Below are 41,777 nucleotides of genomic sequence, written 5' to 3'. Positions count from 1 at the left end.
CCGCGTTTCGTACTTGCCACCGAAGTGATCAAGTGAGCCGCACATCTTACAGCAGATTCCACGTCCGTCAACACCTTGTGAAATCTTTTTCTGCCGCTTCCCGCCCTGACCCAGCCTGTGTTCCGGCCCGGTCAGCGGGGCCGCGCATTATGCAGATCGCCACCCGGGTTGGGAAGCCCCGCAGTGAAGTTTTTTTGGATCGACGCCGCCGATTCAGGCAGGCACGAGGCGCACGCGCGCAAACGTGCGCTTGCCCACCGCGAGCACGCCCTCGAAGCCGGCCGCGAACACGCGCTGCGGGTCCTCGAAGATCTCGCCGTCAATGCGCACCGCGCGCTCCTTGAGCTTGCGGTTGGCCTCGGAGTTGCTGGGCGTGAGCCCGGCCGCAGTCAGCAACGCCGCGATCCGCAGCCCTTCGGCGGACACCGCGACGTCAGTGATCGGCAGCGACCCGGTGTCGCCCTCGCCGCGCACCGCGGCGTTCCAGCCGGCGACGGCGTTGTCGGCCGCGCCGGCATCGTGGAAGCGCGCGGCCAGTTCGCGCGCCAGGCGCAGCTTGAGGTCGCGCGGGTTGAGAGCACCGGCGTCGATCTCGCGCTTCAGCGCCACGACGTGCGCCGGGGTGATCTCGAAGCTGAGCAGCTCGATCCAGCGCCACATGAGTTCGTCGCCGATCTTCATGATCTTGGTGACGATGTCGATCGCCGGCTCGTTGATGCCGATGTAGTTGCCGAGCGACTTGGACATCTTGTTGACGCCGTCCAGGCCCTCGAGCAGCGGCATGGTCAGCACGATCTGCGGCGGCTGGCCGTGGCTTTCCTGCAGGCCGCGGCCCATCAGCAGGTTGAACTTCTGGTCGGTGCCGCCGAGCTCGACGTCGGCCTTGAGCGCGACCGAGTCGTAGCCCTGCACCAGCGGATACAGGAACTCGTGGATCGCGATCGGCTGCTGCGCGGCGTAGCGCTTGGAAAAGTCGTCGCGCTCGAGCATGCGCGCGACGGTGTGCTGGGCGGCGAGCCGAATCATGTCGGCGGCCGTCATCTGCCCGAACCATTCGGAGTTGAAGCGCAGCTCGGTCTTGTCGCGATCCAGGACCTTGAACACCTGCTCGGCGTAGGTCTGGGCGTTGGCCAGAACGTCCTCGCGGGTGAGCGGCTTGCGGGTGACGTTCTTGCCGGTCGGGTCGCCGATCATCCCGGTGAAGTCGCCGATCAGGAAAATCACCTGGTGGCCGAGGTCTTGGAACTGCCGCATCTTGTTGAGCAGCACGGTGTGGCCGAGGTGCAGATCCGGCGCGGTCGGGTCAAAGCCGGCCTTGACCCGCAACGGCCGGCCGAGCGCGAGGCGGGCCGCGAGCTCGTCGCGCTTGAGGATTTCGTCGGCGCCGCGGCCGATCAGCTCGAGCGCGTGCTGCCGTTCGTCGGGAGTCTGGGGGGCAAAAACGGGATCTGGGGCGGGCACGGGCGGGCTCGTTGGGATGGCGGTCGTCACTGAATGCGACGGGCGTCTTAAAGAAAGTTAAGTGCTGGTTAAATAGCCAAACCCATAAAAACTCTATTCAGCTCAAGGGTTTGACGCATACAGCTCGCGTGTCTATGGTACCCCCGTAACGCGACCTACACAGCGGCGCGGGTTGGTACCTCAGGGGGTTTGCAATGAAAGTATCCGGATCCGGCCGCGAACGGCGCGAGCGCCTCAACGCCCTGCGCGAAGCCGCCCTGCACCGTCCGGTGCTGGCACGCCACTTGTCCGATGGCTTCAATGGTCGCTGGTCGCGCCGGCAGTGGGTGCAGGCGAGCCTGTTCGCCACCCTCGGCATGCTGGTCGCGGCGATCGTGCCCGGCTTCGGCCCCGGTACCGACGTCCGACCGCTGCACGTGGCCCGCCACTCGATGGCGCTGACCCTGCCGCCGCTGCCCCTGGCGCGCATCAGGGGCGAGAACGGCGACAGCTGGCAATTGGTCCGCGTGTCGCGTGGCCAGACCCTGGGCTCGGTGTTCCAGCAACTCGATATCCCGGCCGCGACGATGCAGCGCATCCTCCAGCATCCGGGGAGCAAGGAAGTGTTGACCCGCCTCAAGCCCGGAACCGAGCTGGGCTTCGACCTGCCGGTGCAGGCCGGCAAGGCCGGCGAGCTGCGCACCTTCCGCTTCGACCGCGACGACAGCCACCGCGTCGAGCTGAGCCTGGCCGGCGACAAGATCGTCGAGAAGGTGATCGTGCGCCCGACCGAGAGCCGCACGGTGGTGATCAGTGGCGAAGTCGGCAAGTCGCTGTACCGCTCGGCACGCAAGCTGGGCTTGAACGGCGGCCACATCGACACGCTCACCGACGAGATCTTCAAGTACGACATCGACTTCAACGAGGACGTCGGCGCCAAGGACCGCTTCAGCGTCGTGGTCGAGCAGACCTGGCGCGAGGGCGAGCTGATCCGCACCGGCCCGGTGCTGGCCGCGACCTTCACCACCGGCGCCAAGCTGCACACCGGCTTCCGCTTCGAGCGCAACGGCAAGCCGGAGTACTTCACCGGCGAAGGCCGGCCACTGAAGAAGAGCTTCATCCGTATGCCGATCCCGTATGCGCGCCTGACCTCGGGTTTCGGCACCCGCCGCCATCCGGTGCTGGGCCGTACCCGCATGCACAAGGGCGTCGATTACGCCGCCGGCACCGGCACCCCGATCATGGCCGCCGGCGACGCGCGGGTGAAGTTCGTCGGCTGGAAGGGCGGCTACGGCCGCGCGGTGATGCTCGACCACGGCCGCGGCTACACCACGCTGTACGGCCACATGTCGCGCTTCGGCAAGTTCAAGGCCGGGCAGCGCATCGCGCAGGGCTCGGTGATCGGCTACGTCGGCAGCTCGGGCATGTCGACCGGCCCGCACCTGCACTACGAGTTCCAGGTCAACGGCGTGCACCGCAACCCGCTCTCGATCACCATGCCCCCGGCCGAGCCGCTGTCGGGCACGGCGCTGGCGCAGTTCCGCAGCCAAACCCGGGTCGCGCTGGCGCGGATCGAGAAAGTGGAGGACATCATCTACGCCGACGTGTCGCCGGCGCCATCCAAGCTGGTCGCCGCCGCCAAGCCGGCGCGGACCGCGAAGAACCGGGGTTGACCGCTTCGCCCGCCGCGCGGGCGACGCACAGGCGCTGACATTCGTCGGCGAGGCGGCGACGGCTTGTCGCCGCGCGGTGCGGACGCGATGCTGTGGGTCCCGCCCCCGCGATCGCGTCCCACGCGACGCATGGGGCCGTTGCGACGGTCGACCGATGCCCCACCGTATTTCCGAGCCTGCTTCCGAGAACCCATCCGAGCCCGGCCTCTACCTGGGGCTGATTTCCGGCACCAGCGCCGACGGCATCGATGCCGCGCTGGTGCGGTTCGACGAGTCTCCCACCGCGCACTGCGAGCTGCTGCTCGGCCGCACCTACGCGTGGTCGCCGGAACTGCGCGCGCGCCTGGTCGAGCTGGGCCAGGGCGGCGACGCGCGGTCGCTCGAGGAACTGGGCACGCTCGATGTGCAGATCGCCGAGGCGTTCGCCGACGCCGCGCGGCGCCTGATCGCCGACGCCGGCGTCGACGCGGCGCAGGTGCGGGCGCTGGGTTCGCACGGCCAGACCGTGCGCCACCGCCCGGCCGGCGCGCGACTCGATGGCGTCCACCCGTTCTCCTGGCAGCTCGGCGACGGCCACGTCATCGCCGAGCGCAGCGGCATCGCCACGGTCGCCGATTTCCGCCGCCGCGACATCGCCGCCGGCGGCCACGGCGCGCCGCTGGTGCCGGCGTTCCACGCCGCGCTCCTGCACGACGCCGACGAGGACCGCGCGGTGCTGAACCTGGGCGGGATCGCCAATTTCACCCTGCTGCCGGCGCGCGGCGACGTGCGCGGCTTCGACACCGGCCCGGCCAACGCGCTGATGGACGCGTGGTGCGAGCGCCACCGCGGCCAGCCGTTCGACGCCGACGGCGCGTTCGCGGCGCAGGGCACGGTCGATGCGGGCCTGCTCGCCCGGTTGCTGGACGAGCCGTGGTTCGCGCTGCCGCCACCCAAGAGCAGCGGCCGCGAGCAGTTCCAGTTGCAGTGGCTGCAGGCACGCCTGCGCGGCGACGAAGCGCCGGCCGACGTGCAGGCGACCCTGCTCGAGCTCAGCGCGCGCACCGTCGCCGAGGCGTTGCGCGCGCAGCAGCCGCGTACCGCTCGCGTGCTGGCCTGCGGTGGCGGCGTGCGCAACACGCGCCTGCTGGCGCGGATCGCGGCGCTGTTACCCGATGCGCTGGTCGAATCGACCGTGGCGCACGGCCTGGACCCCGACTTCGTCGAGGCGATGGCGTTTGCGTGGCTGGCGCGGCAGGCGCTGGCCGGGCTACCGGGCAACGTCCCCAGCGTGACCGGCGCGCGCGGGCCGCGCGTGCTCGGGGTGCTGTACCCCGCCTAGGCAAACCCGGGCCGGCGACGCCAGCCCACGACGGCCGCCGTTACCCGGTCGACGGCTCGATCCGGCCGATCAGCGAGAACCCCGGATCGTCGGGGATTTCCTTCAACGCCTCGATTGCGGCCTGCAACGCCTTGGCGTCGGAATCGTCGAAGCGCGCGGCCAGCTCGGCTTCGCAGGCGAACAGCCCGTGTTCGATCAGGTGGGTCAGGGCCGCCTGCATGCCCATCCCGCGCGCGGCCGCGATGCGCTGGATGCGATCCATCAGCAGCGGGTCGATGTCGATCAACACGGCGTTGGTCATGGCGGAGTCCGGGCGTTCGGGTACTAGGCCGCGGTGTTCGCGAGCACCCGCGGATCGGGCTTGCGGACCGCGAGCAGCACGCACAGCAGCAGCGCGGGCAGGCCCACCAGGGCGGTGCCGATGAAGAATAGCGAATAGGCCTCGAGCAGAGTGCGACCGGTTTCCAACTGCTCGACCGCGACCCCCGACAGGCCCTTGAGGACCTTGCCGAGCAGCGCGTAGAACGAGCTCAGCAGCGCGTACTGGGTCGCGGTATAGCCGACATTGGTCAGGCTGGACATGTAGCCGACCAGCGCCACCCCGGCGAAGCCGGTGCTGACGTTGTCGATGATCATCGCCGCGGTGAACACGTTGGTGTCGGCGCCGTGGTGGGCGAGGTAGGCGAACGCGAGGTTGGAGCCGGGGCCGAGGATCGCGCCCATCAGCAAGGTCGCGACGAAACCGAAGCGCAGCGCGAACAGCCCCGCCGCCGCGATCCCGGCGATCGACGCCACCAGCCCGAACGAACCGCGCACCGCGCCCACGGTTTCCTTGGCGATGCCCAGATCGGCGTAGAACGGGTTGGCCATCGGCCCCATCACGAAGTCCGGCAACCGGTACAGGCTGATCGCGGCCAGCATCAGCAGCGCCCAGCTGCCGTGCTGCTTGAAGAACGCGATGAACGGCCCGGCGATCGCGTCGAACAGGCCCTGCGGCGTGAGCAGCGAGCCGTGCGCGGTGGCCGCGCGCAGCGACGACGCCGGTTCGCGCGCGAACCAGGTCGCCAGCAGGCCCAGCCCCATCAGCACCGCCATCAGCTGGTACGACACCGTCCAGCCGACGTAGGCGGCGGCGATCAGGATCAGGGCGTCGGTGACCAGCAACGCGGCGCGGTAGCCGAGCTGGTAACCGGCGCTGAGCAGCGCCAGCTCCTCGCCATCGTTCGAGCTTTCGATGCGCCAGGCGTCGATGACGATGTCCTGGGTCGCCGACGCGAACGCCGCGACCAGCGCCATCACCCCGAACGCGACCAGCCCGCCCTCGGGCTTGAGGATCGCCATGCCGGCCAGCGCCGCCATCACCGTCAGCTGGGCCAGCGCCATCCAGCCGCGGCGCCGGCCGAGCCAGCGGCCGAGGATCGGCGCGTCGACCTTGTCGATCACTGGCGCCCACAGGAACTTCAACGAATACGCCAGCCCGACCCACGACAGGAAGCCGATCGCGGACAGCTCGATGCCGCCCTCGCGCAGCCAAAAGCCCATGGTGTTGCCAACCAGCATGAACGGCAGGCCGGAGGCGAAGCCGAGCAGCAGCATCACCGCGACCTTGGGCTGGCGCAGCCGGCGCAGCACGTCGCGCCAGCCGGGGCGGGTGGGTTTGGTCGGCGCGGGCGCGGCGTCAGAGGTCATAGTCGACACTGAAAGGGGCGTGGTCGGAAAAACGCGGGCTGGGGTGGACCGCGCAGGCGCGCAGCTTGGCGGCCAGTGACGGCGTCACCAGCTGGTAGTCGATCCGCCAACCCACGTTATTGGCGCGCGCGGCGCCGCGGTTGCTCCACCAGGTGTAGTCCTGGCCGTTGGCGTGCAGCGCGCGGTAGGCGTCGACCCAGCCTTGCTCCGCGACGCACAGGCCGTTGAGCCAGTCGCGTTCGGGCGGCAGGCAGCCGGAATTCTTCTGGTTGGACTTCCAGTTCTTGATGTCGAGCGCGCTGCGCACGATGTTCCAGTCGCCGCACAGCACGTAGTCGCGCCCGGAAGTCAGCCACTCGTCCAGCACCGGCTTGAGCCAGTCCATGACCTCGAACTTGAAGCCCTGGCGCAGCTCGCCGGACGATCCGGACGGGATGTAGAACGAGACCACGCTGAGGTTGCCGAAACGCGCCTCGATGTAGCGGCCTTCGTCGTCGAACGGCGCCCAGCCCAGCGCGGTGCGGACTTCATCGGGCTCGCGGCGGCTGTAGATGGCCACGCCGCTGTAGCCCTTCTTGGTGGTCGCGTCGCGGAAGAACGCACGGTAGCCCTCGGGCAGGAATTTTCTGTCCAAGCCCGCCGGACCAGCCAGCTGGTGCTCCTGCGCCTTGGTTTCCTGCACGCACAGCAGGTCGGCGTCCTGCGCGGCGAACCAGTCGAAGAAGCCCTTGGTCGCGGCCGATCGCAGGCCGTTGGCGTTGAAGCTGATGATCCGCATGCGCGCTCCACTGGTGTGCGGGCGATCATAGCCCGGAGCCGCTGGCCTATCATGCGGCGCATGTCCCGCATCATCTCTTCCATGGTCGATGTCATGCCGGTAGGCGACGACGCCACCGCGCGCGCGGTGCACGCGCTGCAGCTGGCGCCCGAACAGGCCCGCTACGTCGGCGACATCGCGTTCAACCTCGGCGACAGCCTACGCGACCCGATGAGCGAGGCGATGGCGGTGCGCGTCGGCGACGAGGTGGTCGGCTTCTACCGGCTCGACTTCGCGCCCAACGCGGTCGCCGGTCGCACGCTGGCCGAGCCCAGCGTCGGCCTGCGCGCGCTGGTGATCGGCCGCGCGTGGCAGGGCCGCGGCATCGGCGCCCAGGCGATGGCCGCGTGCCGCGACGACCTGCGCCGGCGCCATCCGCAGCGCGCGCTGCTGGTGCTGACGGTCAACTGCGAGAATCACGCCGGCATCGCGATGTACCGCAAGGCCGGTTTCGTCGACACCGGCGAGCTCTACCACGGCGGCAGTGCCGGCCCGCAGCACCTGCTGCTGCTGCGCCTGCAGCCATCCCCGACCACTGAACGAACGCCATGACCGACCACCGCTCCCGCTTCCTGCGCTTGGCCCTGCGCGTCGAGGCGCTGCGCTTCGGCCAGTTCACCCTCAAGTCCGGGCGCCAGAGCCCGTACTTCTTCAACGCCGGCCGCTTCGATTCGGGCGTGGCCATGGCGGAGCTGGCCAGCTGCTACGCCGACGCGATCGATGCGCATTTTGCCGAGGTCGACCTGCCGGCTTTCGACATGCTCTTTGGCCCGGCGTACAAGGGCATTCCGCTGGCGACCGCGCTGGCCTGCGAGTACGCGCGCCGCGGCCGCGACCTGCCGCTGGCGTTCAACCGCAAGGAAGCCAAGGCCCACGGCGAGGGCGGCAGCCTGATCGGCGCGCCGTTGGCCGGCCGCCGGGTGCTGATCGTCGACGACGTGATCACTGCCGGCACCGCGATCCGCGAGGCGCTGGCGATCATCGCCGGCGCCGGCGGCACGGCCGCCGGGATCGTGATCGCGCTCGACCGCCAGGAGGCGGTCGACCCGGCCACTTCGCGACGCTCGGCGGCAGAAACTGTCGCGCTCGAACACGCACTGCCGGTGGTCGCGGTGGCCAGCCTGCACGACCTGCTCGCGCTGGCCGGCGCCGACGCCGCCCTGGCGGCACAGCGCGCGCAACTGATCGCCTACCGCGACGCCTACGGCAGCGTCATCGGGGACTGAGCGGACCGCGCGCAGATTCTCCGCCGCGGCGCCGGCCGCCGTTCGTGGCCAAGCTGGCCCGAGTTTTGCATTGCTCTTCCCAAATGGTCATTGGAATGACCGGCCGAGAGAGACGGACTGACATGAGCAAGCTCCACCCGCTGTTCGCCACCGCGCTGCTGGCCATGCTGGGCAGCCACGCGCTCGCGCAGAACGCGCCGAGCAAGAAGCTGTACTGCTGGACCGAGAACGGCCGCAAGGTCTGCGGCGACGCGTTGCCGGCCGAAGCGGTCGACAGCGCGCGCACCGAGATCAGCGCCAAGAGCGGCCTGGCGACCGGTCGCGTCGACCGCGCGCCGAGCGCCGACGAGCGCAGCGCCGCGGCCGCGCAGGCCGAGCTTGACCGGCAGGCCGCGCTCGCCAAGGAGGCCCGGCTGCGGCGCGAGATGGCGATGGTCGAGTCCTACGCCAGCGAAGCCGAACTGCGCCGCGCCTACGAGCACCGCATCTCGCTCAGCGCGGGCACGGTGAAGGCCTCGCGGATGAGCGTGGCGGCCCTGCGCCAGAGTCTGCTGACGCTGCTGCGCCGCGCCGGCGAATCCGAGCTGGCCGGCAAGCCGGTGGCCAGGCCGCTGGCCGAGAACATCCGCGCCCAGCACGGCGAACTGCTGCGGCAGCAGGGCATGCTGGTGCAGCAGCAGCGCGAGGCCGGTGAGATCGAGGGCGAGTTCGGCGATGCCCTGGCGCGTTACCGCGCGCTGAAGACGCCGGCAACGCCGGCCAGCAACGGCGGCTGACGAGCGCCTCGCTGCCGGCATCCGTAGGGTGTAGGGCGGGTTTCAACCCGCCGCCCTTTCCCTGCGTTGGCGAGGCATGGCGATGGCGGGTTGAAAACCCGCCCTACACACCGCTCCGTGCAACGGACAACAAAAAAAAGGGCGCCGCTGGCGCCCTTTTTCGTCGCGTCCGCCGAACCCTTCAGAACGGCAGCGCGAGGTCCGGCTTCAGCGCCAGCAATTGCGCGCGGAACTCGCCCTGGATCCGTGCCAGCGCCTCGCGCGAATCGGCATCGAAGCGCATGACCAGCACCGGGGTGGTGTTGGACGCGCGCACCAGGCCCCAGCCGTCGGCGAAGTCGACGCGCAGGCCATCGATGGTCGACAGCCGCGCACCCTCGAACACCGCCGCATTGCGAAAGCGCTCGACGAACGCGTGCGGGTCGCCGCCGGGCGCATCGACCTTGATCTCCGCGGTCGACACGCCGTCGGGCAGCGCGTTGAGCGCCTCGGTCGCGGTGTGCGGCTGCGCGGCCAGGATCTCGAGCAGGCGTGCGGCGGCGTAGATGCCGTCGTCGAAGCCGTACCAGCGCTCCTTGAAGAAGAAGTGGCCGCTCATCTCGCCGGCCAGCTCGGCGTCGGTCTCGCGCATCTTGGCCTTGATCAGCGAGTGCCCGGTCTTCCACATCAACGGGCTGCCGCCGTGGCGCAGGATGTGTCCGGGCAGGCGCCCGGTGCACTTGACGTCGTAGATGATCTGCGCGCCGGGATTGCGCTCGAGCACGTCGGCGGCGAACAGCATCAGCAGGCGGTCGGGGAAGATGTTCTGGCCGTCGCGGGTGACCACGCCGAGGCGGTCGCCGTCGCCGTCGAAGGCGATGCCCAGGTCGGCATCCAGGCGCGCGACCATTTTGATCAGGTCGACCAGGTTGTGCGCCTCGCTCGGGTCGGGGTGGTGGTTGGGGAAGGTGCCGTCGATCTCGCAGTACAGCGGCGTGACCTCGGCGCCGATCGCCTCCAGCACCTTCGGGCCGAGTTCGCCGGCGACGCCGTTGCCGGCGTCGACCACGACCCGGAGCGGGCGGTCGAGCTGCACGTCCGAGGCCACGCGCTGCACGTAGTCGTCGTTGATGTCGCGCTGCTCCAGGCCGCCGAGGCTGTCGGCGTGGTACAGCCGGTCCTCGGCGATGCGCGCGTACAGCGCAGTGATGGTGTCGCCGGACAGGGTCTCGCCGTCGATCACGATCTTGAAGCCGTTGTAGTCGGGCGGGTTGTGGCTGCCGGTGACCGACACGCAGGAGCCGGCACGCAGGTGGTAGGCGCCGAAGTACACCAGCGGCGTCGGCGCCAGGCCGATGTCGATGACATTGCGGCCGGCCCTGCGCAGTCCGGCGATCAGGCCCTCGGTCAGCATCGGCCCGGACAGGCGGCCGTCGCGGCCAACCACGATGTCGCGCTGGCCCTGCTCGTGCATCGCGGTGCCGATGGCGTGGCCGATCAGTTCGGCGACGCCGGCGTCGAGGCTCTGGCCAACGATGCCGCGGATGTCGTAGGCGCGGAAGATGCCGCGGTCGATGCCGAGCGGGGCGGTGGCGGTGGTGTCGGCAGCGGTTTCGGTCACGGCAGGCAAGGTGGGTTCCATCGTTGGTTGTTGGTTCATCGCCTCGGCGAGCGTCTGCGCGGAGCCCTCGGCATCCTCGAGCGGCGCGGCCTGGCGGCGCGCGAGCAACGCCGGGCCGCGCCAAGCCAACAGCGCGAGCAGCGCGAACAGCGCCGCCGCCAGCGCGCAACCCAGCGCACCCAGGCCCAGCGGGCCACCGGCGACGTCCGGCACCGCCGCGACCACGCGCAGGTCGCTGCCCGGGACCTTGCTGGCGAGCGCTTCGGCACCGCCGGCCAGCGCCGTGTCGCCGCGCTCGACGACGCTGGCCCCACCCTGGCGCAGCGCCAGGTAGCTGTCGTCGCGGAGGCTCGCCGCATCGATGCCGGCACTGACGCGCTGCAGCGGCAGGCGCGCGATCGCGACCCCGGCCAGTTGCCCCGCCTGCTTCAGCGGCGCGGCAAGCGCGAGCTGCGCGGCGCCGCCGTCACGGATCACCCAGGCCACGGTCTTGTCCTCGGCCAGCGCGGCCTCCAGCGCCGCCAGGCGGCCGTAGCCGCCGGCCTTGGCACTGCCGGCCAGCCCGGCGTAGGCGGTTTCCAGGTCTGGGGCCAGCACCGCGCCGTCGCTCGCCCCCGGCCAGCCGGCGGTCAGCCGGGTGCCGGCGGTGGCCAGGTCGCCCGCCGTGAGCGCCGAATGCACCCCGGGATCGGCCAGTTGCGCGGCGAAGCGCTTCTGTTCGGCGGCCAGCGCCTGCGCCGCGCTGCGCACCGCCGCGTCGCGCGCCGCGGTGACCGCGCCGCGGCGGGCACCGTCCTGGTACTGCTCCCACGCGTTCCAGCCGAACCAGGCCGCCAGCAGCGCGGCCACGCCGATCGCCAGCGGCAGCAGCGGCTTGAGTTGCGCCGCCGACAGCTGCGGGCGTTCCATCTTCAGATCGACCATTGCGGTGTTGCCCCTGTTTGCGCGGTTTGTTTGCCGCGCCGATTTCAGCGCACGCCGGTGTGGCCGAAGCCGCCGGATCCGCGCGCCGTGGATTCAAATTCGTCGACCACCTGCAGCGTCGCGCGCACGATCGGCAGCACGACCAACTGGGCGATGCGATCGCCCGGCTGCATCGTAAAAGCCTCGCGCCCGCGATTCCACACGCTGATCAGCAGCGGCCCCTGGTAATCGGCGTCGATCAGGCCGGTGCCGTTGCCCAGCACGATGCCGTGTTTGTGGCCCAGCCCGGAGCGCGGCAGGATCACCGCGCACATGGTCGGGTCGCCGACGTGGATTGCCAGCCCCGACGGCACCAGCGCGGCGTCGCCGGGCTCCAGCGTCAGTTCGGCGTCGAGCGCGGCGCGCAGGTCGAGGCCGGCGCTGGCCGCGGTGGCGTAGGCCGGCAGTGGCCAGTCGCCGCCGAAGCGCGGGTCGAGCACTTTCAGTTCGAGGGTGTGGTTCATGGCGTGCGCTTCATGGCGCCGGTCGGCGGCGCGAGGCGATTGGCGAGGCGATCTGCGAGGTGCTCGGCGACCAGGTCGAGCAGTTCGTCGGCCAAGCGGGTCTTCGGCGCCGGGCCGAGCGCGCGTTCGCCATCGGCCCAGTACACGGTCAACGCGTTGTCGTCGCTCTCGAACCCGCTGCCGGCCACGCCGACCCGGTTGGCCGCGATCAGGTCGAGGTTCTTCCTGGCGAGCTTGCCGCGCGCGTAGTGCGCGACCTCGCCGGTCTCGGCGGCGAAGCCGACCACCAGCGCCGGGCGCAGCGGGTGCACGGCGATATCGGCCAGGATGTCCGCGGTACGCACCAGCTGCAGCGTCATCGTGTCGACGCCGGCCTGCTTCTTGATCTTGTCGGCGGCGACCCGGGCCGGGGCGAAATCGGCGACCGCGGCGGCGCCGATGTAAACGTCGGCCGGCAGCGCGGCCAGCACCGCTGCGTGCATCTGCGCGGCCGAGCGCACGTCGATGCGTTCCATCCCATCCGGGGTCGGCAACGCCACCGGGCCGGCGACCAGCAGCACCTGCGCGCCGCGCCGCGCCGCGGCCTGCGCGATGGCGAAGCCCATCTTGCCGCTGCTGCGGTTGCCGATGAACCGCACCGGGTCGATGTCCTCGAAGGTCGGCCCGGCGCTGACGACGATGCGCCGGCCGGCGAGGGACGCGGCAGGGGTCATGCGTCGCGCGGCCGAGCGGCGTCGACCAGGGCGGCATCGATGACGGCCGCGACGATCGCGCCCGGCTCGCTCATGCGCCCGGGGCCGGACTCGCGCTCGGCCAGCGGGCCGTCGTCGGGGCCGACCACCTGCACCCCGCGCGCGCGCAGCGTGGCGATGTTGGCCTGGGTGGCCGGGTGCAGCCACATGCGGTGGTTCATCGCCGGCGCGACCGTGATCGGCGCGGTGGTGGCCAGGCACAAGGTGCTGACCAGGTCGTCGGCGAAGCCGTGGGCGAGCTTGGCCAGAGTGTTCGCGGTGGCGGGTGCGACCACGATCCGGTCGGCCCAGCGCGCCAGCTCGATATGGCCCATCGCCGCCTCGGCGGCGGCGTCCCACAGTGAAGTGCGCACCGGGTGGCCGGACAGCGCCTGGAACGTGGTCGCGCCGACGAACTGCTGCGCGGCATCGGTCATCGCCACGGTCACCTCGGCGCCGGCGTCGCGCAACCGGCGCACGAGTTCGGCGGCCTTGTACGCGGCGATGCCGCCGCACACGCACAGCAGCACTTGGTGCCCGGGCAGTTTCTGGCCTTGCAGCACGCTCACGTTAAGGAAATTCCTACCGCCGAACCGGCCGTTAGCTTACCCGATGGGCCTGCGCGGCCCGATGCCCGCCGCGCGCTCCCGGACGCCACGCTGCGGCCATGCATATTCGAGACTGGCCCAGCGCCGAACGCCCCCGCGAGAAGCTGTTGGCCCGCGGCGCCGGCGCGCTGTCGGACGCCGAACTGCTGGCGATCTTCCTCGGCTCGGGGCTGGCCGGTCGCGATGCGGTGGCGACCGCGCGCGAACTGCTCACGCAGCACGGCCCGTTGCGCGCGCTGCTGGAGCGTGCTCCGGCCCAGCTGATGAGGCTGCCCGGGCTCGGCCCGGCCCGCGCCTGCGCGCTGGCCGCGGCACTCGAACTGGGCCACCGCCACCTGTCCGCCGATCTGGAACGAGGCGCCGCGCTCAGCGACCCGCAGGCGGCCGGCCGCTACTTCGCCCAGCGCCTGCGCGGCTCGCCACACGAAGTGTTCGCCGCCCTGTTCCTCGACACCCGCCACCGCGCGATCGCGTTCGAGGAGCTGTTCCGCGGCACCGTCGACGGCGCCGAGGTCCACCCACGCGAGGTCGTGCGTCACGCGCTGGCGCTGAACGCGGCGGCGCTGATCGTCGGCCACAACCACCCCAGCGGCAACCCCGAGCCCAGCGCCGCCGATCGCGCCGTGACCGCGCGGCTCAAACAGGCGCTGGCGCTGGTCGACATCCGCCTGCTCGACCATTTCGTGATCGCCGACGGCCCGCCGGTGTCGCTGGCGGCGCGGGGTTGGGTGTGAGCGTGGAGCAGCCTCTGCCTGCGCTGCTGCCTGCGCTGCTGCCCGTGCTTCTGCTCATGCCGTCATCCCGAGCACAGCGAGGGACCTGCTGTGGGCTCTTGCCGTGGTCGTGACCTACTACGTTTACATTCTTTCCAGCCGATCCCGAGCGATATACGTCGGGATGACCAACGACCTCACGCGCCGCGTCTTCGAGCACGGGACGCACGCGGTACCGGGGCACACATCCCGATATCGGATTACCCGATTGGTGTTTTTCGAGGCAACGGATAACCCATACGCCGCCATCGTCCGCGAAAAGCAGATCAAGGGCTGGCGACAGGAGAAGAAGATGGCGCTCATCGAGGCTGGCAACCCACGTGGGAGGACTTGGCAGCAATCTGGGTGGACGACCGCGCGGCGCCAGCAGGTCCCTCACTGCGTTCGGGATGACAGCGGGGAAGGGGCGGCCGAGGCCCGCCCGCCCTCGCGTACAATCCCCGCTCCCGCAACACCTCGCAGAACCCCCGTGAAATCCACTCTCCGCGCGCTCGTCGCGCAGGCCATCGATGCGTTGCGCGCCGCCGGCACCTTGCCGGCCGAGGCCGCGCTGCCCGACTTCGTGATCGAGCGCCCCAAGACCCGCGCCCAGGGCGACTTCTCGACCAACGCCGCGATGCTGCTCGCTAAGCCGGCCAAGTCGAACCCGCGCGCGATCGCGCAGGCGCTGGTCGACGCGCTGCCGGCCAATACCGACATCGCCCGGGTCGAGATCGCCGGGCCGGGCTTCATCAACTTCCATGTCGCCGAAGCCGCGTGGCGGCAGCAGCTCGGCGCGGTGTTCGCCGCGGGCGAGCGCTACGGCCGCAACGACAGCGGCCGCGGCCAGCGCGCGGGCGTCGAGTACGTGTCGGCCAACCCGACCGGGCCGCTGCACGTCGGCCACGGCCGCGCGGCGGTGATCGGCGACTGCATCGCGCGCGTGCTCGATGCCAACGGCTGGGACGTGGCGCGCGAGTTCTACTACAACGACGCCGGCGTGCAGATCGAGAACCTCGCGCTGTCGGTGCAGGCGCGCGCGCAGGGCATCGCGCCCGACGCCGCCGGCTGGCCGGAGAACGGCTACCGCGGCGACTACATCGCCGATGTCGCCCAAGCCTACCTGCGCGGCGACACGGTCGAGTTCGAGGACCACACGGTCACCGGCGAGAAGAACCCGGACGACCGCGACGCGATCCGCCGCTTCGCCGTGGCCTACCTGCGCAACGAGCAGAACGGCGACCTGGCCGCGTACGGCGTCGGCTTCGACGTGTACTTCCTGGAAAGCTCGCTCTACAACGACGGCAAGGTCGAGGAGACCGTGCGCGAGCTGATCGCGCACGGCCACACCTACGAGGAAGGCGGCGCGCTGTGGCTGCGCACGACCGATTTCGAGGACGACAAGGACCGCGTGATGCGCAAGTCCGACGGCAGCTACACCTATTTCGTGCCCGACGTCGCCTACCACCTGAGCAAGTGGCAGCGCGGCTACACCCGCGCGATCACCGAGCTGGGCGCCGACCACCACGGCAGCCTCGCGCGCGTGCGCGCCGGCCTGCAGGCGCTCGACCTGGGCATCCCGCGCGGCTGGCCGGAGTACGTGCTGCACCAGATGGTCACGGTGATGCGCGGTGGCGAGGAAGTGAAGCTGTCCAAGCGCGCCGGCAGCTACCTCACCCTGCGCGACCTGGTCGACGAGGCCGGCCGCGACGCGACCCGCTGGTTCCTGGTCGCGCGCAAGCCTGATTCGCAGCTCACGTTCGACATCGACCTGGCGCGTTCGCAGTCGCTCGACAACCCGGTGTACTACGTGCAGCTGTCGCATGCGCGCATCTGCGGCGTGTTCCGGCAAGCGACGGAGCGCGGCTTCGCGTTCGATCGCGAGCACGGCCTGGCGCAGGCGCTCGACGTCGCCGACGACGCCGCGCACGAGCTGGTGACCACGCTGCTGCGTTACCCGGACGTGGTCGAGAGCGCCGGCCGCGACCTCGAACCGCACCAGCTCGCGGCTTACCTGCTGGAGCTGGCACAGACCTTCCAGACGTACTACAACGACCACCAGTTCCTGGTCGACGATGCCGCGACCCGCGATGCGCGCCTGGTGCTTGCCGCGGCCACGCGCCAGGTACTGGCGAACGGTTTGGATCTATTGGGCGTCAGCGCCCCCGAGGTGATGTAAGTGGCAGCACGGCGCAACAAATCGCAGGCACGGCGCAACGGCGGCAACAACGGCGGATTGCCGGGCTGGGCGTGGATGGTGCTCGGCATCGTGCTGGCGCTGGGCGTGGTGTTTCTCGCCCCGAAGTACCTCAAGTCCGACGGCGACGGCTTCTTCCGCCCGCAGCCCAACCCGGACGCGCAGCCCGCGCCGGTGGCCAGCGCCGAGGACGAGGTGGTGGCGCCCGACGGTGACAGCGCGCCGACCTCGGCCAAATCGGGTGGCAAGCCGGCGACGGACGCCAAGGCGGACGACGAGGGCGGCACCGAGTTCGATTTCTACACCCTGCTGCCGGGCAAGGAGGTGCCGCTGACCGACGCCGAGCTGGCCGCGACCGAACGCGCCGAAGCCCAGCGCGACGCACAGCAGGCGCGCACCGCGGCCGCCGCCCAGGCCAGCGCTGGCGCGACGCCCGCCCCGGCGTTGCCGCGCCCGGTCGACACCGAGCCCAGTACCGACCCGGCCGCCGCGCCGCCGGCGCCGACCCAGGTGGCCAGCGCGACCCCGGCCAAGCCGGTGGCGGCGCCCGCCGCGGCCGAGGACAGCGCCCGCTACCTGCTGCAGGCCGGCGCGTTCCAGGCCTCGGGCCAGGCCGAGGAACTCAAGGCGAAGATCGCCCTGCTCGGCCTGGGTGCGCGGGTCGAGTCGGCCGCGATCGGTGGCAAGACCGTGTACCGCGTGCGCATGGGGCCGTACGGCACCGCCAGCGACCTGGCCGAGGCCAAGCGCAAACTCGCCAGCGGCGGCTTGCCGGGCATGGCGATCCAGGTCAAGTAGCTGCCCTGGCAGGATCCCGGCCGACGGCAAGCGCTCGTCGCCGGCCTCGACCGCGGCGCAGCCGCTTCGAATCTAGCCATGCGGCTCGCGCGCTCGCGACGGCGCACGGTGCGACCGCGCAGTCGACGCCGGTCGCAAAACGCCTGCTCGCCAGGCACCGCCCAAGCGCGGCAGCGATAGACTCTGCGGCATCCATCCTGGGGAGCGATGACGTGGACCAACGCATTCTGTACGGCTGCATCGCGGCGCTGGGCGTGATGCTCGGCTTCGATCTGCTGACCCGGGCCTCGGGCGTGGAACTCGACCTGCCGGTCTCGACGCCGTTGGGCAGCATCGCCACCGGAGGCGTGCTGGTGACCTTCGCCGCGATGACGCTGGGCGCGTGGATCGCGCGCCGCGACTTCCGCTGGGTCGCGTTGGCGTTGAACGCGGTGCTGTGGGTGATGGTGATCGCGGTGCTGCACTCGGTCGCGATGCCCACCGACGCCAACGCGTCGCTGTCGGCGATCCTGAAGTTCAGCGGCCTGGGGATCGTGCTGAGCCTGGCCGCGTCGTGGCTCGGCGCGATGCTCGGCCAGCGCCTTGCCGCGCGCCGCGGCCTGCCGGCTACCCCCTGACCAACCGGGAGCGAGCGGCTAAACCACCCTGGCAAAGCCGACCCGCGCTCAACCGCGCTTGAGCGTGATCAAGGCCGACGTGTCCGACTCGCCATGCCCGCGCTCGACCAGTTCGGCGTAGTCGGCGGCGGCCTGGTCGATGGTGTGGCTGCGGATGCCGGCGTCACGCGCCATGCCCTGGACGATGCGCAGGTCCTTGAGCATGTGCCCGCACTTGAAACCCGGCGCGAACTCGTCGCGCAGCATCGTCGCCCCGCGCTTGTCGAGGAACCAGTTGCCGGCCGCGCCCGCCATCAGCGTCGGCAACAGCCGCTCCGCGTCCAGCCCGAGCTTCTCGCCCAGCGCGAGGCCTTCGCACACGGCCTCGTTGATGCCGGCGACCAGCACCTGGTTGATCGCCTTGGTCGCCTGGCCGGCGCCGGTGGCGCCCATGTGGCTGATGCGCGCGGCGTAGCTGTCGAGCACCGGGCGCGCGCGCTCGAGCACGTCCGCGTTGCCGCCGACCATCACCGACAGCTTGCCGTTGCGCGCGCCTTCGACGCCGCCCGACACCGGCGCGTCGAGGAAGCCGATGTCGTGCACGGCCAGCATCGCCGCGGCGCGGCGCGCGGTGTCGACCGCGACCGTGGAATGGTCGATCACGATCGCGCCGCGCTTGAGCACCGCCGCCAGCGCGGTGACGTTCTCGAGCACGTCGAAATCGAGCGGCACGCACAGCGCGACCACGTCGCAGTCGGCGAAATTGTCGGCCGAGCGCGCCGCGCGCACCCCCAGTCCGGCGGCGAACGCGTCGGCCTTGTCCTGGGTGCGGGTGGCGACCGCGGTCAGCAGGCCGCGCGCGTGCAGGTGGCGCGCCATCGGCGCGCCCATCGCGCCCAGGCCGATGAAGCCGACCTTGGGGGCGCTGCGGTCATCGCTTGCGGTGTTCATCATCGGTCAGGCATTCCATTCGTGGACGGTGAGCCGCGACGCGCCGGCGGTGTGCAGCGGATCGGCGTCGACAATCGCGCGGGCATCGTCGAGGTTCGCGGCCAGCAGCACGTAGGCGCCGCCGGTCTGGTCGGAGAACGCGCCGGTCAGCTCCAGCCGGCCTTGCGCACGCAGGCCGTCGAGAAACCCGCGGTGCGGGGCGACCACGGCCGCGTCGAAGCCCGGGTTGCGCCAGGCCAGTACCAGATAGCGCTTCATGGGGATTTCCGGTTTACGCCAGCGGCGCGTCGTCGAGGTAGGTGTACCCGGTGAGCCCGGTCTCCAACGCGGCGTTCAAGCGCTCCGCCTCGTCGGCCGGCAGGTTGGCGGCCGCCACCTTGGAACGGTACGCCGCGCGCAGGTCGGACAGCTGGTAGCCGACGTAGTCGAGCATCACGTCGGTGGTGTCGCCGCGCCGCTGCTGGGCCAGGCGATAGCCGCCGCCGTCGGCATTCCCGTCCACCCGCACCTCGACCGCATCGGTGTCGCCGAACAGGTTGTGGATGTCGCCGAGGATCTCCTGGTACGCACCGACCAGGAAGAAACCGAGCCGGTAGCTGTCGCCCGGCTTGAGCGCGTGCATCGGCAGCGAGCTGTTGAGCGACTCGTTCTCGACGTAGGTGTCGATCTTGCCGTCCGAATCGCAGGTCATGTCGGCGATCACGCCGCGCCGCGTCGGGGCCTCGTCCAGGCGCTCGATCGGCACGATCGGGAATACCTGCTGGATCGCCCACACGTCGGGCATCGACTCGAACACGCTGAAGTTGACGAAGTACTTGTCGACCAGGCGCTGGTTGAGCTCGTCGAGCACCGCCTGGTGGCTCTTCTCGCCCGCGCTCAGGCGCGCCCGCACCTCGTGCGCGATCGCGTAGAACAGGTCGTCGATGCGCGCGCGGTGGGTCAGGTCGATCTGGCCCAATGCATACAGCGACAGGCCCTCGCTGTGGTGGTGCTGGGCCTCGTGGAACAGCTCGACCGCCGGGCGCGCATCGAGCTCGGCGTGGATCTCGCGCAGGTGGCGGATCACCGCCGGCTCGTCCTCGTGCTCGTCGGGCACGCGACCTTCGGGCGCCTCCTCGACCTCGGCGACATTGGCGACCAGCACCGCGTGGTGCGCGGTCATCGCGCGGCCGCACTCGGTGACGATGCGCGGCGGCGTCAGCCCGTATTCCTCGCAGGCCTCGGCCAACGGCTGGACGATGTTGGACGCGTACTGGTTGACGCCGTAGTTGATCGAGCAGTAGCTGCGCGAGCGCGTGCCCTCGTAGTCGATGCCCAGGCCGCCGCCCACGTCCATGTAGCGCACCTGGGCGCCGAGCACCGACAGCTCGACGAAGTAGCGCACCGCCTCGCGCATGCCGTTGGCGATGTCGCGCACGTTGGAGATCTGCGAGCCCATGTGGAAATGCAGCAGGCCCAGGCAATCCTCCATGCCGGCGTCGCGCAGCTGCTTCCACAGGTCCAGCACCTGGCGCGGGCTGAGGCCGAACTTGGCCTTGTCGCCGCCGCTGTTCTGCCACTTGCCGGCACCGAGGCTGGCCAGGCGCATGCGCACGCCCAGGCCCGGCTTCACGCCCAGCGCCTGGGCCTCCTCCATGACCAGCGCCAGCTCGGACGGCTTCTCGACCACGATCCAGGTCTCGAGCCCGAGCTTGCGCCCGATCAGCGCCAGGCGGATGTACTCGCGGTCCTTGTAGCCGTTGCATACGATCAACCCGCCCGGCCGGCTCAGCGCCAGCACCGCCATCAGCTCGGGCTTGCTGCCCGCCTCCAGGCCAAAGCCTTCGCCGTGGTGCGAGGCCAGGGTGCCGGCGACGCCCTGGTGCTGGTTGACCTTGATCGGGTACACCGCGGTGTAGCCGCCGGGGTAACTCCACTCGTCCATCGCATGCGCGAACGCGCCCTGCAGCTTGCCCAGGCGGTCGCCGAGGATGTCCGGGAAGCGCACCAGCATCGGCAGCTTGGCGCCGTTGGCGCGCGCCGCGTCGACGATCTGCGGCAACGCCAGGCTCGGGCCCTGCGCGCCACGCGGGCTGATGCTGACCTGCCCGGCAGCGTTGACGTCGAAGTAGCCTTCGCTCCAGTGCGGGATCGAGTAGGTCTTGCGGGCCTGATCAATCGACCAGTCGGACATCGGCGTGGCACCGGCAGGGTTGGGGGACGCGCATTCTACCCCCGGTGTCTGTACGCGGCCGTAGCGTGGCGCCGATGCGTCCCGGATCACGCCGTCACCGGCGTGTTCGCCGGCGTTCGCTACAATCCGCGCCCCTAACTTCGGCCCGATCGACGTGCGATGCCTTTTGCGGGATCGTGTGCGTCGGAACGGGCCACTGCACTGGACGGACTGGAATGAACGCGAATACGACGTGGCACTACGAGAACTTCGAACCCGCCGGCTCGGCCATCGGCTACCGCATCACCAAGAAGCTCGATGAAGTGCAGTCGCCGTTCCAGAAGATCGAGATCTACGAAAGCACCGACTGGGGCAACCTGATGCTCATCGACGGCGCGATGATGCTGACCACGCGCGACAACTTCCTCTACCACGAGATGATGTCGCACCCGGCGCTGTTCACCCACGCCGACCCGAAGCGGGTGGTCATCATCGGCGGCGGCGACTGCGGCACCCTGCGCGAGGTGCTCAAGCACCCCGGTGTGCAGAGCGCGACCCAGTGCGACATCGACGAGCAGGTCACGCGAATGGCCGAGAAATGGTTCCCGGAGCTGTGCGATTCCAACCACGACCCGCGCGCCGAGCTGCTGTTCGACGACGGCATCGCCTACATGGCGAACTGCGCGCCGGGCAGCGTCGACATCGTGATCGTCGACTCGACCGACCCGGTCGGCCCGGCCGAAGGCCTGTTCAACAAGGCGTTCTACGCCAGCTGCTTCGCCGCGCTCAAGGACGACGGCATCCTGGTGCAGCAGTCCGAGTCGCCTTTGGTGCTGCTGGAACTGATCAAGGAAATGCGCGCCGAGATGGCCAAGGCCGGCTTCACCACGTTCCAGACCCTGCCGTTCCCGCAGCCGTGCTACCCGACCGGCTGGTGGTCGTGCACGCTGGCCAGGAAGTCCGGCGGCTTCGCGTTCCGCGAAGCCGATGCGCGCGCCAAGGCATTCGATTCGAAGTACTACAGCGCCGACATCCACAAGGGCGCGGCGACGCTGCCGCCGTTCGTGGCCGCCGCGCTGGGCGAGTAAGCCACCGTCACCCTGCCCTTGCCGTCATCCCGAGCGCAGCAAGGAATCTCCTGGACGCGAAAGCCCCGCCAAGCGCGGGGCTTTTCGTAGGGAGGTTTAGACGCAATGCGCCATAACCCAGCATCGCGCACGTCCCCCTGGGTGCGCTTGCTGGCTATCGCCGCGCGACCCACCCATGCGCTGGGTTGATGTAGCCAACCCAGCCGACGGCCGAGGGAGGTCAGGTCTCCAGAAGCGACAATTCAGCAGCGTCGGTATCAGCCCGCCGACGGCTCCACAATCGCTGCAGGCAACGGTACGCCGATCAGATGTCGCCGGCGTCGCTCGCGCAGCCGCAGGAACGGCCGCTCGACTCCGTAATACAGCGCTGCACCGCCGAATGCGGTGGCGGCCGCATACACCAGGAACGCGAGCAGCCCGCGGCCCTGAAGCCACTCCCCGGAGCCCCGCTCCACCGCCACGAATACAAGCTTGTGGCTGAGGTAGAGGCTGTAGGACGCGGCCGCGATCCAGCCCACACCCGGCCACGAAAATCGACTGATCCAACTCGTCGTGCTGATGCCCGCCACCACCAGACACGCGATCGCCGCGGACAACAGCGGCCACCCGATCGTGTTGCCAAGCAGGCCCGTGCGGTCGCGGAACAGCCAGAACGCCAGCGCCATGCCGAGCAACCCGAGCAGCAAGAAGCTGTTTCCGCGCGCGAGCAGGCGCTCCCACCACGCCGGCCGGAAAGCCGCCACGGTCGCCAGCATCACTCCCGCGAGCAGCCCATCGAGGCGGCTCCAGGTAGGGTAGAAGATATCCTCGACGAACCAGTTCCGATCCGGATCCAAGGCGGTGTAATGCAGCCACACGGCGCCCCGCAGCACTACGCCTGCCACGACCAGGACCGCGCACACGGCCAGGAACTTCGCCGTCGACGGCCGACGCGTCAAACCCCACGCCAGTGCCGGAAACAACAGGTAGAAGTGCTCCTCGACGCACAGCGACCAGGCATGCGAGAACGCCTGTTGGCTGCCGTAGTCGATCAACAGGTTGACGCTGAAGGTAGCGAACTGCCACCACGGCGCCAGCCCGGGCGCCTCGCGCATCGCCGGAAATGCGACGTATATCGCCAGCACCACCAGGAACGCGGGCAGAATTCGGTAGGCGCGGCGGACGTAGAACGAACCAAACGAAAGGTCGCCTCCGTGGGCCAGCGGCGAAAGCACCTGGCGACCGATCAGGAACCCGCTCAGGACAAAGAAGATATCCACGCCCATCCAGCCATAGCGCGAAAGCCATGCAAGGTCGGGCGCAAGCCCACCGACCAGGAACGAATGGAACAACATCACCCAGACGATGGCGATGGCGCGGAGGAGATCGAGGCCGGGCAGGCGGGTCGTGCGCATCATTGGTGTCGATCGCCCGGCGTGGGCGGTTGCAAAGTGTAGTGGCGCGTCGTTATTGGCGGAATGCGTTTTCGTCCCTACGCTGGCTACAGCCCGTCGCCGTCCATCTCGCCGGTGCGATCAGTACCACCCGCTCCAGGTCCCAGACTAAGATCTTGCCGTCGCCGGACTTGCCGGTACCGCCAGCCTTCAGATCCGCTACTACCCGGCCGATATCCATCGTGGCGCGCCGGCGCTGAACGGCTGATCCGGTTCGGCGCGAGTCGCCGCAGTCCGCGATGACGGCCGTGCCGTCGGTCGCCACGACACCGCCACCCGGGGAGGGGTGGCGTAGGCAACACCGGCCGGGGGCTCTCGGCGCAAGGGATTGAAGCGTGATTGCGTGGTCCCTTGCTCGCGGGTGCGTCGATGCCGTTCCATAGCCTTTTATTGCCAGCCCTCGCCGCGCTCCTCGCGCTCGCCGGGGCGTGCGCGCCGGCAGCGGCACAGGAGCGGCCTGACGGTCGTGGCCCACGGCCGACGACCGCCGCGGCGTTTGATCGCGCCTTTGAGCGGATCGCCGCGGACGCTGCCTGGGAGTTCGACGAAAAGCGCGCGCGCGCCGACCTCGCGACCCTGCACGAGCTGCTGCCGCCGGGCGACGCCCGCCGCGAACTTGGCTACCGCGCGCTCGCCTGCGCCTGGCACCCGGACGAGCCCGCGAGCGGACGCGCGTTCGCCGAGCGCGGCATCGCCGACGCGCGCCGCGCGCGCGCGCCGCAGTTGCAGGTGCACTTCCATTACTGCCGCGCCAGTCATGCCGAGGTCGCGCTCGATACGCGCGCGGCGATCACCGACTACGGTACCGGCATCATGCTCGCGCGCAGCCTCGGCGAGGCGCGACTGCACGGCGATGGCCTGGCGCTGCGCGGCGGCGTGCGCTCGCGGCTCGGCGAACAGGCGCTGGCGCTGATCGACACGCTGGACGCAGGCGCGGTCTACCGACGTGCCGGCTTGCGCGCTCGCGCCGAAGCCAACCTGCAACGCGTCGCGATCGTCTACCGGCGCATGGGCGAGCACCGGCAGGCGCTGCGCTATCTCGAACGCAGCCGCGTGGTGTCGCTGCGCGAGCGCAACTGGATCTCGCTGATCTCGGACGAACTGCAGACCGCGTACGCTTTCGAAGACCTCGGTCAAGCCGCGCAGGCACTCGCGGCCTACGAACGCGCGCTGCAGGTCGCACGGGACCACGGCTTTGACAACCACTTCGGCTTCATCCACCTCGGCATGGCCTATGCGCAGACGCAGCTCGGTGCACCCGCGCGGGCGTTGCAGCTGCTCGACCAGGCGCAGGCCGAGTTCGCCGCGGCCGGCGACCACACCAACGCGGGGATGCTCGAACTGCGTCGCGGTGAAGCGAATGCGGCGCTAGGCCGACATGCGCGCGCGCTGCGGCACTTCGACCGCGCGGCGCCGCTGCTGCAGCGTGAGGACAACGAGCGCTACCTCGCGATGTTCCACCTTGCGCGTGCCGCCACGCTCGAAGCGCTGGGCCGGCCGCAGCCCGCGCTCGCCGATTTCAGGCGCTACCTGCAGCTGCATGACGCCTTGCAACGCCGCCTCGGCGACGAGCGCACGCGCCTGCTCCAGCACCGCTTCGATGCGAAGCAGCGCGAGCACGAGAATCGCCGGCTGGTCGCCGAAACGCGACTGCGCGACGCCCGGCTCGAGGCGCTGCTGCGCGCCCGGCGCTGGCAGTGGAGTGCGCTCGGGCTCGGCGCGGTGCTGATCCTGCTGATGGTGGCGCTGGTGCTGCGGCAAGTGCGCGGCGCGCGCCGGCTGCGCGACCTCGCCCACACCGACGCGCTGACCGGGGTCGCCAACCGGCGCCGGATCGAGCAGTTCGGCGAGGACGCGATCGCGCACGCGCGCGACGACCGGCGGCCACTGACCACGCTGGTCATCGACATCGACCACTTCAAGCGCATCAACGACACGCACGGCCATGACGTCGGCGACGCGGTGCTGACGCGCGTCGCACAGACTTGCTCGGGAGCACTGCGCCAGGGCGACCTGCTCGGCCGCAGCGGCGGCGAGGAGTTCCTGGTGGTGCTGCCCGACGCCGACCAGGCCGGTGGCCTGCGCATCGCCGAGCGCCTGCGCGCGAGCGTCGAGCGGTTGGCGCTGGACGACCTCGCGCCTGGCCTGCGGGTGTCCGTCAGCGTCGGCGTCGCCCGCCTGCGCCGCGAGGACCGCGGCCTGGTCGAACTCACCCGGCGCGCGGACAGCGCGCTGTATCGGGCGAAACACGACGGCCGCAACCGGATCGAGGACGAGGCGCTCGCCGCGTCGGCGTGATCGCCGGCGATGCCCGCCACGCGGATGCGGCTACAACGCGTCGCCGTCCATCTCGCCGGTCCGGATCCGCACCACCCGCTCCATCTCCCAGACGAAGATCTTGCCGTCGCCGATCTTGCCGGTGCCGGCGGCCTTCATGATCGCCTCGACCACGCTGTCGACCTGGTCGTCGGTGACCGCGACCTCGAGCTTGATCTTGGGCAGGAAGTCGACCACGTACTCGGCGCCGCGGTAGAGCTCGGTGTGGCCCTTCTGGCGGCCGAAGCCCTTGACCTCGGTGGCGGTGATGCCGGCGACGCCGGCCTCGGCCAGCGCCTCGCGCACGTCGTCGAGCTTGAACGGCTTGATCACCGCCATGACCATCTTCATCGGCTGCCTCTCCCCTGCGGGCACTGTTCGCTGGCGGCAGGATAACGCGAAGGTCACGCGGCCCGGCCCGGGCTTGCGGTAGAGTGCGCGCCGTCCCGGCCCACCGCCTCGGGCGTATCGGATTTTTCCGACAGCGCAGCGCGGCCGGCGCCGATAGCGCAGCCCCGGCCGCACGGCCACGCTGGCTGCACCGCCGCAGGAGCCATCCCATGATCGACCTCAGCCACATCGACGACCTCGCCCGCCGCCTCAGCTCGCTGGTGCCGCCGGGCCTGCGCGAGGGCCGCGACGAACTGCAGCAGAACTTCAAGTCGGTGCTGCAGTCGGGCCTGGCCAAGCTCGACCTGGTCACGCGCGAGGAGTTCGACGTGCAGCGCGCGGTGTTGCTGCGCACCCGCGAGAAGCTCGAACAGCTGCAGGCCGCGGTCGCCGAGCTCGAATCGCAGCTCGACCGCCCCGCGCCGCCGCGCCACTGAGCCGGCCACCATGAACCTGGCACTCGTGCACAGCCGTGCGCGTTCGGGCGTGCGTGCGCCCGCGGTCCGGGTGGAAGTGCACCTGGGCGGCGGCCTGCCGGCGATGTCGATCGTCGGCCTGCCCGAAGCCGCGGTGCGCGAAGCCAAGGACCGGGTGCGTGCGGCGATCCAGTGCGCGCAGTTCGAATTCCCGGCGCGGCGCATCACCGTCAACCTCGCGCCGGCTGACCTGCCCAAGGACGGCGGCCGCTTCGATCTGGCGATCGCGCTGGGCATCCTTGCCGCGAGCGGCCAGGTGCCGCTGGAGGCGTTGCAGGAGTACGAGTTTCTCGGCGAGCTCGGCCTGACCGGCGAGCTGCGCGCGGTCGACGGCGTGCTGCCGGCGGCGCTCGCCACCGCGCAGGCCGGGCGCAAGCTGGTCGTGCCGGCCGGCAACGGCGCCGAGGCCGCGCTGGCGACGCAGGTCGAGGCCTGCACCGCGCGCACGCTGCTGGAGGTGTGCGCGATGCTGGAAGGGCGCAAGCCGCTGCCGCACGCGATCGCGCTGCCGACCGTGCGCGAGCGCGGCCCGGACCTGGCCGACGTGCGCGGGCAGGCGCACGCGCGGCGCGCACTGGAGATCGCCGCGGCCGGCGGCCACCACTTGTTGTTGATCGGCCCACCGGGCTGCGGCAAGACCCTGCTCGCCTCGCGCTTGTCGGGCCTGTTGCCCGAGGCCTCGGAGGAGGAGGCGCTGGAAGCGGCGGCGATCGCCTCGGTCAGCGGTCGCGGTCTGGATCCGGCGCGCTGGCGGGAACGGCCTTACCGCTCGCCGCACCACACCGCCAGCGCGGTGGCGCTGGTCGGCGGCGGCGCCGAGCCGCGCCCGGGCGAAATTTCCCTCGCACATCGCGGCGTGCTGTTCCTCGACGAACTGCCCGAATGGGACCGGCGTGCGCTCGAGGTGCTGCGCGAGCCGCTCGAGTCGGGCGTGGTCACGGTGTCGCGCGCGGCGCGCAGCTCGGAGTTCCCGGCGCAGTTCCAGCTGGTCGCGGCGATGAACCCCTGCCCGTGCGGCTGGGCCGGCGACAGCAGCGGGCGCTGCCGTTGCAACGGCGAGGCGATCCGCCGCTACCGCGCGCGCATCTCCGGGCCGCTGCTCGACCGCATCGACCTGCACATCGAGGTACCGCGGTTGCCGCCGACCGAGCTGCGGCCCGATGCGCCCGACGGCGAGTGCACCTTGGATGTGCGCGAGCGCGTGGTGCAGGCGCGCGCGGTCCAGCACGGTCGCGCCGGCAAGCCGAATGCCCGCTTAAGCCAGGCCGAAACCATGGCAACCTGCCGGCTCTCCAACGCCGACCACGCCTTGCTCGAACGCGCGGTCGACACCCTGCAACTGTCGGCGCGCTCGTTGCACCGCATCCTGCGGGTCGCGCGCACGATCGCCGACCTTGCCGGCCAACCGCAGATCCTAACCGCGCACCTGAGCGAGGCGATCGGCTACCGGCGGATCGACCGCGGCAGCCAGTCCACCCAGGCGGCCTGAGCGCCCCGGACCAGCCCGGCCTAGTTTGCGGCGCGGACAGCCATGGCGGGTTGAAACCCGCCGTACGTCATCCACTCAACCGCAGCGTTCGCCGCAGACCTTCGGGCGTTCCAGGAAATCGCGCGCACCCTCGCGGGCCTCGCGCCGTTCCGCCTCGGTGCCGCAGCGGGTGACCTTCACGCTGGACCCGGATTTCTGCTCGCGCCAGCACACCTGCTGCTCGTCGTGGCCGGCCTTGCTGTTCTTGACCTGCGCGTTGATCCGCTCCAGCGCGTTCTCCAGCTGCACCTTCTGGTCCATCGACAGGTCGGCCAGCGCCGCCTTGCCTTCGGTCAGCGCGAACACCTCGGCCTGCGCCTTGCGGATCGCACTGCCCTGGCGCGCGGTCAGGCCGTCGATGCCGCCATCGTCGAGGTCGGCCTTGAGCGCGTGCTGCTGCTTGAGGATCCGCTGCAAACCGTCGCCCTCGTCGCCCGCCTGTGCCAGCGCGGCGCCGCTGAGTGCCATGCACGCCACCACGATCGCAATCAGTCGCTTCATTCGCTACTCCTTGTCGGCACACGGGAACAGGGATCTCGCTGGCGATTCTACGGCCCGAGGCGCCCGACGGCGTCCGTCCCACACGAGATTCCGGTGCTGGCCTGGCCGCATATGCTGGTGTCGCCGTGCCATTGGCGCGACTCCTCGCGGGCCTGTGCACGTTCGGCAACCGTCGCGCATCGCGTCTGCCTCAATGTCGTGCCCAGCTTGTGCTCGCGCCAGCAGACCTGCTTGTTCGCCTGATTGTCGGCAATCACCGCCTTGACCTCTTCCAGTGCATTGAACAGCTCAGCCTGCTGGTCACGGTTGAGTTGTTCCACTGCGCTCACGCCATCAAGCAGTTCGAAGATGCGGTCCTGCGCGGCGTGCATCCGCCCCAGTGCTTCAGCGCCGAACCGGGCATAAGCGCCGGTCGAGTGCTCGGATGCGTCGCGTATCTCGCGTTGCTGCTGCAGGATCTGGCCGATTTTTCCGACGTTGGCGGTGGCGGCCGTGGCTGCCAGCGACAGCAGCAAGGTGACCGTGAAGGCGTGCCGGTTCATTGCAATCTCCCGTACTGCCGCGTCAATACCGCCTACAACGGCGCCGGATTCGGAGGCCGGACACAGGAACGGGCGGCCTGGGCCGCCCGTTCGGGTCGCATCAGGTAGCGCGCTTCAGCGCTGCATGTCGCGGCTGTCCATGCGCTCGCGGGCGGCCTCGCGCTCGACGCGCAACTGGCCGGCGGTCTTGCACACGCGCTCCTTGCGGGTGCTGCCCAGGATCGCGCGGCGCTCGCAGACCATGCGTTCGTCGTCAGCGTTGTTGACCGCCGCCTCGATCCACTCGAGGGTGTTGAAGACCTCGGTCTTCTGGGTCTCGTTTAGCTCATCGGTCGACTGCTTGCCCTCCATCAGCGACAGCAGCTGCGCCTGCTTGGCGAGCAGTTCGCTGCGCGTGTTCGCGGGCAATTCCTTGAAGCGGCCGCTGCGCGATTCGACGCCTGTGCGGATCTGCGCCTGCTGGGTGCGGATCGCCTCGAACTGGAGGACGCCGCGGTCGACGGACGCGGAGGCGACGGGGGCGACCAACAGCAGCGCGAGCAGGCAGGCACGAATCTTCACGGCGGTTCTCCACGGGGTGAGCGGCCGACACTACGCCGGCTGACGGCCCGCTTCAACGCGGCATCTGTTCAGGTTCCCGGCGATTCCGGACTGAAACAAAAAGGGCGGCCATTGGCCGCCCTTTTTTCCAGCGCGATTCCGTTACCGACGCATCTGAGCATCGCCACGGTCGAGTTGGTCACGCGCCAGCTCCTTCATGCGGCGCTCTTCCTCCACCGTGCGGCAGACCCGGGTCAGACGGGTACTACCCAGCACCTTTTCGCGGCGACAGACCATGCGCTCGTCCTCGGCATTGTTGATCGCCGCCTCAATCCATTCGAGGGTATTGAACGCCTCGGTTTGCTCGCTTTCGGACAGCTCGTCGGTGGTGGTCTTGCCTTCCAGCATCGCCATCAGTCCGGCCTGCTTGGCGAGCAGGTCTACGCGCTTCGACGAGGGCATGTCCTTGTAGCGGCCCCTGACCGCGATGACGTCGTCGTGGATCTGCTTCTGCTGCGCGGTGATCGCCACCACTGCCAGCGGCTTGCGCCCGGCCGAATCGGCGAACGCGCCGAAGGACGCCAGCAACAGCCCCATGAATATGAACAAACGCATCTCGCACTACCCCTTCCGATTGGACCCCTGATTGGTCGCGCCACCCTATCGACGCGCCGCAACCGTGTCCATGTGCCGGAAGAGGGAGTTTTTCTCAGTCGCGCGGATCGGCGGCCAGCTCCGCGGTGCGTACCCAGACCTCGCCGGCCGGGTCGAGCTCGGTGGTCGTCATCACCTCGCCGCGCCAGCCGAAGCCGCAGACCGCCAGCGCGCCCTGCTGGATCGGGTCGAGGCCGAAGGCGCGTTCCAGCTGCACCTCGTTGATCGCGCCGGTGATGAAGGCGCCCAGCCCGGCCTCGGTGGCGGACAGGTACAGGGTCTGCGACAGGTGTCCGGCTTCGAGGGCGACCACGCGGTAGCCCTTGGCGTGATGGCGGTACTTCCAGAACGTGCGATCGAAGCGCGGCGACAGCAGCACCAGCACGTGCGCGTCTGCGAACCAGTGCTGCTGCGCGACCATGTCCATGACGAATTCGCGCAGCGGCTGCGCGGGTGCGGGCAACGGTTCTAGTGCGTGCTCGCGCGCCTGGTAGTGGTACAGGCCGGGGGCGACCCCTTCGACGTGCTGCACGATCAGGTAGGCCTCGACCGGGTGCAGGCCGCCACCGGACGGGCTGGTCTTCTTCAGGAACACGGTGTCGTCGCTGACCCGGACCTCGGCCTGCGCCGAGAACACGCGTTCGAGCAGCTGCGCGAACAGCGCGTGTGGCAGCGGCCTGGCGGCATCGAAGTTGCGGCAGGTGGCGCGGCGCGCGAGCAGGCGGTCGAAGTCGGTCGGCGCGGCGCGCGGCAGCGGCAGCCGTTGCGAATCCTCGCCGCGACGCGCGGCCTCGGCTGGCGGCGCGCCGAGCACCTGGCGCATCTCGAGGGCGGTCTCGGTGCCGCTGTCTTTCATGCTTTGCACCGCATCGACCTCGCGCCAACGGGTAAACGCATGCAGCGTCGCGGCCAACGGGTGCCAGTAGGTCGAGCGCAACGCATCGTCGCGTTCGCGGTGCGCGGCGTGACGCTTGCCGTCTGATATCAGCAGGCCTTGCTTCAGCAGGCGCTTGAGCGCGACCGGCGGATGCGAGGCTAACGTGTTCGCATCCACCCATTGGCTGGGGCCAAGTGCACCGAGCAGTTCGCGCTCCATTGAATCAACTTCGACTTCCTCGCCGAGGTGCGGCGCCAGAGCCAACCAGCGGCTGCCGCGGCGCAGGCCATCGCCACCTGACAGCAGTACGTTCAGGTCGAAGCTGATCTCCTCGCGCGGCTCCAGATACAACACCGCACAGCGACGCACGCGCATTTGACCTCCTAGGCCACTTCCCCGCAGTACACGATGACAGATAGCTTATGCGGTGACACGCGACGGCATCATGCAGCGGGTCATCACCAACGAGAGGAGAGCGATATGCAAACTGTTTCCGCACACCGTCAAGCGCCTCAACCCACGCGTCAGCTATCAGTAGCGATCAATGGGAAAAACCCGCTACAACCCCAAGTCGCCGACCGGCTCTTGGAACTCTTGAGCACCGACAACATGTTTCGCGACTTGTTCGAGAAAGATCCGAATGCGGCACTAGCGATGCTAGGCCACCCCATCTCCACCGAGTCGATTTCCAGATGCGGGCCGGTGAATCGCATCGCGTCGAAGAACGAGTTCATTTCTGCGCGAGATCATCTGAAAGCTCACATTACGTCGGCTGGAATATTCACGAACCCGCACTGCTTCGAAGCCGGGAGTATCACGGCAGCCCTGCGCCGCAAATAGCTGCAACTCTTGACAGGCGCAGGGGTAAAAATAGCTCCTGCGCCTTTCAGGCCAACTGGCGATCATCTGATCGTTCCCCTCGGTCTCGTAACTGGCCAGAGAAAGCTGGAGGAGCCTCCCACTTTTTACTTGCGGCTCCAACGAGCCATTTTGCTTCGCCCAGTCCCGGCGTCCGAATTCAAACGGTTGTTCCGTAGAGCAGGCAGGGATAGATTCCGAAAACCAACGGTCCGTTATGGATCTCACAGGGGGAAAGGGGAATGGCGAAGACTAAGGCGATACCGTTCAATGCGAAGACCGCGGACAAGTTGCTGGACCTGTTGAGCACCGACAGCGAGTTTCGCAGGCTGTTTAAGAGAAACCCGATAGCCGGGCTCGCCTACGTTGGCTATCCGCCGGCGAAGGAAGCCATGGCTCTGATGGCCTGTGCGGCAGTGGACAGTTTGGGGTCAAAAAAGGAGATCGCTGCGGCCCGCGACCAGCTCAAGGATTACCTGGTATCAAGTCAGGCTTTGACCAATCCTCATTGCTTCGTGGCCGGCAAGATCGAGAAGGCTCTGTCACGTAAGTAGTCAGGTAGTCCCGCTTGCGGCCATGCGCGGCTGAAAGCTTCGGCTTCTAGCCGCGCTTCACCGATGCGACCCAGCTTCTGCAAGACCTCGGCCGCGTCCAATCGAGCCAGCGTCGTATCAGCCACATTGATGGCTTGCTGGGCTTGTGCGCCAGTCAGCTCGACATATGCAAGGCCGCGACGGGCCGCAAGCCAACGATCTTCTCTCAGCGCCTCATCGTAGCGACCCGCGGCGCGCAAGGCGTCGCGCAGCGCGACGTGCGCTTGGAACAACTCGGAGCCGTCCATCAATCGTTCTAGTTGTGCCACTGCGGCTGGCGCATTCCCTGCCAGGCGCAGTTGGCCCGCACGAATGATCTGCAGCATTTGCGCTAACCGAGGGTCACCGCTCTCCGCCACTTGCTTGGCCAGCTTTTGCATGGCTTTGTCTGCCACATCGCCTCGCCCGGCACGCTGAGCCAGATAAGTTGCTGTCAAAGCCACATAGACGCGGTCCGAAACGTCTGCGGCGCCCTGCAAATCGACACCGTCAAGCGCGGCATAGATGACGTCCAAGTAAGCCTGAGACTTCAAATTGCCAGGATCGCGCAAGGCGCGTACCGACAGTTCGACCAAATCAGTCACGTCCCTCAACAAGAAATTCTTGCGGCTCACTTTAGCTTTGACGCTCACGGCATTCCGCAGTGCCTGATCCCAGCGCCCTTGGTCCAAGGGGATCGCGACGCGTTCGAGATACCCGCTGGGAACATCCTGCGGCAAGGCTTTAAGTACCGCGTCCGCCTCCGTGAAGCGCCGAGTGGCCGCCAATGCGGCAGCCTGTTGACGGCTCGCGCGTCTTTGCTGTGCCGCCCCTGCCTGCTTGAAGCTAAGGAGCGCTGCTGCGTACTGCTCTTGTGCCAGTTGCGCGCGCCCCACCTGGTCAACTGCATGGCCCCGAAGCGGGTTCTGCGCTGCGGTGGCGAGAAGGGCCGATTTCATCGACTCCTGGTAGCGACCCGCGGTGAACGCCGCCCAGGCATAGTTGGCGGAACCCGCGTGGTAATCCGGATAGACGCCCGACAACAACTTCCACTTCTCCGGGGCGTGAAGCGAGGGCTTTGGACCAAGTTCGGCAACCCAAGCGTCCAGATACAACGCGTCACGAAGCGGAAGGTGGGAGCGCAATGCTTCTGCCCGTTGCAGGTAGTGCTTTGCATTGGCGGCATCGGGCACAGCGACGTATGTACGCATGATGCCCAGATAAGCCAATGCGAACTGCGGATCGAGCTCTATAGCGTGTTGAAAGTACCGCAAGGCCTGTTGCGTATCCGCTTTGGAGTAAGCCTGCACACCCAATGCATACGCCCGCAACGCATCCAGATTCTTGGTCGTCACCCGGGGCAACGGCGCCGAATCCTTCTCGATCGACTTCAGCGCCTCGCCAAGCTTGCCGCGCAGCGCGGCGGTGACGGTATCGATCGAATCCAGCGCCGACACCGCGCCGGTACCGTCCGCCGATTCGGCGTAGACCGTGGTCTGGGTGTGCGGGTCGATCACCTCGGCGCTGACGCGGACGCGGCCGCCGACTTCGGACACGGTCGGCAGGATCACCGCGCGCGCGCCGTCGCGCACGGCGACCTCGGAGGCGATGGCGCGATCGAGCACGGTGCCGGGCTTGAGCTGCATGCGGCTCAGCGTGTCGCGGGTCTTGAGGTCGCTGAGCACGTTGACGTGGCGCGACTGCTCCAGGCTGATGCGGAACGCCTGTTCCAGCGAGTCGTCGAGCAACTGGTCGCCGGTGAGGTTGCGCAGGTCGGCGACCACCACCCAGTCGCGCTGGTTGAACGCGATCGCCGGCTGCGGGCGGGTGACGAACCAGGCGCCGATGCCGATGCCGGCCAGCAGCGCGACCTCGGCGGCGAGCGCGGCCGGGCGCCGCCACAGCGGGATGTCGCGCCAGGCCTTGGGGCTGCTGGGTGGCGCGCGCAGCGGGGCAATCCCGGGCTCGCCGACCTCGAACACTTCCTGGCTGTTGGGCACGCCCTTGAAGTGCCAGCGGCCGTGCGATTTCCAGGTCAGGCCGAGGCCGCGTTCGCCCAGTTCCCGCGCGGCGCGGTGGGCGAGAGGCTCGGCCACCGCCGACAGCAGGATCTGCCCGGGCCGCGCCATCGACATCAGGCGCGCCGCGGTCGGCTTGGCCAGGCCTTCGACCTCGAGCGGCTTGGCGCCGACGCGCACGGCCTCGTCGCTGTTGCGCCAGGTCAGCACCTCGCCGACGTGCAGGCCGGCGCGGGTCAGCAGCGTCTGCTGGTGCGCCTTGCCGAGCGCGCGCAGGCCGTGGCCGTAGTCGAGCGCGAAGCCGAGGCCGTCGATCGGCCGCTCGAACAGCAGCAGCAGGCCGTCGGAACGGTCGATCAGGCGCCCGCGCCATTGCTGCTGCAGTTGCAGCACCAGGCGGTCGTGTTCGCGGAACAGCTCGGCGGCGACGGTGTCGCCGAGGCGTTCGACCAGCGAGGTCGAGTCGCACAGGTCGGTCAGCAGCAAGGTGCGCAGCTGCGGCGCGTCGGAGCTGTGCTGGCTGAGGTCGTTCATGGCGGTGGCCTGGATGACGGCGTCGCGGTGGGCGCGCTCACGCGGTGGCGGCGAGCGCGTCGTCCTGCCATTCGACGCGGTTGCCGCCCAAGCGCTTGGCGCGGTACAGCGCGGCGTCGGCGTGCGCGTACCAATCGTTCCACTGCGTGTCGGGCGCGACCAGGCAGGCACCTAGGCTGAGCGTGCAGATCAGCGGCGTGGTGTGCGGCATCTGCAGCAGGCCGTGCGCGGTGCTGACGATGAAGTCGGCGTAGCGCATGACGTCGTCGCGGCTGTCGGCCTTGACCAGCAGCGCGAACTCGTCGCCGCCGAGGCGGCAGGCGATGTCGCCGTTGCCGGCCACCGAGCGCAGGATGTGGGCGACTGCCTGCAGTACTCGGTCGCCGGCGAGGTGGCCGTGGTCGTCGTTGACGGCCTTGAAGCGATCGCAGTCGATCAGCAGCAGACCCAGGCCGTGGGTGCTGCCGTTGCGGTGGCGGTCCTGCAGGTGCTTGGCCAGGCCGCGGCGGTTGAACAGGCCGGTGAGCTCGTCGGTGCGGATCAGCGCTTCGGTCTGGTTGAGCTGGGCCGCGGTGGCGCGCAGGCTGTCGAGCGCGGACTGCAGGTCGTGGTTGCGGCGGCGCAGGCGGCGGATCAGGCCCTGTTCGTTCAGCACCACGCGCATGATCGCGCGGCGCAGGAAGTACGAGACCAGCCCGGGCTCGCGGTCGACCAGGCGCTGGAACTCCTCGGCGCGCAGTTCGATCAGCATGCCGTCGACCGGCACCGTGGCATCGGCGCTGCGGGCGTGGTCGCCGATCAGCAGGCCGAGCTCGCCGAAGAATTCGTTGGGCCCCAGCCGCTTGGCGATCAGGTCGTCGCCGAAGTCGAGTTCGACCGCGCCCTTGGACACCACGTACATGGTCGTGCCCAGGTCGCCGCGGCGGAACAGCACCTCGCCGGCATACGCGCGGCGCATGCGGCCGACCTGCGCGAACAGGGCGAACTCGTCGGCGGTCAACGCCGCGGCGGCGAGGTCGCCGTTCGGCGCGGTGCGCTGCGCTGGTTCGTCGCGCGTGGGCGACGCGGCGTTTTCACCCTTCATTCCACGACCCCGCACTCCGTCGTCCAGGAGACTGCAGGCGAGGATAGCACCGGGGTGGCGCGCCTGAGAGCGAGCCGGAGGCCCTAACGCGAGACGCAAAAAAGGGCGGCCACGCAATGCGTGGCCGCCGCTGCGAGGTACGCGCGGTGGCCGTTCAGGCCGCGATCGCGGCCGGCGCGGAGGTGGCGACGTCACCGTGGAACTGCTCCTCCTCGGTCGAGCCCTTGAGCGCGACGGTCGAGGAGGTCGCGCCCTGGATGGTCTGGGTCACCGCGTCGAAGTAACCGGTGCCGACTTCGCGCTGGTGCTTGACCGCGGTGAAGCCGCGATCGGCCGCGGCGAACTCGGCTTCCTGCAGCTCGACGAACGCGCTCATCTGCCGGCGCGCGTAGCCGTGGGCGAGGTTGAACATGCCGTAGTTGAGCGCGTGGAAACCGGCCAGGGTGATGAACTGGAACTTGTAGCCGTAGCTGGCGAGCTCCTTCTGGAACTTCGCGATCGTGGCGTCGTCGAGGTTCTTCTTCCAGTTGAAGCTCGGCGAGCAGTTGTAGGCGAGCAGCTTGCCGGGGAACTTCGCGTGGATCGCATCGGCAAAGGCCTTGGCGAACGCGAGGTCGGGCTTGCCGGTCTCGCACCACACCAGGTCGGCGTACGGGGCGTAGGCCAGGCCGCGGCTGATCGCCTGGTTCAGGCCGTTGCGGGTCTTGTAGAAGCCTTCGACGGTGCGCTCGCCGGTGGTGAACGGTTGGTCGTTGGGGTCGATGTCGGCGGTCAGCAGGTCGGCGGCCTCGGCGTCGGTGCGCGCGACGATCAGGGTCGGCACGCCCATCACGTCGGCGGCCAGGCGTGCGGCGACCAGCTTCTCCACCGCCTCGCGCGTCGGCACCAGCACCTTGCCGCCCATGTGGCCGCACTTCTTTACCGACGCGAGCTGGTCCTCGAAGTGCACACCCGAGGCGCCCGCCTCGATCATGCCCTTCATCAGTTCGAACGCGTTGAGCACGCCGCCGAAGCCGGCCTCGGCGTCGGCGACGATCGGCTGCAGGAAGTCGATGTCGCCATCACCGCCATTGCCGTTGCTTTCGGCGCACTGGATCTGGTCGGCGCGCAGCAAGGTGTTGTTGATGCGCTTGACCACCGCCGGCACCGAGTCGGCCGGGTACAGCGACTGGTCTGGGTACATCTGCCCACCAAGGTTGGCGTCGGCCGCGACCTGCCAGCCCGACAGGTAGATCGCCTTGAGGCCGGCCTTGACCTGCTGCATGGCCTGGTTGCCGGTCAACGCGCCGAGCGCGTTGACGAACGGCTCGCTGTGCAGCGACTTCCACAGTTTGTTGGCGCCCAGCTTGGCCAGGGTGTGCTCGACGCCGACAGTGCCGCGCAGGCGCACCACGTCCTCGGCGGAGTACGGGCGCTGGATCCCGGCCCAGCGCGGGTCGGTGGCCCAGTCGTGGCGGAGTTGGTCGGCGGTGGGCAAGGTGGTCATGGCGGAAATCCTTTCGACTTGGTTGGAATGGGAACGTGGCGGGTTGCGTGCTGCGGTCGGTCAATCGAGGCGGGCGTAGGCCGGCAGGGTCAGAAATTCCTCGAGCGTGTCGGCGTGGGTCATGCGGTCGAGCATCCCGATCGCCTCGTTGAGGCGGCTGGCGCCGGGCAGCTGCAGGCGGTCGGCGAGCTTGCTGGGCAGGCCGATCAGCGCGCGTTCGAGCAGGGCGAAGTCGACTTCGGTGCCATCGGCCAGATGTAGTCCGTCGGCGTGCAGCCACTGCCACAGCTGGGTGCGCGCGATCTCGGCGGTCGCGGCGTCCTCCATCAGCCAGTGGATCGGCACGCAGCCGTTGCCGTCGAGCCACGCCGCCAGGTAGCGCACGCAGACCTCGACGTTGCCCTCGAAGCCGGCCCGCGTGATCGTCCCCAGCGGCGGCTTGACCAGGTCGTCGCGGGTGACGTGGACGTCCTCGCGCAGCACGTGCTGCTGGTGCGGGGTCGGCATGCGCTCGTCGAAGATCTCCCGGGCCAGCGGAATCAGCGCCGGGTGCGCGACCCAGGTGCCGTCGTGGCCGGCGGTGACCTCGCGCAGCTTGTCGGCGCGGACCTTGGCCATCGCCAGGTCATTGCCGGCGTCATCGCCGCTGATCGGGATCTGCGCGGCCATCCCGCCCATCGCGTGCGCGCCGCGGCGGTGGCAGGTCTGGATCAGCAGCTCCGAGTACGCGCGCAGGAACGGCTGGGTCATCGTGACTTGGCCGCGTTCGGGCAGGACCTTGTCGCGGTGCGCGCGGAAGGTTTTGATGTAGCTGAAGACGTAGTCCCAGCGGCCGCAGTTGAGGCCGACGACGCGGCCGCGCAGCGCGTGCAGGATCTCGTCCATCTCGAACGCCGCCGGCAGCGTCTCGATCAGCACGGTGACCCTGAGCTGGCCAGGCGCGCGGCCCAGCACCTGCTCGACGTGGCCGAGCACCTCGTTCCACAGCGCCGCCTCCTCCATCGACTGCAGCTTGGGCAGGTAGAAATGCGGTCCGCGTTCCTTCGCGGCGAGCACGTCCGAGTTGTGAAAGGCGAACAGGCCGGCGTCGAACAGGCTGGCCGAGATCGGCGCGCCATCGACCCGCAGGTGCTTCTCGTCCAGGTGCCAGCCGCGCGGGCGCACCATCAGCACCGCCTGCTGGTCGAACGGCCGCAGCGTGTAGTGCTTCGAGCCGTCCGGCGCCATCCAGTCGAGGGTGCCGGCGACCGCCTTCTTCAGCGCGCGCTGGCCGGTCAGCAGGTTGGCCCAGGTCGGCGCGGTGCTGTCCTCGAAGTCGGCCATAAAGCAGTTGGCGCCGGAGTTGAGCGCGTTGATCACCATCTTCGGCTCGACCGGGCCGGTGATCTCGACGCGGCGGTCGAGCAGCGCGGCCGGCAGCTTCGCCACCCGCCAGTCGCCGGCGCGGATCGCGGCGGTGTCGGCGCGGAAGTCGGGCAGGCCGCCGGCGTCGAAGAACGCCTGGCGCTCGCGGCGGGCGGCCAGCCGCGCCTGGCGGGCCGGCTCGAAGCGGCGGTGCAGGTCGGCCAGGAAGGCCAGCGCGGCCGGGGTCAGCAGCTGTTCCTGGCCGGCGACCTGGCCGGTCAGTTCGATCCGCGGCTCGGTCCGGGCTTCGGTCCGATCCTGCTCGGGCTGCTGGAAAACCACTGCCGACATGCCTTGCTCTCCCGCCTGTAACCAGGCTTACGTGTAGGAGGCGACCATGCGGTCAGGTATCGTATTTGACAATAAAGTTCTATCAATACATATCATTAGCCATGCTTATACATAGGCCGTGAACGTGCCCAGCAAACGCGCTCCCAGCCCCCGCTTCGCCTACAAGGGCGACCGCCTCAAGCCGCTGCGCGCGTTTTGCCAGACCGCGCGGCTGGGCTCGGTGTCGCGCGCGGCCGAGGCCCTGTACCTGAGCCAGCCCGCGGTGACCCTGCAGTTGCAGGCGCTGGAGCGCGAAATGGGCGTGCGCCTGCTTGAGCGCAGCGGCCGCCGCCTGGCCCTGACCCGCGAGGGCCAGGAGCTGTACGAGCTGGCGCGGCCACTGGTCGAGGGCTTGGACGGGCTGGACGGGGTGTTCCGCGAGCGCGTGCGCGGGCTCGACGCGGGCGAGCTCAACGTCGCCGCCGGCAGCTCCACGATCCTGTACCTGCTGCCGCGGATCGTCGAGGCGTTCCGCGCCGCGCACCCGGAGGTGCGGCTGAGCCTGCACAACGTCACCGGCGCCGGCGGCCTCGACCTGCTGCGCTCGGACGCGGTCGACCTGGCGGTGGGGTCGATGCTCGACGTGCCGGCCGACCTCGACTACGCGCCGATCTACCAGTTCGAGCCGATGCTGATCACGCCGCGCGACCACCCGCTCGCGCGCCAGCCCGACCTCACCCTGCAGGACCTGTCGCCGTACGGCCTGATCCTGCCGCCGCAGCGGCTGACCACCTACCGCATGGTCGACCTGGTGTTCCAGCAAAACCGGGTCCCGTACACGGTGGCGCTGGAGGTCGGCGGCTGGGAGGTGATCAAGCAGTACGTGGCGATGGGGCTGGGGATCAGCATCGTCACCGCGATCTGCCTGACCGACGCCGACCGCGAGCGGCTGGCGGCGCGCTCGCTGGCGCGCTACTTCCCGTCGCGCAGCTACGGCGTGGTGGTGCGCAAGGGCAAGTACCTGTCGCCGCAGGCGCGCGCGTTCACCGAGCTGATCCAGCCGGACCTGTTCGTGCGCCGCGACTACTACGCGACCGGGCCGTCGGAGCGGTAGGGCGGGTTTCAACCCGCCGCATGCGACTGCCGAGGGTGTGTAGGGCGGGTTTCAACCCGCCATCGCCATACGCGACCATCGCGTCGGCCCCGAAGGCGGGTTAAAACCCGCCGCGCGTCGATTCGGCAGGTTAAAACCCGGGCGTCAACGCATCCGCCGGCGCGCGCGATCGGCCTGCCGGCCGCGCAGCTCGCGCCCGAAGCGCAGCACGCCGACCAGGTCGGCGGCCAGTTCGACGTAGCGCAGCGGTGCCGCCAGCAGGCCTCTGGCCAGCGTCGCGGCGCGCGGCGCCGGCGCGACCGCGGCCAGCAGCGCCAGCCACAGCGCCAGCTCGGCCAGCACCCCGATCGCGAGCGCGCGCCACTGCCCGGTGGCCAGCAGCACCAGCACGATCAGCGGCAGCAGGATTTTCTCCAGCGCGGTGAACGCCAGCGCCCAGCCGATCGGGCGGCCCTGCTCGCGGGTCAGGCGCTCGCCGAACGGCTGCCGGTAGGCCTCGCGCACGCGCCGCTGCTCGACCTTCGGCGCCGGCCGGCGCAACCGCCGCCACGCGCGTCGCGGCGCCTTCAGCGGCGACTGCAGCAGCGCGTCGAAGAAGTAGCAGCCGCGCAGGAACGCCTGGGTGTAGCGCGCGCGCCGCGCCGGCAGGTGCTCGATGCGCGCGGGCTGCTGCACGCGCGCGACCACGTCGGCCAGCTGCACGTTGCGGTAGCCCTCGTTGCCGAACGCCACCCCGATGAAGATGTCCTCGGCATGGGTCTGGTCGTCCTCGCCGTGCACCGGCTCGTAGCGGTCGAACAGGTCCTTGAGGTAGCCGCGCCGGTAGGCGACCGCGCCGACCGGGTGGGCGATGCCGCCGAACGCGAGCATCTGCCCGCGATGCACGAAGCGCTGCTGCACCAGCCCGACGCACTGGCGGTAGCCGTCGATCAGCCACTGCTCGATGCGCGCGGCGCGGTCGCGGCTGGCGTTGAGGTCGCGGTAGGCATCGGGGCCGAGCCAGCGCCGGAATGCGGCGGTTGCCGCCATCGCGCGTCGGTCGCGGCCGCGCAACGGCAGCACGGTGCCGCAGACGCTGGCGATGCCGGCGCCCTGGAACAGCTCGCGCACGCAGCGTTCCAGGAACTCCGGCGACTCCAGCACGGTATCGGCGTCGAGCACCACCAGCACGTCGCCGTCGCACTCGCTGGCCTGGCGCTTGAGCGTGGGGGTGCGGCCGATCGACCAGCGCCGCGCGATCACCTCGATCGCCATCGCGTTCACCGCGGCGAACTCGCGCGCCAGCACCAGCGAGCCGTCGCGGTCGATGCCGCCGTCGTCGACCAGCACAATCCGCCG

37 protein-coding genes and 2 pseudogenes (1 of these 39 only partly in view) are annotated in these 41,777 nt (G+C 69.6%); 17 read left to right on the top strand and 22 right to left on the bottom strand.

Going from position 1 to position 41,777, the window contains the following annotated elements; genetic code table 11:
* Window positions 1-213 precede the first annotated feature (213 nt).
* Window positions 214-1,461 (bottom strand): tyrosine--tRNA ligase, encoded by a 1,248-nt coding sequence (tyrS, locus tag ACFQZQ_RS11395; RefSeq protein WP_386812912.1) that lies wholly within the window; start codon window positions 1,459-1,461, stop codon window positions 214-216.
* Window positions 1,462-1,655: 194 nt separating this feature from the next.
* Here tyrS and ACFQZQ_RS11390 point away from each other — a divergent pair, with 194 nt between their 5' ends.
* Entirely contained in the window at window positions 1,656-3,113 is a 1,458-nt protein-coding gene (locus tag ACFQZQ_RS11390; RefSeq protein WP_386812911.1) for a M23 family metallopeptidase, read from the top strand.
* 154 nt (window positions 3,114-3,267) lie between these two features.
* The gene (locus tag ACFQZQ_RS11385; RefSeq protein ID WP_386812910.1) at window positions 3,268-4,434 is read left to right on the top strand and encodes an anhydro-N-acetylmuramic acid kinase; all 1,167 of its coding nucleotides are present in this window, start codon (window positions 3,268-3,270) and stop codon (window positions 4,432-4,434) included.
* A 40-nt stretch (window positions 4,435-4,474) separates the two neighbouring features.
* On the opposite strand, the gene ACFQZQ_RS11380 is transcribed toward ACFQZQ_RS11385, so the two are convergent.
* Genes ACFQZQ_RS11380 through ACFQZQ_RS11370 form a run of 3 tightly spaced genes read right to left on the bottom strand, consistent with a single transcriptional unit; the run spans window position 4,475 to window position 6,901 of the window.
* The gene (locus ACFQZQ_RS11380; RefSeq protein ID WP_386812909.1) at window positions 4,475-4,735 is read right to left on the bottom strand and encodes a hypothetical protein; all 261 of its coding nucleotides are present in this window, start codon (window positions 4,733-4,735) and stop codon (window positions 4,475-4,477) included.
* Between the two features lie 23 nt (window positions 4,736-4,758).
* Entirely contained in the window at window positions 4,759-6,123 is a 1,365-nt protein-coding gene (locus ACFQZQ_RS11375) for an AmpG family muropeptide MFS transporter (RefSeq protein ID WP_386812908.1), read from the bottom strand.
* Window positions 6,113-6,901, bottom strand: coding sequence for an exodeoxyribonuclease III (locus tag ACFQZQ_RS11370; RefSeq protein ID WP_386812907.1), 789 nt, complete (start codon window positions 6,899-6,901; stop codon window positions 6,113-6,115). The genes ACFQZQ_RS11375 and ACFQZQ_RS11370 overlap by 11 nt, the downstream gene beginning before the upstream one ends.
* A gap of 60 nt (window positions 6,902-6,961) precedes the next feature.
* On the opposite strand from ACFQZQ_RS11370, the gene ACFQZQ_RS11365 reads away from it, so the two are divergent.
* The 3 genes from ACFQZQ_RS11365 to ACFQZQ_RS11355 all read left to right on the top strand — a co-directional run bounded on the left by ACFQZQ_RS11365 (window position 6,962) and on the right by ACFQZQ_RS11355 (window position 8,942).
* Entirely contained in the window at window positions 6,962-7,492 is a 531-nt protein-coding gene (locus tag ACFQZQ_RS11365; RefSeq protein ID WP_386812906.1) for a GNAT family N-acetyltransferase, read from the top strand.
* The gene (gene pyrE / locus ACFQZQ_RS11360) at window positions 7,489-8,166 is read left to right on the top strand and encodes an orotate phosphoribosyltransferase (protein WP_386812905.1); all 678 of its coding nucleotides are present in this window, start codon (window positions 7,489-7,491) and stop codon (window positions 8,164-8,166) included. The genes ACFQZQ_RS11365 and pyrE overlap by 4 nt, the downstream gene beginning before the upstream one ends.
* A gap of 122 nt (window positions 8,167-8,288) precedes the next feature.
* Window positions 8,289-8,942: a hypothetical protein gene (locus ACFQZQ_RS11355; RefSeq protein WP_386812904.1), complete on the top strand. Its 654-nt coding sequence runs from the start codon at window positions 8,289-8,291 to the stop codon at window positions 8,940-8,942.
* Between the two features lie 181 nt (window positions 8,943-9,123).
* Here the strand turns inward: ACFQZQ_RS11355 and ACFQZQ_RS11350 are convergent, their stop codons facing one another.
* From ACFQZQ_RS11350 to coaBC, 3 genes and pseudogenes are all read right to left on the bottom strand, one after another.
* Window positions 9,124-11,466, bottom strand: a complete 2,343-nt coding sequence (locus ACFQZQ_RS11350) for a phosphomannomutase/phosphoglucomutase (protein WP_386812903.1) — start codon at window positions 11,464-11,466, stop codon at window positions 9,124-9,126.
* A 44-nt stretch (window positions 11,467-11,510) separates the two neighbouring features.
* Window positions 11,511-11,969: a dUTP diphosphatase gene (gene dut, locus ACFQZQ_RS11345; RefSeq protein WP_386812902.1), complete on the bottom strand. Its 459-nt coding sequence runs from the start codon at window positions 11,967-11,969 to the stop codon at window positions 11,511-11,513.
* A pseudogene (gene coaBC, locus ACFQZQ_RS11340) lies at window positions 11,966-13,230 on the bottom strand (bifunctional phosphopantothenoylcysteine decarboxylase/phosphopantothenate--cysteine ligase CoaBC). Before coaBC ends, dut begins: the two are co-directional and overlap by 4 nt.
* Before the next feature lie 137 nt (window positions 13,231-13,367).
* On the opposite strand from coaBC, the gene radC reads away from it, so the two are divergent.
* The 5 genes and pseudogenes from radC (at window position 13,368) to ACFQZQ_RS11315 (ending at window position 17,672) form a co-directional block, all read left to right on the top strand.
* Complete coding sequence (gene radC / locus ACFQZQ_RS11335; protein WP_386812901.1) at window positions 13,368-14,042, top strand: RadC family protein; 675 nt, start codon at window positions 13,368-13,370, stop codon at window positions 14,040-14,042.
* Window positions 14,043-14,145: 103 nt separating this feature from the next.
* A pseudogene (locus tag ACFQZQ_RS11330) lies at window positions 14,146-14,361 on the top strand (GIY-YIG nuclease family protein); the annotation flags it as partial.
* A 189-nt stretch (window positions 14,362-14,550) separates the two neighbouring features.
* Window positions 14,551-16,239 (top strand): arginine--tRNA ligase, encoded by a 1,689-nt coding sequence (gene argS / locus ACFQZQ_RS11325; RefSeq protein ID WP_386812924.1) that lies wholly within the window; start codon window positions 14,551-14,553, stop codon window positions 16,237-16,239.
* Window positions 16,240-17,055 (top strand): SPOR domain-containing protein, encoded by an 816-nt coding sequence (locus ACFQZQ_RS11320; RefSeq protein ID WP_386812900.1) that lies wholly within the window; start codon window positions 16,240-16,242, stop codon window positions 17,053-17,055.
* Between the two features lie 212 nt (window positions 17,056-17,267).
* Window positions 17,268-17,672, top strand: coding sequence for a hypothetical protein (locus tag ACFQZQ_RS11315; protein ID WP_386812898.1), 405 nt, complete (start codon window positions 17,268-17,270; stop codon window positions 17,670-17,672).
* 48 nt (window positions 17,673-17,720) lie between these two features.
* On the opposite strand, the gene ACFQZQ_RS11310 is transcribed toward ACFQZQ_RS11315, so the two are convergent.
* The 3 genes from ACFQZQ_RS11310 to speA are packed head-to-tail and all read right to left on the bottom strand — an operon-like array spanning window position 17,721 to window position 20,775.
* Complete coding sequence (locus tag ACFQZQ_RS11310) at window positions 17,721-18,605, bottom strand: NAD(P)-dependent oxidoreductase (protein WP_386812897.1); 885 nt, start codon at window positions 18,603-18,605, stop codon at window positions 17,721-17,723.
* Between the two features lie 3 nt (window positions 18,606-18,608).
* Window positions 18,609-18,860 carry a YciI family protein gene (locus ACFQZQ_RS11305; RefSeq protein WP_386812896.1) on the bottom strand — a complete coding sequence of 84 codons (252 nt, stop codon included), beginning with the start codon at window positions 18,858-18,860 and terminating at the stop codon, window positions 18,609-18,611.
* Window positions 18,861-18,873: 13 nt separating this feature from the next.
* The gene (gene speA / locus ACFQZQ_RS11300) at window positions 18,874-20,775 is read right to left on the bottom strand and encodes an arginine decarboxylase (RefSeq protein ID WP_386812895.1); all 1,902 of its coding nucleotides are present in this window, start codon (window positions 20,773-20,775) and stop codon (window positions 18,874-18,876) included.
* A 215-nt stretch (window positions 20,776-20,990) separates the two neighbouring features.
* On the opposite strand from speA, the gene speE reads away from it, so the two are divergent.
* Window positions 20,991-21,842, top strand: coding sequence for a polyamine aminopropyltransferase (gene speE / locus ACFQZQ_RS11295; RefSeq protein WP_386812894.1), 852 nt, complete (start codon window positions 20,991-20,993; stop codon window positions 21,840-21,842).
* A 257-nt stretch (window positions 21,843-22,099) separates the two neighbouring features.
* Here the strand turns inward: speE and ACFQZQ_RS11290 are convergent, their stop codons facing one another.
* Window positions 22,100-23,236 carry an acyltransferase family protein gene (locus ACFQZQ_RS11290; protein ID WP_386812893.1) on the bottom strand — a complete coding sequence of 379 codons (1,137 nt, stop codon included), beginning with the start codon at window positions 23,234-23,236 and terminating at the stop codon, window positions 22,100-22,102.
* A 429-nt stretch (window positions 23,237-23,665) separates the two neighbouring features.
* Between ACFQZQ_RS11290 and ACFQZQ_RS11285 the strand changes: the two genes are divergently transcribed.
* Window positions 23,666-25,573 (top strand): GGDEF domain-containing protein, encoded by a 1,908-nt coding sequence (locus tag ACFQZQ_RS11285; RefSeq protein ID WP_386812892.1) that lies wholly within the window; start codon window positions 23,666-23,668, stop codon window positions 25,571-25,573.
* 30 nt (window positions 25,574-25,603) lie between these two features.
* On the opposite strand, the gene ACFQZQ_RS11280 is transcribed toward ACFQZQ_RS11285, so the two are convergent.
* Window positions 25,604-25,942, bottom strand: a complete 339-nt coding sequence (locus ACFQZQ_RS11280) for a P-II family nitrogen regulator (RefSeq protein WP_386812891.1) — start codon at window positions 25,940-25,942, stop codon at window positions 25,604-25,606.
* A 209-nt stretch (window positions 25,943-26,151) separates the two neighbouring features.
* Between ACFQZQ_RS11280 and ubiK the strand changes: the two genes are divergently transcribed.
* Entirely contained in the window at window positions 26,152-26,418 is a 267-nt protein-coding gene (gene ubiK / locus ACFQZQ_RS11275; protein WP_386812890.1) for a ubiquinone biosynthesis accessory factor UbiK, read from the top strand.
* A gap of 10 nt (window positions 26,419-26,428) precedes the next feature.
* Entirely contained in the window at window positions 26,429-27,946 is a 1,518-nt protein-coding gene (locus ACFQZQ_RS11270; RefSeq protein ID WP_386812889.1) for a YifB family Mg chelatase-like AAA ATPase, read from the top strand.
* 75 nt (window positions 27,947-28,021) lie between these two features.
* Here the strand turns inward: ACFQZQ_RS11270 and ACFQZQ_RS11265 are convergent, their stop codons facing one another.
* The 5 genes from ACFQZQ_RS11265 to ACFQZQ_RS11245 form a co-directional block, all read right to left on the bottom strand.
* Complete coding sequence (locus tag ACFQZQ_RS11265) at window positions 28,022-28,486, bottom strand: hypothetical protein (protein ID WP_386812888.1); 465 nt, start codon at window positions 28,484-28,486, stop codon at window positions 28,022-28,024.
* 47 nt (window positions 28,487-28,533) lie between these two features.
* Complete coding sequence (locus tag ACFQZQ_RS11260) at window positions 28,534-29,028, bottom strand: hypothetical protein (RefSeq protein WP_386812887.1); 495 nt, start codon at window positions 29,026-29,028, stop codon at window positions 28,534-28,536.
* A gap of 114 nt (window positions 29,029-29,142) precedes the next feature.
* Complete coding sequence (locus ACFQZQ_RS11255) at window positions 29,143-29,589, bottom strand: hypothetical protein (RefSeq protein ID WP_386812886.1); 447 nt, start codon at window positions 29,587-29,589, stop codon at window positions 29,143-29,145.
* 141 nt (window positions 29,590-29,730) lie between these two features.
* A complete protein-coding gene (locus ACFQZQ_RS11250; protein ID WP_386812885.1) occupies window positions 29,731-30,183 on the bottom strand; it encodes a hypothetical protein in 453 nt (150 codons plus the stop codon).
* 94 nt (window positions 30,184-30,277) lie between these two features.
* Entirely contained in the window at window positions 30,278-31,474 is a 1,197-nt protein-coding gene (locus tag ACFQZQ_RS11245) for a putative peptide maturation dehydrogenase (RefSeq protein ID WP_386812884.1), read from the bottom strand.
* Window positions 31,475-31,579: 105 nt separating this feature from the next.
* On the opposite strand from ACFQZQ_RS11245, the gene ACFQZQ_RS11240 reads away from it, so the two are divergent.
* Both ACFQZQ_RS11240 and ACFQZQ_RS11235 read left to right on the top strand, forming a co-directional pair.
* Window positions 31,580-31,939 (top strand): NHLP-related RiPP peptide, encoded by a 360-nt coding sequence (locus ACFQZQ_RS11240; RefSeq protein ID WP_386812883.1) that lies wholly within the window; start codon window positions 31,580-31,582, stop codon window positions 31,937-31,939.
* A 260-nt stretch (window positions 31,940-32,199) separates the two neighbouring features.
* A complete protein-coding gene (locus ACFQZQ_RS11235) occupies window positions 32,200-32,511 on the top strand; it encodes an NHLP-related RiPP peptide (protein ID WP_386812882.1) in 312 nt (103 codons plus the stop codon).
* Here the strand turns inward: ACFQZQ_RS11235 and ACFQZQ_RS11230 are convergent.
* From ACFQZQ_RS11230 to aceB, 4 genes are all read right to left on the bottom strand, one after another.
* Window positions 32,463-35,081, bottom strand: a complete 2,619-nt coding sequence (locus ACFQZQ_RS11230; RefSeq protein ID WP_386812881.1) for a putative peptide modification system cyclase — start codon at window positions 35,079-35,081, stop codon at window positions 32,463-32,465. The two genes, ACFQZQ_RS11235 and ACFQZQ_RS11230, sit on opposite strands and share 49 nt — an antisense overlap.
* Window positions 35,082-35,118: 37 nt before the next feature.
* A complete protein-coding gene (locus ACFQZQ_RS11225) occupies window positions 35,119-36,165 on the bottom strand; it encodes a GGDEF domain-containing protein (protein WP_386812880.1) in 1,047 nt (348 codons plus the stop codon).
* 154 nt (window positions 36,166-36,319) lie between these two features.
* A complete protein-coding gene (gene aceA, locus ACFQZQ_RS11220; protein ID WP_386812879.1) occupies window positions 36,320-37,651 on the bottom strand; it encodes an isocitrate lyase in 1,332 nt (443 codons plus the stop codon).
* 60 nt (window positions 37,652-37,711) lie between these two features.
* Entirely contained in the window at window positions 37,712-39,346 is a 1,635-nt protein-coding gene (aceB, locus tag ACFQZQ_RS11215) for a malate synthase A (RefSeq protein ID WP_386812878.1), read from the bottom strand.
* Between the two features lie 124 nt (window positions 39,347-39,470).
* On the opposite strand from aceB, the gene ACFQZQ_RS11210 reads away from it, so the two are divergent.
* Complete coding sequence (locus ACFQZQ_RS11210; RefSeq protein ID WP_386812923.1) at window positions 39,471-40,439, top strand: LysR family transcriptional regulator; 969 nt, start codon at window positions 39,471-39,473, stop codon at window positions 40,437-40,439.
* Between the two features lie 144 nt (window positions 40,440-40,583).
* Here ACFQZQ_RS11210 and ACFQZQ_RS11205 read toward each other — a convergent pair whose 3' ends face one another.
* Window positions 40,584-41,777, bottom strand: the 3' portion of a protein-coding gene (locus ACFQZQ_RS11205; RefSeq protein ID WP_386812877.1) for a glycosyltransferase. Its footprint extends 252 nt past the window's final position; the window shows 1,194 of its 1,446 coding nt (coding positions 253-1,446); its start codon lies beyond the right edge, outside the window; its stop codon occupies window positions 40,584-40,586.

The organism is Lysobacter koreensis (genome assembly GCF_042677045.1).
GTDB classification, from domain to species: domain Bacteria; phylum Pseudomonadota; class Gammaproteobacteria; order Xanthomonadales; family Xanthomonadaceae; genus Lysobacter_K; species Lysobacter_K koreensis.
The sequence above is the reverse complement of the archived record's forward strand: the minus strand, read 5'-3'. Positions and strand labels throughout refer to the sequence as shown.

Bases quoted from the DNA above. Each gene is read 5' to 3' on its own strand.
- ACFQZQ_RS11380 (WP_386812909.1), bottom strand. From the start codon at position 4,735: ATGACCAACGCCGTGTTGATCGACATCGACCCGCTGCTGATGGATCGC.
- ACFQZQ_RS11390 (WP_386812911.1), top strand. From the start codon at position 1,656: ATGAAAGTATCCGGATCCGGCCGCGAACGGCGCGAGCGCCTCAACGCC.
- ACFQZQ_RS11265 (WP_386812888.1), bottom strand. From the start codon at position 28,486: ATGAAGCGACTGATTGCGATCGTGGTGGCGTGCATGGCACTCAGCGGC.
- ACFQZQ_RS11280 (WP_386812891.1), bottom strand. From the start codon at position 25,942: ATGAAGATGGTCATGGCGGTGATCAAGCCGTTCAAGCTCGACGACGTG.
- ACFQZQ_RS11230 (WP_386812881.1), bottom strand. From the start codon at position 35,081: ATGAACGACCTCAGCCAGCACAGCTCCGACGCGCCGCAGCTGCGCACC.
- ACFQZQ_RS11260 (WP_386812887.1), bottom strand. From the start codon at position 29,028: ATGAACCGGCACGCCTTCACGGTCACCTTGCTGCTGTCGCTGGCAGCC.
- ACFQZQ_RS11355 (WP_386812904.1), top strand. From the start codon at position 8,289: ATGAGCAAGCTCCACCCGCTGTTCGCCACCGCGCTGCTGGCCATGCTG.
- aceB (WP_386812878.1), bottom strand. From the start codon at position 39,346: ATGTCGGCAGTGGTTTTCCAGCAGCCCGAGCAGGATCGGACCGAAGCC.
- ACFQZQ_RS11375 (WP_386812908.1), bottom strand. From the start codon at position 6,123: ATGACCTCTGACGCCGCGCCCGCGCCGACCAAACCCACCCGCCCCGGC.
- ACFQZQ_RS11305 (WP_386812896.1), bottom strand. From the start codon at position 18,860: ATGAAGCGCTATCTGGTACTGGCCTGGCGCAACCCGGGCTTCGACGCG.
- ACFQZQ_RS11290 (WP_386812893.1), bottom strand. From the start codon at position 23,236: ATGCGCACGACCCGCCTGCCCGGCCTCGATCTCCTCCGCGCCATCGCC.
- dut (WP_386812902.1), bottom strand. From the start codon at position 11,969: ATGAACCACACCCTCGAACTGAAAGTGCTCGACCCGCGCTTCGGCGGC.
- pyrE (WP_386812905.1), top strand. From the start codon at position 7,489: ATGACCGACCACCGCTCCCGCTTCCTGCGCTTGGCCCTGCGCGTCGAG.
- ACFQZQ_RS11250 (WP_386812885.1), bottom strand. From the start codon at position 30,183: ATGCGTTTGTTCATATTCATGGGGCTGTTGCTGGCGTCCTTCGGCGCG.
- ACFQZQ_RS11310 (WP_386812897.1), bottom strand. From the start codon at position 18,605: ATGATGAACACCGCAAGCGATGACCGCAGCGCCCCCAAGGTCGGCTTC.
- ACFQZQ_RS11235 (WP_386812882.1), top strand. From the start codon at position 32,200: ATGGCGAAGACTAAGGCGATACCGTTCAATGCGAAGACCGCGGACAAG.
- radC (WP_386812901.1), top strand. From the start codon at position 13,368: ATGCATATTCGAGACTGGCCCAGCGCCGAACGCCCCCGCGAGAAGCTG.
- ubiK (WP_386812890.1), top strand. From the start codon at position 26,152: ATGATCGACCTCAGCCACATCGACGACCTCGCCCGCCGCCTCAGCTCG.
- ACFQZQ_RS11350 (WP_386812903.1), bottom strand. From the start codon at position 11,466: ATGGTCGATCTGAAGATGGAACGCCCGCAGCTGTCGGCGGCGCAACTC.
- speA (WP_386812895.1), bottom strand. From the start codon at position 20,775: ATGTCCGACTGGTCGATTGATCAGGCCCGCAAGACCTACTCGATCCCG.
- ACFQZQ_RS11365 (WP_386812906.1), top strand. From the start codon at position 6,962: ATGTCCCGCATCATCTCTTCCATGGTCGATGTCATGCCGGTAGGCGAC.
- ACFQZQ_RS11225 (WP_386812880.1), bottom strand. From the start codon at position 36,165: ATGAAGGGTGAAAACGCCGCGTCGCCCACGCGCGACGAACCAGCGCAG.
- ACFQZQ_RS11240 (WP_386812883.1), top strand. From the start codon at position 31,580: ATGCAAACTGTTTCCGCACACCGTCAAGCGCCTCAACCCACGCGTCAG.
- ACFQZQ_RS11270 (WP_386812889.1), top strand. From the start codon at position 26,429: ATGAACCTGGCACTCGTGCACAGCCGTGCGCGTTCGGGCGTGCGTGCG.
- ACFQZQ_RS11245 (WP_386812884.1), bottom strand. From the start codon at position 31,474: ATGCGCGTGCGTCGCTGTGCGGTGTTGTATCTGGAGCCGCGCGAGGAG.
- speE (WP_386812894.1), top strand. From the start codon at position 20,991: ATGAACGCGAATACGACGTGGCACTACGAGAACTTCGAACCCGCCGGC.
- ACFQZQ_RS11385 (WP_386812910.1), top strand. From the start codon at position 3,268: ATGCCCCACCGTATTTCCGAGCCTGCTTCCGAGAACCCATCCGAGCCC.
- ACFQZQ_RS11370 (WP_386812907.1), bottom strand. From the start codon at position 6,901: ATGCGGATCATCAGCTTCAACGCCAACGGCCTGCGATCGGCCGCGACC.
- aceA (WP_386812879.1), bottom strand. From the start codon at position 37,651: ATGACCACCTTGCCCACCGCCGACCAACTCCGCCACGACTGGGCCACC.